The organism is Zhongshania aquimaris (assembly GCF_019312595.1).
Taxonomy (GTDB): Bacteria; Pseudomonadota; Gammaproteobacteria; order Pseudomonadales; family Spongiibacteraceae; genus Spongiibacter; species Spongiibacter aquimaris.
The window spans coordinates 1-56,656 of record NZ_JAHWDQ010000009.1 but is presented as its reverse complement, the minus strand read 5'-3'; the positions used below and the strand labels follow the sequence as shown (position 1 = coordinate 56,656).

At 49.9% G+C, this 56,656-nt stretch carries 65 protein-coding genes, 5 tRNA genes and 1 rRNA gene (1 of these 71 cut by a window edge); 8 read left to right on the top strand and 63 right to left on the bottom strand.

Going from position 1 to position 56,656, the window contains the following annotated elements; translation table 11 throughout:
* On the bottom strand, window positions 1-306 hold the beginning of the coding sequence (locus KXJ70_RS19090; protein WP_219045134.1) for a mitochondrial fission ELM1 family protein. 627 nt of this gene lie to the left of the window's left edge; 306 of the gene's 933 nt are visible here — the first part of the coding sequence; its start codon is at window positions 304-306; its stop codon lies beyond the left edge, outside the window.
* Window positions 303-1,202 (bottom strand): LpxL/LpxP family Kdo(2)-lipid IV(A) lauroyl/palmitoleoyl acyltransferase, encoded by a 900-nt coding sequence (gene lpxL / locus KXJ70_RS19085; protein WP_219045133.1) that lies wholly within the window; start codon window positions 1,200-1,202, stop codon window positions 303-305. Before lpxL ends, KXJ70_RS19090 begins: the two co-directional genes overlap by 4 nt.
* Before the next feature lie 173 nt (window positions 1,203-1,375).
* Here lpxL and KXJ70_RS19080 point away from each other — a divergent pair, with 173 nt between their 5' ends.
* Both KXJ70_RS19080 and rpsT read left to right on the top strand, forming a co-directional pair.
* Window positions 1,376-1,750 carry a diacylglycerol kinase gene (locus KXJ70_RS19080; RefSeq protein WP_439655084.1) on the top strand — a complete coding sequence of 125 codons (375 nt, stop codon included), beginning with the start codon at window positions 1,376-1,378 and terminating at the stop codon, window positions 1,748-1,750.
* A gap of 105 nt (window positions 1,751-1,855) precedes the next feature.
* Complete coding sequence (rpsT, locus tag KXJ70_RS19075) at window positions 1,856-2,128, top strand: 30S ribosomal protein S20 (protein WP_219045132.1); 273 nt, start codon at window positions 1,856-1,858, stop codon at window positions 2,126-2,128.
* Window positions 2,129-2,205: 77 nt separating this feature from the next.
* Here the strand turns inward: rpsT and proB are convergent, their stop codons facing one another.
* The 4 genes from proB to rplU form a co-directional block, all read right to left on the bottom strand.
* A complete protein-coding gene (proB, locus tag KXJ70_RS19070) occupies window positions 2,206-3,336 on the bottom strand; it encodes a glutamate 5-kinase (RefSeq protein ID WP_219045131.1) in 1,131 nt (376 codons plus the stop codon).
* Window positions 3,337-3,348: 12 nt separating this feature from the next.
* Entirely contained in the window at window positions 3,349-4,554 is a 1,206-nt protein-coding gene (gene cgtA, locus KXJ70_RS19065) for an Obg family GTPase CgtA (RefSeq protein WP_219045130.1), read from the bottom strand.
* A 97-nt stretch (window positions 4,555-4,651) separates the two neighbouring features.
* Window positions 4,652-4,909, bottom strand: a complete 258-nt coding sequence (gene rpmA / locus KXJ70_RS19060; RefSeq protein ID WP_103684220.1) for a 50S ribosomal protein L27 — start codon at window positions 4,907-4,909, stop codon at window positions 4,652-4,654.
* Between the two features lie 17 nt (window positions 4,910-4,926).
* A complete protein-coding gene (gene rplU, locus KXJ70_RS19055; RefSeq protein WP_123183200.1) occupies window positions 4,927-5,238 on the bottom strand; it encodes a 50S ribosomal protein L21 in 312 nt (103 codons plus the stop codon).
* A gap of 265 nt (window positions 5,239-5,503) precedes the next feature.
* Between rplU and KXJ70_RS19050 the strand changes: the two genes are divergently transcribed.
* A complete protein-coding gene (locus KXJ70_RS19050; RefSeq protein ID WP_219045129.1) occupies window positions 5,504-6,463 on the top strand; it encodes a polyprenyl synthetase family protein in 960 nt (319 codons plus the stop codon).
* 104 nt (window positions 6,464-6,567) lie between these two features.
* On the top strand, window positions 6,568-8,217 hold the full coding sequence (pgi, locus tag KXJ70_RS19045; protein ID WP_219045128.1) for a glucose-6-phosphate isomerase: 1,650 nt from the start codon (window positions 6,568-6,570) through the stop codon (window positions 8,215-8,217).
* Between the two features lie 60 nt (window positions 8,218-8,277).
* On the opposite strand, the gene KXJ70_RS19040 is transcribed toward pgi, so the two are convergent.
* Together KXJ70_RS19040 and galU are read right to left on the bottom strand one after the other, a co-directional pair.
* Window positions 8,278-9,627 (bottom strand): phosphohexomutase domain-containing protein, encoded by a 1,350-nt coding sequence (locus tag KXJ70_RS19040; protein WP_219045127.1) that lies wholly within the window; start codon window positions 9,625-9,627, stop codon window positions 8,278-8,280.
* Window positions 9,624-10,460, bottom strand: coding sequence for a UTP--glucose-1-phosphate uridylyltransferase GalU (gene galU, locus KXJ70_RS19035; RefSeq protein WP_219045126.1), 837 nt, complete (start codon window positions 10,458-10,460; stop codon window positions 9,624-9,626). The genes KXJ70_RS19040 and galU overlap by 4 nt, the downstream gene beginning before the upstream one ends.
* A 229-nt stretch (window positions 10,461-10,689) precedes the next feature.
* Between galU and fabA the strand changes: the two genes are divergently transcribed.
* Both fabA and fabB read left to right on the top strand, forming a co-directional pair.
* A complete protein-coding gene (gene fabA / locus KXJ70_RS19030) occupies window positions 10,690-11,214 on the top strand; it encodes a bifunctional 3-hydroxydecanoyl-ACP dehydratase/trans-2-decenoyl-ACP isomerase (RefSeq protein ID WP_219045125.1) in 525 nt (174 codons plus the stop codon).
* A 56-nt stretch (window positions 11,215-11,270) separates the two neighbouring features.
* On the top strand, window positions 11,271-12,494 hold the full coding sequence (fabB, locus tag KXJ70_RS19025; RefSeq protein WP_219045124.1) for a beta-ketoacyl-ACP synthase I: 1,224 nt from the start codon (window positions 11,271-11,273) through the stop codon (window positions 12,492-12,494).
* Window positions 12,495-12,545: 51 nt separating this feature from the next.
* Here the strand turns inward: fabB and KXJ70_RS19020 are convergent, their stop codons facing one another.
* From KXJ70_RS19020 to KXJ70_RS19000, 5 genes are all read right to left on the bottom strand, one after another.
* Window positions 12,546-13,745: a molybdopterin molybdotransferase MoeA gene (locus KXJ70_RS19020; RefSeq protein WP_219045123.1), complete on the bottom strand. Its 1,200-nt coding sequence runs from the start codon at window positions 13,743-13,745 to the stop codon at window positions 12,546-12,548.
* A gap of 2 nt (window positions 13,746-13,747) precedes the next feature.
* Complete coding sequence (gene moaB / locus KXJ70_RS19015; RefSeq protein WP_219045122.1) at window positions 13,748-14,275, bottom strand: molybdenum cofactor biosynthesis protein B; 528 nt, start codon at window positions 14,273-14,275, stop codon at window positions 13,748-13,750.
* A complete protein-coding gene (locus KXJ70_RS19010) occupies window positions 14,272-15,129 on the bottom strand; it encodes a sugar nucleotide-binding protein (RefSeq protein ID WP_219045121.1) in 858 nt (285 codons plus the stop codon). Before KXJ70_RS19010 ends, moaB begins: the two co-directional genes overlap by 4 nt.
* Window positions 15,130-15,337: 208 nt before the next feature.
* The gene (gene ssb / locus KXJ70_RS19005; RefSeq protein WP_219045120.1) at window positions 15,338-15,844 is read right to left on the bottom strand and encodes a single-stranded DNA-binding protein; all 507 of its coding nucleotides are present in this window, start codon (window positions 15,842-15,844) and stop codon (window positions 15,338-15,340) included.
* Window positions 15,845-15,918: 74 nt separating this feature from the next.
* Complete coding sequence (locus KXJ70_RS19000) at window positions 15,919-17,286, bottom strand: MFS transporter (protein WP_255558586.1); 1,368 nt, start codon at window positions 17,284-17,286, stop codon at window positions 15,919-15,921.
* Between the two features lie 147 nt (window positions 17,287-17,433).
* On the opposite strand from KXJ70_RS19000, the gene uvrA reads away from it, so the two are divergent.
* A complete protein-coding gene (uvrA, locus tag KXJ70_RS18995) occupies window positions 17,434-20,292 on the top strand; it encodes an excinuclease ABC subunit UvrA (RefSeq protein ID WP_219045119.1) in 2,859 nt (952 codons plus the stop codon).
* A gap of 77 nt (window positions 20,293-20,369) precedes the next feature.
* Here uvrA and rplQ read toward each other — a convergent pair whose 3' ends face one another.
* The 49 genes from rplQ to birA form a co-directional block, all read right to left on the bottom strand.
* Complete coding sequence (gene rplQ, locus KXJ70_RS18990; protein WP_219045118.1) at window positions 20,370-20,753, bottom strand: 50S ribosomal protein L17; 384 nt, start codon at window positions 20,751-20,753, stop codon at window positions 20,370-20,372.
* Between the two features lie 61 nt (window positions 20,754-20,814).
* On the bottom strand, window positions 20,815-21,816 hold the full coding sequence (locus tag KXJ70_RS18985; RefSeq protein ID WP_219045117.1) for a DNA-directed RNA polymerase subunit alpha: 1,002 nt from the start codon (window positions 21,814-21,816) through the stop codon (window positions 20,815-20,817).
* A gap of 33 nt (window positions 21,817-21,849) precedes the next feature.
* Complete coding sequence (rpsD, locus tag KXJ70_RS18980; RefSeq protein ID WP_219045116.1) at window positions 21,850-22,470, bottom strand: 30S ribosomal protein S4; 621 nt, start codon at window positions 22,468-22,470, stop codon at window positions 21,850-21,852.
* A 23-nt stretch (window positions 22,471-22,493) separates the two neighbouring features.
* Window positions 22,494-22,886, bottom strand: coding sequence for a 30S ribosomal protein S11 (gene rpsK, locus KXJ70_RS18975; RefSeq protein WP_159270108.1), 393 nt, complete (start codon window positions 22,884-22,886; stop codon window positions 22,494-22,496).
* Window positions 22,887-22,957: 71 nt separating this feature from the next.
* A complete protein-coding gene (rpsM, locus tag KXJ70_RS18970) occupies window positions 22,958-23,314 on the bottom strand; it encodes a 30S ribosomal protein S13 (RefSeq protein ID WP_219045115.1) in 357 nt (118 codons plus the stop codon).
* A 128-nt stretch (window positions 23,315-23,442) separates the two neighbouring features.
* A complete protein-coding gene (rpmJ, locus tag KXJ70_RS18965) occupies window positions 23,443-23,559 on the bottom strand; it encodes a 50S ribosomal protein L36 (RefSeq protein WP_219045114.1) in 117 nt (38 codons plus the stop codon).
* A 36-nt stretch (window positions 23,560-23,595) separates the two neighbouring features.
* Window positions 23,596-24,924, bottom strand: a complete 1,329-nt coding sequence (secY, locus tag KXJ70_RS18960) for a preprotein translocase subunit SecY (protein ID WP_219045113.1) — start codon at window positions 24,922-24,924, stop codon at window positions 23,596-23,598.
* Window positions 24,925-24,934: 10 nt separating this feature from the next.
* The gene (rplO, locus tag KXJ70_RS18955) at window positions 24,935-25,369 is read right to left on the bottom strand and encodes a 50S ribosomal protein L15 (RefSeq protein WP_219045141.1); all 435 of its coding nucleotides are present in this window, start codon (window positions 25,367-25,369) and stop codon (window positions 24,935-24,937) included.
* 12 nt (window positions 25,370-25,381) lie between these two features.
* Window positions 25,382-25,558: a 50S ribosomal protein L30 gene (rpmD, locus tag KXJ70_RS18950; protein ID WP_103684240.1), complete on the bottom strand. Its 177-nt coding sequence runs from the start codon at window positions 25,556-25,558 to the stop codon at window positions 25,382-25,384.
* A gap of 19 nt (window positions 25,559-25,577) precedes the next feature.
* Window positions 25,578-26,090, bottom strand: coding sequence for a 30S ribosomal protein S5 (gene rpsE, locus KXJ70_RS18945; protein ID WP_103684241.1), 513 nt, complete (start codon window positions 26,088-26,090; stop codon window positions 25,578-25,580).
* 11 nt (window positions 26,091-26,101) lie between these two features.
* Window positions 26,102-26,452, bottom strand: a complete 351-nt coding sequence (gene rplR, locus KXJ70_RS18940) for a 50S ribosomal protein L18 (RefSeq protein ID WP_103684242.1) — start codon at window positions 26,450-26,452, stop codon at window positions 26,102-26,104.
* Window positions 26,453-26,462: 10 nt separating this feature from the next.
* Complete coding sequence (rplF, locus tag KXJ70_RS18935) at window positions 26,463-26,996, bottom strand: 50S ribosomal protein L6 (protein ID WP_219045112.1); 534 nt, start codon at window positions 26,994-26,996, stop codon at window positions 26,463-26,465.
* A gap of 25 nt (window positions 26,997-27,021) precedes the next feature.
* A complete protein-coding gene (gene rpsH / locus KXJ70_RS18930) occupies window positions 27,022-27,417 on the bottom strand; it encodes a 30S ribosomal protein S8 (RefSeq protein ID WP_219045111.1) in 396 nt (131 codons plus the stop codon).
* 54 nt (window positions 27,418-27,471) lie between these two features.
* A complete protein-coding gene (gene rpsN, locus KXJ70_RS18925; protein ID WP_219045110.1) occupies window positions 27,472-27,777 on the bottom strand; it encodes a 30S ribosomal protein S14 in 306 nt (101 codons plus the stop codon).
* Between the two features lie 12 nt (window positions 27,778-27,789).
* On the bottom strand, window positions 27,790-28,329 hold the full coding sequence (rplE, locus tag KXJ70_RS18920; RefSeq protein ID WP_219045109.1) for a 50S ribosomal protein L5: 540 nt from the start codon (window positions 28,327-28,329) through the stop codon (window positions 27,790-27,792).
* 13 nt (window positions 28,330-28,342) lie between these two features.
* A complete protein-coding gene (rplX, locus tag KXJ70_RS18915) occupies window positions 28,343-28,660 on the bottom strand; it encodes a 50S ribosomal protein L24 (protein ID WP_103684247.1) in 318 nt (105 codons plus the stop codon).
* Between the two features lie 35 nt (window positions 28,661-28,695).
* Entirely contained in the window at window positions 28,696-29,064 is a 369-nt protein-coding gene (rplN, locus tag KXJ70_RS18910) for a 50S ribosomal protein L14 (protein WP_103684248.1), read from the bottom strand.
* A 59-nt stretch (window positions 29,065-29,123) separates the two neighbouring features.
* Entirely contained in the window at window positions 29,124-29,390 is a 267-nt protein-coding gene (rpsQ, locus tag KXJ70_RS18905) for a 30S ribosomal protein S17 (protein WP_103684249.1), read from the bottom strand.
* 1 nt (window position 29,391) lies between these two features.
* Entirely contained in the window at window positions 29,392-29,583 is a 192-nt protein-coding gene (gene rpmC, locus KXJ70_RS18900; RefSeq protein ID WP_219045108.1) for a 50S ribosomal protein L29, read from the bottom strand.
* Complete coding sequence (gene rplP, locus KXJ70_RS18895; RefSeq protein WP_219045107.1) at window positions 29,583-29,996, bottom strand: 50S ribosomal protein L16; 414 nt, start codon at window positions 29,994-29,996, stop codon at window positions 29,583-29,585. Before rplP ends, rpmC begins: the two co-directional genes overlap by 1 nt.
* A gap of 11 nt (window positions 29,997-30,007) precedes the next feature.
* Entirely contained in the window at window positions 30,008-30,682 is a 675-nt protein-coding gene (rpsC, locus tag KXJ70_RS18890) for a 30S ribosomal protein S3 (RefSeq protein WP_103684252.1), read from the bottom strand.
* Window positions 30,683-30,696: 14 nt separating this feature from the next.
* A complete protein-coding gene (gene rplV / locus KXJ70_RS18885; protein ID WP_103684253.1) occupies window positions 30,697-31,035 on the bottom strand; it encodes a 50S ribosomal protein L22 in 339 nt (112 codons plus the stop codon).
* A gap of 25 nt (window positions 31,036-31,060) precedes the next feature.
* Window positions 31,061-31,336 carry a 30S ribosomal protein S19 gene (rpsS, locus tag KXJ70_RS18880; protein WP_219045106.1) on the bottom strand — a complete coding sequence of 92 codons (276 nt, stop codon included), beginning with the start codon at window positions 31,334-31,336 and terminating at the stop codon, window positions 31,061-31,063.
* A 38-nt stretch (window positions 31,337-31,374) separates the two neighbouring features.
* Entirely contained in the window at window positions 31,375-32,199 is an 825-nt protein-coding gene (gene rplB, locus KXJ70_RS18875; protein WP_219045105.1) for a 50S ribosomal protein L2, read from the bottom strand.
* A 17-nt stretch (window positions 32,200-32,216) separates the two neighbouring features.
* Window positions 32,217-32,513, bottom strand: a complete 297-nt coding sequence (rplW, locus tag KXJ70_RS18870) for a 50S ribosomal protein L23 (RefSeq protein WP_219045104.1) — start codon at window positions 32,511-32,513, stop codon at window positions 32,217-32,219.
* A complete protein-coding gene (gene rplD / locus KXJ70_RS18865; protein ID WP_103684257.1) occupies window positions 32,510-33,130 on the bottom strand; it encodes a 50S ribosomal protein L4 in 621 nt (206 codons plus the stop codon). The genes rplW and rplD overlap by 4 nt, the downstream gene beginning before the upstream one ends.
* Window positions 33,131-33,141: 11 nt before the next feature.
* The gene (gene rplC / locus KXJ70_RS18860; RefSeq protein ID WP_219045103.1) at window positions 33,142-33,786 is read right to left on the bottom strand and encodes a 50S ribosomal protein L3; all 645 of its coding nucleotides are present in this window, start codon (window positions 33,784-33,786) and stop codon (window positions 33,142-33,144) included.
* 120 nt (window positions 33,787-33,906) lie between these two features.
* Entirely contained in the window at window positions 33,907-34,218 is a 312-nt protein-coding gene (gene rpsJ / locus KXJ70_RS18855; protein ID WP_103684259.1) for a 30S ribosomal protein S10, read from the bottom strand.
* Between the two features lie 237 nt (window positions 34,219-34,455).
* Window positions 34,456-35,679: an elongation factor Tu gene (gene tuf / locus KXJ70_RS18850; RefSeq protein WP_219045093.1), complete on the bottom strand. Its 1,224-nt coding sequence runs from the start codon at window positions 35,677-35,679 to the stop codon at window positions 34,456-34,458.
* Between the two features lie 31 nt (window positions 35,680-35,710).
* Window positions 35,711-37,819, bottom strand: coding sequence for an elongation factor G (gene fusA / locus KXJ70_RS18845; RefSeq protein ID WP_219045102.1), 2,109 nt, complete (start codon window positions 37,817-37,819; stop codon window positions 35,711-35,713).
* A 32-nt stretch (window positions 37,820-37,851) separates the two neighbouring features.
* The gene (rpsG, locus tag KXJ70_RS18840) at window positions 37,852-38,322 is read right to left on the bottom strand and encodes a 30S ribosomal protein S7 (protein WP_123183187.1); all 471 of its coding nucleotides are present in this window, start codon (window positions 38,320-38,322) and stop codon (window positions 37,852-37,854) included.
* Between the two features lie 110 nt (window positions 38,323-38,432).
* Entirely contained in the window at window positions 38,433-38,807 is a 375-nt protein-coding gene (rpsL, locus tag KXJ70_RS18835; RefSeq protein WP_008248376.1) for a 30S ribosomal protein S12, read from the bottom strand.
* Window positions 38,808-38,942: 135 nt separating this feature from the next.
* A complete protein-coding gene (gene rpoC, locus KXJ70_RS18830) occupies window positions 38,943-43,154 on the bottom strand; it encodes a DNA-directed RNA polymerase subunit beta' (protein ID WP_219045101.1) in 4,212 nt (1,403 codons plus the stop codon).
* 74 nt (window positions 43,155-43,228) lie between these two features.
* On the bottom strand, window positions 43,229-47,305 hold the full coding sequence (rpoB, locus tag KXJ70_RS18825; protein ID WP_219045100.1) for a DNA-directed RNA polymerase subunit beta: 4,077 nt from the start codon (window positions 47,303-47,305) through the stop codon (window positions 43,229-43,231).
* Window positions 47,306-47,493: 188 nt separating this feature from the next.
* The gene (gene rplL / locus KXJ70_RS18820; protein ID WP_219045099.1) at window positions 47,494-47,871 is read right to left on the bottom strand and encodes a 50S ribosomal protein L7/L12; all 378 of its coding nucleotides are present in this window, start codon (window positions 47,869-47,871) and stop codon (window positions 47,494-47,496) included.
* Between the two features lie 44 nt (window positions 47,872-47,915).
* Entirely contained in the window at window positions 47,916-48,443 is a 528-nt protein-coding gene (gene rplJ, locus KXJ70_RS18815) for a 50S ribosomal protein L10 (RefSeq protein WP_219045098.1), read from the bottom strand.
* Window positions 48,444-48,726: 283 nt separating this feature from the next.
* Window positions 48,727-49,425: a 50S ribosomal protein L1 gene (gene rplA / locus KXJ70_RS18810; protein WP_219045097.1), complete on the bottom strand. Its 699-nt coding sequence runs from the start codon at window positions 49,423-49,425 to the stop codon at window positions 48,727-48,729.
* Window positions 49,425-49,856 carry a 50S ribosomal protein L11 gene (gene rplK, locus KXJ70_RS18805; protein WP_219045096.1) on the bottom strand — a complete coding sequence of 144 codons (432 nt, stop codon included), beginning with the start codon at window positions 49,854-49,856 and terminating at the stop codon, window positions 49,425-49,427. Before rplK ends, rplA begins: the two co-directional genes overlap by 1 nt.
* Window positions 49,857-50,028: 172 nt before the next feature.
* On the bottom strand, window positions 50,029-50,559 hold the full coding sequence (nusG, locus tag KXJ70_RS18800; protein WP_219045095.1) for a transcription termination/antitermination protein NusG: 531 nt from the start codon (window positions 50,557-50,559) through the stop codon (window positions 50,029-50,031).
* A gap of 9 nt (window positions 50,560-50,568) precedes the next feature.
* Window positions 50,569-50,934 (bottom strand): preprotein translocase subunit SecE, encoded by a 366-nt coding sequence (gene secE, locus KXJ70_RS18795; protein ID WP_219045094.1) that lies wholly within the window; start codon window positions 50,932-50,934, stop codon window positions 50,569-50,571.
* A gap of 71 nt (window positions 50,935-51,005) precedes the next feature.
* Window positions 51,006-51,081 (bottom strand) — tRNA-Trp (locus tag KXJ70_RS18790).
* A 44-nt stretch (window positions 51,082-51,125) separates the two neighbouring features.
* Complete coding sequence (gene tuf, locus KXJ70_RS18785; protein ID WP_219045093.1) at window positions 51,126-52,349, bottom strand: elongation factor Tu; 1,224 nt, start codon at window positions 52,347-52,349, stop codon at window positions 51,126-51,128.
* A gap of 103 nt (window positions 52,350-52,452) precedes the next feature.
* Window positions 52,453-52,528, bottom strand: a tRNA-Thr gene (locus tag KXJ70_RS18780).
* 32 nt (window positions 52,529-52,560) lie between these two features.
* Window positions 52,561-52,634, bottom strand: a tRNA-Gly gene (locus KXJ70_RS18775).
* Window positions 52,635-52,670: 36 nt separating this feature from the next.
* Window positions 52,671-52,754 (bottom strand) — tRNA-Tyr (locus KXJ70_RS18770).
* Window positions 52,755-52,846: 92 nt separating this feature from the next.
* Window positions 52,847-52,922: transfer RNA gene (locus KXJ70_RS18765), tRNA-Thr, on the bottom strand.
* 36 nt (window positions 52,923-52,958) lie between these two features.
* Window positions 52,959-53,642 (bottom strand): SPOR domain-containing protein, encoded by a 684-nt coding sequence (locus KXJ70_RS18760; protein ID WP_219045092.1) that lies wholly within the window; start codon window positions 53,640-53,642, stop codon window positions 52,959-52,961.
* A gap of 9 nt (window positions 53,643-53,651) precedes the next feature.
* On the bottom strand, window positions 53,652-54,392 hold the full coding sequence (locus KXJ70_RS18755) for a type III pantothenate kinase (protein ID WP_219045091.1): 741 nt from the start codon (window positions 54,390-54,392) through the stop codon (window positions 53,652-53,654).
* 1 nt (window position 54,393) lies between these two features.
* Window positions 54,394-55,353 carry a bifunctional biotin--[acetyl-CoA-carboxylase] ligase/biotin operon repressor BirA gene (birA, locus tag KXJ70_RS18750; RefSeq protein WP_369409817.1) on the bottom strand — a complete coding sequence of 320 codons (960 nt, stop codon included), beginning with the start codon at window positions 55,351-55,353 and terminating at the stop codon, window positions 54,394-54,396.
* A 215-nt stretch (window positions 55,354-55,568) separates the two neighbouring features.
* On the opposite strand from birA, the gene KXJ70_RS18745 reads away from it, so the two are divergent.
* Window positions 55,569-55,901, top strand: coding sequence for a hypothetical protein (locus KXJ70_RS18745; protein ID WP_219045090.1), 333 nt, complete (start codon window positions 55,569-55,571; stop codon window positions 55,899-55,901).
* A gap of 634 nt (window positions 55,902-56,535) precedes the next feature.
* Here the strand turns inward: KXJ70_RS18745 and rrf are convergent.
* A 5S ribosomal RNA gene (gene rrf, locus KXJ70_RS18740) occupies window positions 56,536-56,651 on the bottom strand.
* Between the last annotated feature and the right edge of the window lie 5 nt (window positions 56,652-56,656).

Genomic DNA, 56,656 nt, shown 5'->3' with positions numbered 1-56,656 from the left:
ATCAAACAAACCTAGGGGCAGCGAGGGGCGCATCAATAGAAATGCCTTAGCGCCCAAAACCCACTTACACCACAACATCGGGATATGGGTTTTACTGCCGGCGGCAAGCACCCAATCCGGTTTGATTTCCGCATCAAACTGAGCCAACAGGCCCTTGCGCCAGACAAAGCGAAAGGACTTCGATGTCAAATCAAACCAATGCACCTCAAGTTCGGCTTTTTCTTGCACCCGCGCAAGCAAGCCGCGCAATTGGTTGAGATGCCCCAGCCGACCATCGGTTATAAGCCATATGCGACGAACGCTCATTCGTAAAATCCAGCCTCGCCCACTGGTCGGGTTTTGAAACGACGATGCACCCACATGTATTGCTCAGGCACCATGCGAATATGTTCTTCAAGCATTGCATTAATTGCCCGCGCATCTGCTGCCGGATCGCCACTGGGAAAATTTTCCATAGGAATCATTTCAACGCGATAACGACGCCCACTATCAAGCCGCTGCTGCTTAGCGTAAACCACCCTCGCCCGCCCGCCTTTAGCCAAGGTGCTGGTACCAATGGTGGTGGCCGTAGGAATACCAAAAAACGGCACAAATTCGGCGGATTTACGGCCGTAATCCTGATCGGGCAAATAATATAGTCGCCGCCCCTCGCGCAGTCGCTTGAGCGCGCGCTTTATATCGCGCCGGTGAATAGGTTCACCATAGCGACCGCGGGATCGGCTCAAAATATATTCAAACACTGGGTTCTTGTGCTTGCGGTAAAACGAATCCGATGGATACTGTCTACCAACTAAGGTGCCGCAAACATCCAAGGTGGTGAAATGGGTAGCAATGATAATAATCCCGCTTCCACCTTCTGGCACTTCGAGATGTTCTTTACCAAGCAACTCAAACTCAACGCCAAGTTTTTCTGTCGGAATAAACCACACCCGCAGTGTCTCCATTAGCCCCACACCCTGATTGCGCATGGTCTTTTTGACTAATAAGCGGTATTCCGCCTCGCTCAACTCAGGAAAGCAAAGCTGCAAATTTACTTCACAAATATGACGACGTCTTTTCGCAAAATAATAGAATACATTGCCAATTCCCGCGCCTAACGCATAGCTAAGGCGCCGCGGTAAGTGGGCAAGCAGCCACAGCATGGCGATACCAAGCCAAACCGGCCAGTGTCGTGGATAAAGCAACTGTCTCTCAATTGTCATCTGATTGCATTACACTATTGCTACATTTCAATGCGGTTCCCGCGCTTAATATTACACGGCGCAAAGTGCCGCATTGTACACTGTTTGCCAACGGCAGTTAGCCGAGTATTCTCCCACCGACCAGAAGAATAGCCCTGATCATTCGCAGCCAACGCGGAGACTTACAAACCATTATGATGAATAAACCAGGCCGCACCGGCCCCGCCCGTATTTTGGACGCATCGAAATATTCACTCAAGGGCTTGCGAGCAGCCTGGCGCCACGAAGAAGCCTTTCGACAGGAAAGCACGCTCGCGCTCATCATGCTGCCTGCCGCGCTGTGGCTAGGCACTAACGCCAGCCAGCGCTCGATTTTAATTGCCACCGTGGTAATTGTCGTTATCGTTGAGCTTATCAACTCCGCGATTGAAGCGGTGGTCGACCGCATTGGTACCGATCACCATCCCCTGTCAGGCCAAGCAAAGGACATTGGCTCCGCTGCCGTCATGCTGAGCCTGTTACTTTGCATAAGCTGCTGGGGAATGATCGCCGCCGAGCGGTTTTTATAAACAAATAATTAGCCACATAGCAGTAGCAGGGCTTGACAATGGCTCGCCAAACGCGAATAATTCCCGGCCTAAATTTTCAGCACTAGGTTTCAAGGAGTTATAAGGGTGGCGAATTCTCCACAAGCTAAAAAACGCGCACGCCAGGCGGAAAAAAGTCGTACGCATAACGCCAGCCTGCGCTCAATGGTACGTACATACCTGAAGAAAGTACTGGCTGCTATCGCTTCTGGCGACCAAGAAGCGGCAAAGACTGCGTACGTATCTGCAGTTTCCGTTATCGACCGCATGGCCGATAAAGGCATTCTTCACAAAAACAAAGCAGCTCGTCACAAGAGCCGCTTGAACAGCAAAATTAAAGCAATGGGCGCTGCTGCGTAATTAACTGCTTTTGTTTTGCCAATAAAAAACCCGCCTTGAGCGGGTTTTTTATTGCATGTTATTTACACATTGACCAATCAGCCACTCACCACCAGATTATCGCGGTGAATCAACTCGGGCTCGCCAACAAAGCCGAGCAACTCAACAATCTTGCCACTCGACTTACCAGCTAAGCGTCGCGCATCATCAGCACAGTAGTTTACCAATCCGCGCGCCACCTCATTCCCCTGACCATCAACACACTTAACAAGGTCGCCACGAGAAAATTGCCCAGTAACCGCCACTACCCCCACGGGTAATAAGCTGCGCCCCTGCTGGCGCAATACGCGTACAGCACCATCATCAATCTGCACCGAACCCCGTAACTGCAACTGCCCCGCCAGCCATTTTTTACGCGCGGTAATCGGTGGCTCTTTTGATAACAATAATGTACCTAAGTCTTCCGCCTCAAAAATACGATCCAACACCCGATCTTCGCGACCGCCCACGATAACGGTATTCGCCCCAGAACGGGATGCCAAACGTGCCGCGCGCAGCTTGGTTAGCATTCCACCACGGCCCAGCATACCAGCTGCACCACCCACCATTACATCTAGCGAGCGATCTTCTACTGAAGCCTCAGAGATTAACTTCGCATTCGGATTTGAGCGGGGATCCTCCTCGAACAAGCCGCGCTGATCCGTCAATATAACCAAGGTATCGGCGTCAATTAAATTCGCAACGAGTGCAGCCAGGGTATCGTTGTCACCAAAGCGAATCTCGTCGGTGACAACCGTATCGTTTTCATTAACAACCGGCACGACACCTAAATCCAGCAAGGTGAGCAAGGTACTGCGCGCATTCAAATAACGATCACGCGCGGAAATATCATCATGTCCCAGCAAGATTTGTGCAGTTTGCAAACCGTGAGTACGAAATCGCGTTTCGTAGGCGTGCACCAAACCCATCTGCCCAACAGCCGCCGCAGCCTGCAATTTATGCAAATTATCGGGGCGCTCACGCCAACCCAAACGCGTCATACCCTCGGCAACAGCACCCGACGAAACCAAAACCACTTCACGACCCGACGCCCTGAGCGCCGCCAACTGCGAAACCCAAGCGTCGAGGCCTTCGGCATAAAGACCGCGACCATCATTGGTAAGCAGTGCCGAGCCAATTTTGACCACCACACGCTTACACGTTTTTAGCGCCCGCCTATTCTCAGACAAGATCACAGCACCTCAAGGACGATAGATAACTTCAACATCGTGATCATCATCTTCATCGTCGTCATCATAGTCTTCGTCATCACCAGCGGCACGGCGCTCTGAGCGACGTTGATCCGCCAGCGCCTGAATACGCTCGCGCGCCTCAGCCTGCATGGCATCCTGTATATCTCGCTCACGCTCGGCAGCCTCAGTGTCGGTAGCCAGCAATTCAGCCTGCTCTTCGACAAACTGCAATACATCCTGACACAGCGCCTTAGTATTCTCGCCCGTCAAGGCTGACACGCGATAAACCGGCCCAGTCCAACCCAGCGCATCAACCACTTCTTGGCAGCGCGCATCGCGCTCATCATCCGGCAGCATATCGAGCTTATTCAATACCAACCAGCGCTCGCGCCCGGCCAGGGTCGGACTAAAGCGCGACAACTCCTTAGAGATAATCGCAACCGACTCCTGCGGCGTAACACCATCATAGGGCGCCATATCCACCAAGTGCAAAAGCAAACGAGTGCGGGTTAAGTGCTTAAGAAACCTAATGCCAAGCCCAGCGCCATCTGACGCCCCTTCAACCAAGCCCGGAATATCGGCCAAAACAAAACTGCGATGCTGCTGCACCCGCACCACGCCCAAATTGGGCACCAAGGTCGTAAACGGATAGTCCGCCACCTTGGGCTTGGCCGCCGACACGGCGCGAATAAAGGTGGATTTGCCCGCGTTTGGCATACCCAGCAGGCCAACATCAGCCAAAACTTTAAGCTCTAAACGCAGGTTTCGGATTTCACCATCACTGCCGCGGGTAAACTGCCTCGGCGACCGGTTAGTACTCGACTTAAACCGCGTATTACCCAAGCCGTGAAAACCACCCTGAACAACCTTCAAAAGATCGCCAGCCGCCACTAAGTCGCCGAGCACCTCTTGGGTGTCCTCATCGACAACAGTAGTACCCACCGGCACATTCAAAATTAAATCTTCTGCACTTTTACCGCGACAATTAGCGCCGCGACCCGGCTCTCCAACCCTGGCGTTGTATGCTTTAACAAAACGAAAATCAACCAAGGTGTTCATTGACGCCTCAGCGCGCAAAATGACGCTGCCACCATCGCCACCATCACCGCCATCTGGACCACCCCAGGGGATAAATTTCTCGCGACGAAAGCTCATGCAGCCATTGCCACCTCGCCCCGCCTCAACCCTGATTACCGCCTCATCAACAAACTTCATGACTATGCCAACCTACAAAAGGAATATGCTTAAAACCTATCTACAGAAACAAAAAAGCCCCGTCAACAGACGAGGCTTTAAACGTCACGAAGAGGGCTTAGGCCGCAACAATACTAATATACTTGCGACTCTTTGGACCTTTAACTTCAAACTTCACCACGCCGTCTGCCTTTGCAAACAAAGTGTGGTCGGTGCCGCAACCTACGTTTTCACCAGCGTGAAAGCGAGTGCCGCGCTGACGAACAATAATGCTGCCCGCGCTAACAGTTTGACCACCAAAACGTTTTACACCTAGACGCTTACTCTGCGAGTCGCGTCCGTTACGAGTACTACCACCAGCTTTCTTGTGAGCCATGAGTCTCTCCTAATTCCTTAAGCACTGATACCAGTGATTTTCACTTCGGTGAACCACTGACGGTGACCAGCTTGTTTCATGCTGTGCTTCCGACGGCGAAACTTAACAATTTTCACCTTGGCGTGACGACCTTGCGAAATAACTTCCGCAGTCACTTTGCCACCTTCAACGTAAGGTGCGCCAATCTTCAATTCTTCACCGGCCTTAACCATCAACACTTTGTCGAAGGTTACGCTTTCGCCAGTGGCAACTTCAATTTTTTCTAGCTTGAGGGTCTCACCCTCAATCACACGGTGTTGCTTACCACCACTTTCAATAACTGCGTACATGGGCATAATCTCCAAGAGCCTGCTTGCAATAATTTGTTTCGGCCGAGCGCTTTACACTAAGTGCATCACGCCGGGACAAGTCCAGGCACCGTCACCACCACTTAACCATTAAGGGGCCGCACGGTTTTGCTTTCAGGGGCGCGAATTGTACGCAGTATCGCAAAAATAAACAACACCCCTAAAACCCTTTAATGTAGAAACCTTGACAGCTCGCAGCTGCGCTCATACGATGCCAACCGACTCCGCCAGACGTATCGTCGTAACCATGCAACAGATCCGCCAGATCGTTGACAGCGAATTTGCCGCGGTCAACGAATTTATCATCGAACAACTGCACTCCAACGTGCCCCTCGTAGAAAACATCGGCCACTATATCGTCGATGCGGGAGGAAAGCGGCTGCGCCCCTTGCTCACCCTGCTCTGCGCTGGCGCCATTGGCAATATTGAACAGCGACACATACATTTAGCGGCGGTCATTGAGTTTATTCACACCGCCACCCTTCTGCACGATGACGTTGTCGACATCTCTGCCCTGCGTCGCGGACGACCCACCGCCAATGCCAACTGGGGCAACGCCCCCAGCGTCCTGGTCGGTGACTTTCTGTACTCACGTGCTTTTCAGATTCTGGTTGAGATCGGCAACCTACCGCTGATGGGCTTGCTTTCCGGCACAACTAACACCGTCGCCGAGGGCGAAGTCTTACAGCTTAGTCGCGCAGGCAATGCAGACACCAGCGAAGCAACCTACTTTGAGGTTATTCGCTGCAAAACCGCCGTGCTATTTGGGGCTGCCTGCGGTGGCGCTGCAATCATCAGCCAAACAGACCAGCATCAAAGCGCACTTTATGATTACGGCTTAAATCTCGGCATCGCCTTCCAGCTCATCGACGACATTCTCGACTATGAAGGCGACCCGGAAGAAACTGGCAAAAATATCGGCGACGACCTCGCCGAGGGCAAACCCACCCTGCCGCTAATTTATGTGTTGCAACATGGCAACGAACAGCAGCAAGCGCTGGTTCACAATGCCATTAGCAATAAGACTGCGGAACAACTCGACGAGATCGTCGAAGCCGTCACCTCCTGTGGCGCACTTGCTTACTGCCGGGCGGCTGCAGAACGCTATACCGAAGCCGCATTAGCAGCACTAGCGCCGATTAACGACTCACCCTATCGCCGCGCGCTGGAAAAACTCACCACTATCGCCCTTTCAAGACGCAGCTAAAAGCCTCAACGGATTACAATTCATGCCCGAAGCCGCTACAATTCAAGGGCTTTGCCGGTATGGAGAGGCCGGCCCCACTAAACGGATATTTAAAAGGAAATGCTGTGAGCACCACGCCACAACACGGAGCCAGATCGCGCTACGACGCCGAGATCAGATCAACCCTACAAAACATTGCTCAAAACAGCATCACAACCTCGTTAAGTCAACGCTTCAATGAAGATGCCGACCGCGCAGCGCGTTATAGTGCCGACGTTGGGCCCTTATTTGTTGATTACTCAAAGCAACATATCGACAAAGACATCCTTGCCGCGCTCTGCACCTTGGCGCGGGACACCAGTGTACCAGAGCAATTCGCCGCCCTAAGAGCCGGAGCCCATCTCAACAACACCGAGGATCGGGCAACAAACTACCCCAGCTTGCGCCGCTGGGCGGTCGACGGCAAAAGCAGCGACCACGCTACTGATGCAATGTATAGCAGCATGGCGAAACTCGTCGCCGCCGTGCACAGCGGCGAACTAACTGGCACCACCGGCAAGGCATTCACCGACGTGGTCAATATCGGCATCGGCGGCTCTGACTTCGGGCCCCGATTAATATGCGACGCCCTTGCAAATCAAGGCGACGGTATTCTCAAGGCCCATTTTGCCGCCAATATAGACCCGAGCGTCATCACCGAAATTTTAGCAACAGTACCCGCGGAAACCACCCTGTTTATTGTGGCATCCAAATCCTTTGGCACCCAAGAAACACGCAGCAACGCCAATGCCGCCCGCGCCTGGTTATCCTCCACACTGAATTGCAAAAATGTCGACCAGCACTTTGTCGCCGTAACCTCAAAACCTAGCGCCGCCAAAAACTTCGGTATCAAAGAAGAGCTGATACTTTGCACCCCGGAATGGGTAGGCGGCCGCTTCTCCCTTTGGTCAAGCTTCGGCTTAGCAGTGGCACTGTGCTTCGGCATGGATAATTTCCGCACCATGTTGCAAGGCGGCCATGCAATAGACCTTCACGTTGAACACACGCCACTAGAAGATAACGTTCCTGTTATTCTCGGCCTCCTGGATGTTTGGTATCGCAACGCATGGGGCATCAGCTCACAAGCCGTATTACCCTATGAGCACCATCTAAAATTATTGCCAATTTATCTCCAGCAATTATTTATGGAAAGTGCAGGCAAATCAGTAAGTCGAGATGGTGAGGTACTTAAGTACGGCACAGGCGGTGTCATTTGGGGAACCGAGGGTACCAATGGTCAGCACTCGTTTCACCAGCTGCTGCACCAGGGTAGCGACACCATTCCCTGCGACTTTATTGCCAGCCTTCGCACTTACAACCCTGTTGGCGAACAGCATCAAAATCTTATTGCCAACTGTTTCAGTCAAAGCCTAGTTCTGATGAAAGGCCAGAGCGCGACGGAAATTCAACAAACCCTAATTGACGAAGGAATGCCATCTGACGAAGCAGGACAATTAGCACAGCACAAGGCCATGTTAGGCAATCGCCCAAGCACCACCATATTAATGCGACAGCTGGACGCGCGCGCGCTGGGCGCCTTAATTGCGCTATATGAGTACCGTTTGTTCACCGCCAGCTTTGTTTGGGGCATTAACCCCTTTGATCAGTGGGGAGTGGAACTCGGCAAGCAAATAAGCCAGACCCTAATGGGTGCACTGTCAGGGGACGACGTCAGCTCCTTGGATAGCTCAACCACACAACTAATAGCGCGATATCAAGAAGCGCAAAAAACATAAAAATACAGATATAAAAAAAGCGCCATTAGGCGCTTTTTTTATATCTATAGAATACCCGTATTACAACATAGCTAACAGCTCAACAGTCTTAGCCTCCATCAACGCAAAATCACCATCACTTTCCACATTCAAACGCACAACAGGCTCAGTGTTAGACATCCGAACATTAAAGCGCCAGCCCTCAAAACTCATACTCAAGCCGTCAGTGAAATCCACCGCCGCCGCACTGGGTTTATATTTCTCTTCGATCAGTGCAATAACCGCTTTTGCATCCTCAACTTCGCGATTGATTTCACCACTGCAGGGGAATAGCGCAACGCGCTCCTCAACCAGCGAAGACAAGCTCGCCGACTTCACCGACATCAATTGAGTCACCAGCAACCACGGAATCATTCCGCTGTCGCAATAAGCAAAATCACGGAAATAATGATGCGCACTCATCTCGCCACCGTAGACGGCATTCTCAATGCGCATACGCTCTTTGATAAAAGCGTGACCCGTTTTACACTGCACCGCTTTGCCGCCTGCCTCTTCGACAATGGCGATGGTATTCCAGGTTAAACGCGGATCATGAACAATATTCGCACCCGGATTTTTCAGCAAAAACGCTTCAGCCAACAAGCCAACAACGTAATAGCCTTCTATAAAGTCACCGGTCTCGTCAAAGAAGAAACAGCGATCAAAATCGCCATCCCACGCAACGCCTAAATCAGCGCCATGCGCTTTAATCGCATCAATACTTGGCTGGCGATTTTCCACCAATAGCGGGTTTGGCACACCATTCGGGAAGTTGCCATCAGCCTCGTGATGCACACGAATAAATTCGAAGGGCAGATGCTTTTCCAATAAATCCACAACACGTCCAGCACCACCATTACCTGCGTTCACTACAACTTTTAAAGGCTTTAAGGAAGCGACATCCACATAGCCAAGCAAATGCTCGACATAAGCTGCTGACGTATCTAAAGGCTGTAATGTACCGCGTTTTTCTGGGGTAGCGAATTCATTTTTCTCAGCGAGCTTTTTAATATCAAACAGGCCGGTGTCGCCGCTGATTGGCTTAGACTCTTCACGCACAAACTTCATGCCGTTGTAGTCTTTAGGGTTATGGCTAGCGGTAACCGCAATACCGCCATCCATACCGGCATGCGCCGTCGCAAAATAAATTTCTTCGGTGCCACATAAACCGATGTCATAGACATCGACACCAGCATCCAGCAAACCATTTGTCAGCGCTGCCTTAATTGCCTCGCTGCTAAGACGAATATCATGCCCCACCACGACCTTCTTTGGCTGGATAACTTCAGCAAAAGCGCGGCCTATGCGATAGGCGATATCTTCATTTAACTGATCAGGAATACGACCGCGGACGTCATACGCTTTAAAACACGTTATTTCGCTACTACTCACGCGGAACCCTCGGCATAAATATTTTCATAAACATAGTTAGTTGCCTCGATGAAACCAGGCACGCTGCCGCAGTCGAAACGCTTGCCGCGGAATTTATATGCCAAGACACAACCGTTTTGCGCCTGCGTCATCAACGCATCCGTCAACTGCACTTCACCATTTTTACCCGGCGGAGTATTGCGCAAAATATCGAAAATATCAGGTGTAAGGATATAACGGCCAATGACCGCCATATTGGTTGGGGCGTCCTCTGGCTTAGGCTTTTCAACCATTGTGCTGACACGATACAAACCGTCGCCCATTTCTTCGCCAGCGATAACACCGTATTTCTCAATGTCTTCCATCGGTACTTCTTGAATAGCAACGATGCTGCAGCGAAATTGGTTGTAGAGCTTTACCATCTGCGCCATGACGCCTTCGTCGTCATGATTAAGACATAAGTCATCAGACAAGATTACACCAAAAGCTTCGTCACCGATCAGGCACTCACCCGTCAAAATCGCGTGCCCCAAGCCCTTCATCTGACGCTGACGCGTCATCATAAACGTGCCTTTTTCAAGCACATTGCGAATGCAATCCAGGTAACGCTCTTTACTGGTACCTGCGATCTGATTTTCTAGCTCATAGCTAATATCGAAGTGGTCTGCAATGGCGCGCTTGCCGCGACCAGTAACCAAGGCAATTTCTTTCAGGCCCGCCTCAATGGCCTCTTCAACGCCATATTGCACCAAAGGCTTATTCACTATGGGCAACATTTCTTTAGGCATCGATTTGGTAGCAGGCAGAAAGCGCGTACCATAACCTGCAACGGGGAACAGACATTTTCTAATCATAATATTTCCTTTAACACCTTCCGGACATTGGGCCGGCTCCTTTTAACTGCATGTAAACTGGCCGCTATTTTCCATGTAGCGCCTTTACTTAGCAAGAACCGCTCTTTTACTGACTAATCATGACAGGGGTATGACAGCAATGTTCGCGCCAATGTTGACATTTTTATGTGCCATCGAAATCCTTCGTGCTAAGATGGCCGCAACATTTTCAAGCTGATAATTTTGCCTCATGTCTTTAATTCATCAAAATAGCTTTACCAAACAAGAACTCATCGACTGCGGGAACGGCACGCTTTTTGGCCCCGGCAACCCAAAGCTCCCCGTCAACAATATGTTGATGGTGGATCGTATCACAAACATTAGTACCGAGGGCGGCACCTACGGCAAGGGTGTGCTGGTCGCCGAGCTAGATATAAATCCGGATTTATGGTTTTTCGACTGTCACTTTGTCGGCGACCCTGTTATGCCTGGCTGCCTTGGACTTGACGCCATGTGGCAGCTGGTTGGCTTCTACTTAGGCTGGCGTGGCAATAGTGGTAAAGGCCGCGCACTAGGTGCTGGTGAAGTTAAATTCACCGGACAAATTCTGCCGGACGCCAAGCTGGTCACCTACACCCTTAACTACAAACGCTTGATCGAGCGAAAACTGGTCCTCGGCATTGCCGATGGCGAAGTTGCTGTTGACGGTAAAGTGATATACACCGCAAAAGACCTGCGCGTCGGCTTGTTTAAAGACGACGCAAGCTTCGAGTAGTATTCATAAACTTTTAATTTAACAAATTCATCACACGATATAAGACGAGGTATTCGATGAAACGTGTTGTCGTCACTGGCATGGGGATTGTTTCGAGCATCGGTAACAATCTAGCCGAAGTATTGAGCTCACTACAGGAAGGCAAGTCAGGTATTGCGTTCAACGAAACCTATAAAGAAATGGGCTTTCGCAGCCACGTTTCTGGCTCCATCAAAAATCTGGATCTGAAATCTCTTATCGACCGCAAGCAATTCCGGTTTATGGGTGATGCTGCGGCCTATGCCTACCTTTCAATGCAGGAAGCCATCGCCGATTCAGGCCTGGAAGAGCACGACGTCAGCAATGTTCGCACCGGCATTATCGCTGGCTCCGGCGGCGCCTCATCAGAGAATTTGATTGACTCTGCCGACACGCTGCGCGAGCGCGGCGTAAAGCGCATTGGGCCCTATCGTGTCACGCAAACCATGGGCAGCACCGTGTCGGCCTGCCTAGCAACACCATTCAAAATTAAAGGTGTGAACTACTCAATTTCATCCGCCTGCGCCACCAGTGCACACTGCATTGGCAACGCGATGGAGCTTATTCAGCTAGGCAAGCAAGACATCATATTTGCTGGCGGTGGCGAAGAAGAACATTGGTCACTGAGCTGCCTGTTCGACGCGATGGGCGCATTGTCCACTAAGTACAACGACACCCCCGAAAGCGCTTCACGCCCCTATGATGCAAACCGCGACGGCTTTGTTATTGCGGGTGGCGCAGGCATGGTCGTACTTGAAGAGCTCGAGCACGCCAAAGCACGCGGTGCGAAAATTTACGGAGAGCTAGTTGGTTATGGCGCAACGTCTGACGGCTATGACATGGTCGCACCGAGCGGCGAAGGCGCAGCGCGCTGTATGCACCAAGCGTTAATGACAGTAGATAGTGACGTTGACTATATCAACTCGCACGGCACTTCAACGCCTGCCGGAGACATGCAGGAACTAAAAGCGGTAAAACAAGCTTATGAAGGCAAAAAGATTCCTGCGATTGGTTCAACCAAGTCGCTGGCAGGTCATTCCCTAGGCGCAACCGGCGTTCAGGAAGCGATCTTCTCATTACTTATGATGAAACATAACTTTATTGCCGCGTCTGCCAACATCGAAACCCTGGACGACGAAGCGGCAGGCGTACCGATCGTGCTGAAAAAGCAAGAAAACGTGACGCTAAATACCGTTATGTCCAATAGCTTTGGCTTTGGCGGCACAAACGCCAGCTTAGTGTTTAAGCGCTATACTGCTTAACATTATGAAGGCCTGCGGTGAAACCATTTCACTGCAGGCCCACTAATACAGCTACGTTAAATCCCGCAGAAAAATCACCTCGACGCGATCACCTCGCTGCAAGGTACAACCAATCGGAATCACCGCTAAAGCATTGCACCATGACACTGACGTTAACGCGCCGGAACTCTGCTGCGGATGAATATCGACCTGAAGACCATTATCACCGGGTGTCACTCTAGCGCGAAGATACTCTTGACGGCTGCCCGCCTTAGGCCAGTCAAAATTGGCCTGCGCAGGCCATTGCGGCGCAGTAGCCTCGGTCAAACCCTGCATCGCCAATAAATACGGCCTGACTAGCAGGCAAAATGTCACAAAGCTAGAGACGGGATTTCCAGGCAGGCCAAAAAATGGCACATTCGCCAAGCGGCCATATGCCAGCGGTTTACCGGGTTTTATTGCCAGTTTCCAAAGCTGCAGCGAGCCCAACGCTTCAACCTGTGCCTTGACATGATCCTCTTCGCCTACGGACACACCGCCGCTACTTATCACCACGTCTGCACTATCGCGGGCCTTAATCAACGCGGCCCTAGTAGTAGTGGGATCGTCAGCAACAATACCCAGATCCACAAGCTCACAACCTAAAGCGCGAATCATTGCCGCCAGCATCGGTCGATTAGAGTTATAGATTTGCCCTGGCGCTAGTGACTCACCCGGTTCACACAATTCGTCACCGGTGGACATTAACGCGACTCGGATCGTCGAGCTAACCCGGAGCTGAGACACACCCAGTGAAGCCAGCAAACCTAAGTCCGCGGGCTGAAGTCGATGGCCAGCTTTTAACAACAACTGCCCTGAGGTAATGTCTTGTCCACAGGGGCGAATATGCTGACCTTTGCTAGCCGCGGCACTCACTGTTACAAAGCCATCAACTTGCTCGCAGTCCTCCTGCGCAATCACGGTATCGGCGCCAGCCGGAATAAACGCACCAGTAAAAATTCTCGCCGCAGTACCCAGCTTTAATGGTTCACCAATCGCCCCAGCAGGGATTCGCTGACTTAGCGGTAATGGCTCGCCTAGAATCAGATCGACATGGCGCAGCGCATAGCCATCCATGGCACTATTATCAGCTGGCGGAACATTGCTTTCTGCATACACATCGTCTGCTAACACTGCGCCCAAGCATTGGGCCAAAACCCGATCCTCAGAGCACCATTTCTGTGCATCCGCCAAAAGATGGTGCAAAGTGTCGTCGACCGAGCGCAACCCCACAATCAAGCCCCTGAATCGCGACGAGTTTTTATCACCCCAACAAAGTTGCAGGGACGGTGCCGGCTATCAAGCTGCTCATTAATAAGGCCTTGCCAGGCGGTCTTACACGCACCGGTAGATCCGGGAACACAAAAAATGACCGTGTTATTCGCCAAACCTGCCAACGCCCGCGACTGAATAGTAGAAGAGCCGATCTCTTGTAAAGACAGCGCGCGGAAAACTTCACCAAAACCGTCAATTTGCTTATCGAATAAAACCGATACCGCCTCAGGGGTAGAGTCCCGGCCAGAAAAACCAGTGCCGCCAGTTACCAATACCGCCTGTATATCAGAGCGGTATATCCAATCTGACATCACCGCGCGAATTTGATAAATATCGTCTTTGACTATTTGCTTAGCGGCCAGCTCATGACCTGCCGCTGTCAGAGCGTCAACTAAAAATCGGCCGGACGTGTCGCTATCTTCATTACGCGTGTCAGATACGGTAAGAACAGCCACCGCCAGTGCTACAAAACCGTTGTCACTACTCATTTGGTGACCTCCTCACAAATTGCTCTCACCATCCGGGGAAGATAAGCCCGCCACGGCAATTGCTTAATGCCAAAGTCCTGCAAAATTTGATCGCAAGACAATACCGGTGCATCAGGCTGCCAGGTGATACCCTCATCGTCTGCGGCAATATCGGCGACCGGCGCGACAAACTGAGAAGCAAATGCACAGACCACTTCGGCAAACTCATAAGCGCTAGCTGAACCGCTGCTATTGTAATGATAGACACCACGACATGAGGCGCCACAACTTAATTGGTCGACAATGCCAGATACTACTCGCGCCAGATCTGATACCGGGGTCGGGCAGCTCGTCACAGAATCATTCAAGGTCAAAACGCTACCGCCACGCATCGTGACCAAACAATCGCCCAGAAAATTACCTTCTTGCGCCGCAATTAATGGCCCGGTCCTTAAAACCAAGCCTTGCCCTGCGACGTCGGCAACTAAACTCTCATACTCAGCTAACTGTCTCCCCACAACACTGCCCGCATTTTTCTGATCGCTCTCGACGTATTCATGTTTCCGCTCAGAAAAGCCATCAAAAACTCTGCCATCACTGAGAAACACGTAGGGAACATCCATTGCCAGACAGGATTGAAGTACTTTTCTGCGCGCATCTAGCAAGCGAGCATGATCTGCTTCGGCCACACCATCGCTAAGCTGAAAAGACACCAGCGCATCGCTATCAATGACTATTGAATTTCGCAGCAACGCGGTATCAAATGCCTGCAAGTCGTCGACTGAAACCTGCGCGAAGGGGCGCCCCCGCGAACCTAGCTGGCTGCAAATCGCGTCACTCAAGGCGCTAGGGCTGGAAATTAAAACTACATTCACAGAAACATTCACATGTTGTTAGAGGGACGGTAGCGAGAGTGACACGCATACCTTAAACATTTAATTGCAAACAACATTACTCAAAGCCCCAGCGGTCTGCAAGGTATTAGCGGCCTACCGAGCATTAAGTCCCAACAAAAACGCCCTATCTTTAATAGGGCGTTTCGCTGCGTGATTATCGCAATGGCATCGAAAAAATAAGCGCTGTCTAGAACGGGATATCATCATCAAAATCATCAAAGCCACCTGCTGGCGGAGCGCTTTGCGCTGGCGCCTGACTCTGCGGCGGAGGCGCGCGACGCGGTGCAGGTGATGCCTGTGCCGGCGCTTGTGACGAATAACCACCATCGCTGTAGTTGTTGTCACCACCGGCACCGCCGCGACTATCGAGCATTTGCATTTCTGCCGCCACAATTTCAGTGGTGTATTGGTCAACACCCTCTTTGTTCTGCCACTTACGAGTACGCAAAGAGCCCTCAAGATAAATCTTAGAGCCTTTCTTTAAATACTCACCGGCAATCTCTGCGAGGCGGTTAAAAAACACGACCCGGTGCCACTCTGTGCGCTCTTGTGGCTGACCGCTTTGCTTGTCTTTCCATGTCTCGCTCGTTGCCACTGTCACATTAGTAACCGCGCCGCCAGATGGCATATAACGGGTTTCAGGATCCTGGCCCAGATTCCCCACCAGAATTACTTTATTCACTCCACGCGCCATGCGCCACCTCCTATTATTTCTATCACCGCGACTACTGCCGTCGCAAAAATTAACTATACCGGATTCTAGCGCTATTAGCTGCTGAGGCGTATTCCCTCAGGCAAAGAAGCCGGGTCGAACTCCAAGCCAACCCGTAAATAGGCTAGCTGCTCACTTTCAAGTATGGTGATATCAACCGCACCCGGCAAAAGAAGAAGCTCTTGACGTAGCGTGGCGGAATCCCATGCGCCGAACTGCCAATATAAAACCACATTCTCAGATTTAGCCGGAACCGTCATACCCCAAGCGACAAACAACCAAACCCCAGCGAGTATTGCCGCGCCAACAAATAATGCCGTCACGCCCCAGCGCCCAAACAGTCCGCCACCGAGGGCGCCACCGCAAAAAGCGCCAAAAAACTGGAATGTCGAGTAGACTCCCATTGCCGTACCCTTTCCACCTGGATAAACCGTTTTACTAACTAAGGAAGGTAATGAGGCTTCAAGCAAATTAAATGCGACAAAGAAGATGGTAATCATCAATACCAAATACCAATAATCTTTGGCTAGCCATGTCGCTGCAAACAACACGAGCATGATTGCAGAAATCGCAGACAAAAATATCTGCTTCATGCGACCATATTTTTCAGCGCAAATAATCAACGGCACCATGCCGATAAATGCTAACACCATCACCGGCAAATACATTTTCCAATGATCGCTGCGCGCCAAGCCCTTATCTTCAAGCAAGCTCGGCACCGCCACAAATATAGCCATCAGCACCGCGTGCAATGTGAAAATTCCGAGGTTTAAGCGCATCAAATTACTGTCGCGCAAACAGCGCCCAAGCAAGCCACTTAGCGATTGGCTATCTGCATCTAAGCCACTACTAATATTTGGTGTCGGCACCAGCCACAAGGTTATAACGACACCAATCACCGCCAGCAATGAAGTGAGCAAAAATAGCCCAGACACGCCGAATGATGCGGCTACAAGAGGCCCCAGCACCATCGCCACAGCAAAAGAAACACCAATACTGCCACCAATCGCCGCCATCGCTTTGGTGCGATGTTGTTCGCGAGTAAGGTCGGCAAGCAATGCGGTCAGCGTGCTCGCAATTGCCCCAGTACCCTGCAGCAAGCGCCCAAAGATTACGGTGACAATATTATCGGCACTTGCAGCGACGATTCCACCCGCAGCAAACAGAAGCAGCCCAGCAATAATAACCGGTTTGCGCCCGATTCGATCCGACAGCATGCCGAGCGGCACTTGCAGCGCCGCCTGCCCCAAGCCGTAAATTCCTAAGGCCAACCCTACGAGTACCGGCGTGCTGTGATTGTACTCGCTCGCGTACAAACTTAAGACCGGTAAAAGCATGAACAAGCCGAGCATTCGAAACGCATACAATGTCGCCAGTGAAGCGACTGAACGACGCTCGGCTGCGCTCATCGTGTGATGACTCAAAGGAGGGATCCTAAATACGAGAATAAATAAACGCCGATTCTAACAGCTAAACCCCATATGAAAAACCGCTATCAAAAAAGCGTAGCTTATTTTGCGCCCGACTCCACCGTCACCGTATAATGTCGAGTTTACCGGCTGGGAATTACTATGGATCGGATTATCGTTCGCGGTGCCCGCACCCACAATTTAAAAAACATAGACCTCGACATTCCCCGCGACAAACTAGTGGTGATTACAGGCTTATCTGGCTCAGGTAAATCGTCACTCGCCTTTGACACGCTGTACGCCGAGGGCCAACGCCGCTACGTGGAGTCACTTTCAACCTACGCGCGACAATTTTTGTCGATGATGGAAAAACCTGACGTCGACCACATTGAAGGTTTATCGCCAGCAATATCGATAGAGCAAAAATCTACCTCCCACAACCCGCGCTCAACAGTCGGCACCATCACTGAAATTTACGACTATCTGCGCCTGCTATTTGCACGCGCGGGCGAACCACGCTGCCCAGATCACAACACCGCGCTGTCCGCACAAACCGTGAGTCAAATGGTTGATACCGTGCTGGCCTTGCCAGAGGGCAGCAAGATGATGCTGCTCGCACCCGTTATTCAAAATCGCAAAGGTGAACATTTACATACCTTTGAAAAATTGCGCAGCCAAGGTTTTGTCCGCGCACGCGTGAACGGCATCGTCACTGATTTAGATGATCTGCCCAGCCTAGATAAAAACAAAAAGCATTCTATTGAAGTTGTAGTCGACCGATTTAAAGTTCGCGATGACATCGGCCAGCGCCTAGCTGAATCGTTTGAAACCGCCCTAGAGTTAACCGACGGCGTTGCACGCGTTGCCGACATGGACAACGACAGCGTAGCGGAGTTAGTGTTTTCCTCTAAATTCGCCTGCCCACATTGTGGCTATAGCCTAGCTGAGCTAGAGCCTAGACTATTTTCTTTCAACAGTCCGCTCGGCGCTTGCAGCAGCTGCGACGGACTTGGCGTTAAGCAATTTTTTGACGCAAGCCGGATTATTCAACACCCCGAGGCGAGCTTATCGACTGGGGCAATTCGCGGCTGGGATCGCCGCAGTGTTTACTACTTTCATATGCTAACGTCACTTGCTGAGCACTATGGCTTCGATGTCGATGCGCCCTTCGAATCTCTCAGTGACGAACACCGCAAGAAAATACTCTTCGGCAGCGATGCCGAGGAAATCAGCTTCACTTATATCAATGAGCGCGGCGACAACTTCCAGCGCAAACACCCCTTCGAGGGCGTGATTCCAAATATGGACCGGCGCTATAAAGACACCGAGTCCCAAACTGTTCGCGAAGAGCTCAGTAAATTCCTGAATACTCAGCCGTGCCCTGACTGCTCTGGCACGCGTCTAAGAAAGGAAGCCCGCAACGTTTTCATTTTAGACAATACCCTTCCAGAAATTGCAGCAATGCCGGTTGGCGCCGCGCGCGAATATTTTACATCCCTGACGCTGCAGGGGCGGCGCGCCCAAATTGCAGAAAAAATATTAAAAGAAATAAATGATCGCCTGCGCTTTTTAGTCGACGTTGGACTGAATTACTTAACACTTGACCGCAGTGCTGACACATTGTCTGGCGGCGAAGCACAGCGAATTCGCCTTGCCAGTCAAATTGGTGCAGGCCTTGTCGGCGTCATGTATATTCTTGATGAGCCATCTATTGGCCTCCATCAACGCGACAACGAACGCTTGCTGAAAACCCTCAGACATCTTCGCGATATCGGCAATACGGTCATCGTGGTTGAACATGATGAAGACGCAATTCGAACTGCAGACCACATCATCGATATTGGTCCCGGCGCCGGCGTTCATGGTGGCCGAGTTATCGCTCAAGGCAAAATCGAAGATATCTTAAACAATTCGGAATCACTCACCGGGCAGTATCTGTCGGGTAAAAAGGCCATCGCCATACCCGAAAAACGACATCCATTTAATCCGAAAAAGATACTTCAAATTAAAGCCGCGAACGGCAACAACTTACAGAATGTTGACCTGACGCTGCCACTGGGATTAATGACGTGCATTACTGGTGTTTCCGGTTCGGGAAAATCCACACTGATCAACCACACACTATACCCAGTAGCAGCAACAGAGCTAAATGGCGCTACGACACTAACACCTGCTGCACACGAATCGATAACCGGCTTAAACCAAGTCGACAAATGTATCGACATCGACCAGAGTCCAATTGGTCGGACCCCGCGCTCCAATCCAGCGACCTACACCGGCATTTTCACTCCCATTAGGGAGCTTTTCGCAGGTACCCAAGAAGCCCGCTCACGCGGCTACAAAGTCGGCCGCTTTAGTTTCAATGTCAAAGGCGGGCGCTGTGAAGCCTGCCAAGGTGATGGTGTTACTAAGGTAGAGATGCATTTCCTACCCGACATCTACGTAGCCTGCGAAGTGTGCCGAAGTCAGCGCTATAATCGCGAAACTCTTGAAATTACCTATAAAAACAAAAACATCCATGAAGTCTTGGAAATGACGGTAGAAGATGCCAATGACTTTTTTGAAAATGTCCCGAGCATCAGCAAGAAATTACAAACTTTAATGGATGTTGGTCTTAGTTATATTCGTTTAGGACAAGCTGCAACTACCTTGTCAGGTGGCGAGGCACAGCGCGTAAAACTAGCCCGAGAACTATCCAAACGAGACACAGGTAAGACGCTCTATATACTCGATGAGCCAACTACGGGTTTACACTTTGAAGACATACAGTTATTGCTAACCGTATTGCACCGTTTACGTGATCACGGCAATACCGTTGTCGTCATAGAACATAATCTAGATGTCATAAAAACGGCAGATTGGATTGTAGATCTCGGCCCAGAAGGCGGTAGTGGTGGCGGTCAGATCATCGCTGAGGGAACACCTGAGGATGTCGCTGCAATGCCGCAATCATACACCGGCCACTTCTTAGCTGAGGTACTGAAACTGACAGCGCAAAGAAAAGGCGCCGCCGGGAATTAATTCCCAGCGTTAATTTTACGCAAAAAATGAAGCCAAAAAAAAGCCGGCTAATTAGCCGGCTTTTTAAACACTTTTACTTACTCGTCATCAGCTTCTTCAATCACCGGACGATCAACCAACTCTACATAAGCCATTGGTGCTTTATCGCCAGAGCGCAGGCCGCATTTCATAATACGGATATAGCCACCTGGACGACCCTCATAGCGAGGCCCCAGATCGGTGAAGAGTTTACCAACTGCTGAATCGCTGCGCAGACGCGCAAACGCAAGACGGCGATTGGCAACGCTATCTACCTTAGAAAGCGTAATCAAAGGCTCTGCGTAGCCACGCAGTTCTTTGGCTTTAGGTAGGGTTGTTTTAATCAGTTCGTGCTCAACCAAAGACGCCGTCATGTTGCGGAACATCGCTTTACGATGAGAGCTATTACGGTTTAATTGACGGCCACTATGACGATGACGCATGGCTTTTTCCTTTAATAAACGTTGCTATCTCAGCAAAAAATATTCGAAAGCTCTCGTATGCTTACGCGAGAACTCGGTCGTCGTTTCTAAGACTTGCTGGCGGCCAGTTGTCTAGGCGCAAACCTAAAGACAAACCACGTGACGCCAATACGTCTTTAATTTCTGTCAGCGACTTTTTACCAAGGTTTGGCGTCTTAAGAAGCTCAACTTCTGTCCGTTGCACCAAGTCACCGATGTAGTAGATATTCTCTGCTTTTAAGCAGTTAGCTGAGCGTACAGTCAATTCAAGATCATCAACCGGGCGCAGCAGAATTGGATCCACTTCGTTTTCTTCACGTGAAGGCTCGTTCTCGCCTTCGCTTTCCAGATCAACAAACACCGCCAGCTGCTGCTGTAGAATGGTTGCTGCGCGACGAATCGCTTCTTCAGGATCGATAGTACCGTTGGTTTCTAAGTCCAAAACCAACTTATCGAGGTCGGTACGCTGCTCAACACGCGCGCTTTCTACCACATAACTTACGCGGCTAATCGGGCTGTAACTTGCATCCAACTGCAGACGGCCAATTGAGCGCGTCTCTTCGTCGGCGTTATCGCGTGAATCAGCAGGTACATACCCGCGACCCCGAGCGATGGTAAGGCGCATGTTAATTTCGCCGTCATCGTTCAAGTTAGCAATAACGTGGTCGGTGTTGACGATTTCAATTTCATGATCTGTTTGAATATCGCCAGCAGTAACTACACCTGGACCCTTTTTATTAAGAACCAAGGTGGCTTGATCTTTACCGTGCATAATGACAGCAACTTCTTTCAGGTTAAGCAGGATCTCAATGACATCCTCCTGCACACCTTCCATTGCACTGTACTCATGCAGAACACCGTCAATCTCAACTTCAGTTACCGCACAACCCGGCATCGAAGAAAGTAAAATACGGCGCAAAGCATTACCCAAGGTGTGACCAAATCCACGCTCTAGTGGCTCAAGGGTCACCTTCGCACGCGTCTGGCCAAGCTCTTCAACCTGGATAACACGTGGAGTTAGAAATTCATTGACAGCACTTTGCATAGGTCACCTGTAGTGATTTGTCCGGAGTTTAACTTACTTCGAGTAAAGCTCAACGATAAGCTGTTCGTTGATTTCTGAAGACAAGTCGCTACGATCTGGAACGCTTTTGAAAACGCCTTCCATCTTGGTCGCATTTACGTCAATCCATGCACAGTCGCCGCGCTGAGCAGCTAAAGTGATTGCAGACTGAATACGCAGTTGCGCTTTCGCTTTCTCACGAACACTAACAACATCACCAGCTTGTACTTGGTAAGACGGTACGTTTACAGTCTTGCCATTTACCAATACTGATTTATGTGACACCAACTGGCGCGCTTCAGCACGAGTAGAGCCAAAACCAATACGGTAAACTACGTTATCTAACCGGCTTTCTAAAAGCTGAAGCAGGTTCTCACCTGTCGCGCCCTTACGGCGAGCAGCTTTTGTATAGTAAGCGCGGAATTGCTTTTCTAGTACGCCGTACATGCGACGAACTTTTTGCTTTTCACGTAACTGAACACCGTAGTCAGAAAGACGACCACGACGCGCACCGTGCATACCGGGTGCGGTTTCTGCTTTACACTTAGAATCCAGCGGACGAACACCACTTTTCAGGAACAGGTCGGTACCTTCCCGTCTGGATAATTTACAGCTTGGGCCTAAATATCTAGCCATTTTCTGTATTCCTCAACTGTTAATTAAACGCGACGTTTCTTGGGAGGACGGCAACCATTGTGCGGTATCGGCGTCACGTCAGTGATGTTTGTAATCTTGTAGCCACAGTTATTCAAGGCGCGCACTGCAGACTCGCGTCCTGGTCCTGGGCCCTTAACTTCAACATCTAGATTTTTCAAACCGTAATCTTTCGCAGCATTACCAGCACGCTCTGCAGCAACCTGTGCAGCGAAAGGGGTACTTTTACGTGAGCCACGGAAACCGCTTCCGCCTGCTGTTGCCCAGCTCAGCGCGTTACCTTGACGATCAGTAATAGTGATAATGGTGTTATTAAATGACGCATGTATATGCGCAACACCGTCCACGACGGTCTTTTTGACCTTCTTACGTGGAGCTTGTTTGCCTGGTTTGGCCATGTTCTATATCCATCTCTAATATCAACACTACACAAGTGGTGTAGCTACACTAAAGGATTACTGCCTTTAAATTACTTACGAATCGGCTTACGTGGACCTTTGCGCGTACGCGCGTTGGTCTTAGTACGCTGACCGCGAAGCGGCAGACCTTTACGATGACGTAGACCGCGGTAGCAGCCCAAATCCAGTAAACGCTTAATGTTCATAGAAACAACACGACGTAAGTCGCCTTCTACAGACATTTTCGCGATTTCGCCACGAAGCGCATCGAGCTGCTCTTCAGACAAAGAACTGATTTTCGCGTCTTCAGCAATAGTTGTTTTAGCGCACAGTGCTTTAGCACTTGTACGGCCAATGCCATATATATAGGTCAACGAAATAACAGCATGCTTGTTATCTGGTATGTTGACACCTGCAATACGAGCCATTCAGGTTACTCCAATTAAGCCCAATTCTTTTAACGCCTAGCAATGACCGGAAAGCGGACAACCGCTGCACGAAAGGCGCAGTAGTCTACCCGCACCGAGGAAGCAAAGCAACCCCGATACCGAATTGCTTAGCCCTGCCGCTGCTTGTGACGTGGTTCAACGCTACAAATAACCCGAACCACACCCTTACGACGAACAATTTTACAGTTGCGGCAAATTGCCTTTACCGATGCACGTACTTTCATTGTGATACTCCAAACAAGCCATCAGGTTAGTGAGCGTTAGCGCGCACCACCGCCGTAATTTTTCAAATTTGCCTTTTTCAAGACCGAGTCGTACTGCTGGGACATCAGGTGCGATTGTACCTGTGCCATAAAATCCATCACCACCACCACTACGATCAACAATGAGGTACCACCGAGATAAAACGGTACATTCCACATCACGACCAAAAACTGCGGTAACAAACACACGCCGGCAATATACAAGGAGCCAAACATGGTTAAACGGGTTAACACGCCGTCTATATAATTCGCAGTTTGCTTACCGGGACGAATCCCAGGTAAAAACGCGCCTGAACGCTTCAGGTTATCTGCCACTTCATCCGGGTTAAACATCAACGCCGTGTAGAAGAAACAGAAGAAAACAATTAATGCTGTGAACAACAAAATGTTTAATGGCTGTCCTGGCCCAATTGCCAGCGCAACATCCTGCAACCACTCCATGCCCTCTCCACTCTGCCCTACCCACTGCGCAATAGACGCGGGGAATAACAAAATAGAACTCGCAAAGATTGCCGGTATAACACCTGCCATATTCACTTTCATTGGCAAGTGGCTAGACTGCGCTTGGTACATCTTATTGCCGCGCTGCTGTTTAGCGTAATTTACTGTAATACGCCGTTGACCACGCTCAATAAAGACCACCAAGTACACAACGGCTATCGCCAAAACCAACACAGCAAGTAGAACTAATATATTCAGCTCGCCTTGACGTGCCTGCTCTAAAGACTGCCCGACCGCCGATGGCAAACCTGCAACAATACCCGCGAATATCAGCATCGATATGCCGTTACCCACACCTCGTTCAGTTAGTTGCTCACCAAGCCACATCATAAAGATAGCCCCAGTAACCAATGACACAACCGAAACGAAGTAAAAAGTAAAATCTGCGCTGTAAGCTAGACCCTGATTGGCCAAACCTACAGTCATTCCCGTTCCCTGCAAGAGTGCAAGCACTACCGTTAAGTAACGTGTGTACTGGCTAATCTGACGACGCCCAGCCTCACCCTCTTTCTTTAAGGCTTCTAACTGAGGACTCACCGCCGACATTAACTGCATAATGATCGATGCAGAAATGTACGGCATAATGCCCAGAGCCAATATACTCATGCGCTCCAAGGCACCGCCCGAGAACATATTAAACAAACCAAGGACGGTACCCTGATTTTGATTGAACAACGCGGCGAGCTGATCCGGATTAATACCTGGCACCGGTATGTGAGTACCGATACGATAAACAATTATCGCTAGTAGTAAAAAACGGAGGCGAGCCATAAGCTCGCCCATTCCGGATTTATTACCAGCTGACAGTGGATTGGGCTTCGCCATTGAGTTCGCCTTATTCCTCGACTTTGCCGCCCGCTTTTTCGATTGCTTCGCGAGCGCCTTTAGTTACCGCCAAACCTTTAACAGTAACAGCTTTATTCAGATCACCAGACAAAAAGATCTTTGCACGCTCGATGTTGCTGTTAATTAAATCAGCACGCTTTAACGCATCCAGATCAATCACGTCATCGGCAACTGACATCAATTCCGACGTACGGATTTGGGCAGTAACGCGAGACAAACGCGAAGTGAAACCGTATTTTGGCAAACGTTTCTGCAACGGCATCTGACCGCCTTCGAAACCTGGACGCACGCTGCCACCTGAACGGGACTTCAGACCTTTGTGACCACGACCTGCGGTTTTACCCAAGCCACTACCGATACCACGACCTACCCGTTTGCCTTCTTTAACTCGACCGGGTGCCGGGCTCAGCGTATTTAAACGCATATCGCTCATCACTTATCCCTCAACACGTACTAAATAGTTGACCTTATTGATCATACCGCGCACTGATGGAGTATCTTCTACTTCCACAGTGTGGCGAATACGACGCAAGCCAAGACCGGCAACACAGGCCTTGTGCGACTTCAGTCGTCCCGCAACAGAACGAACTAATGTGACTTTAATCTTGTTCATAGCAAATCCTGCCTTTGTCTTAGCCCAAGATCTCTTCTACAGTTTTGCCGCGCTTTGTTGCGACTTCTTCTGGAGAAGAAACACTTTCCAGTGCCTTAATAGTTGCACGAACCACGTTTACCGGGTTTGTAGAACCGTAGCACTTAGCTAATACGTTATGAATACCAGCAATTTCTAGCACCGAGCGCATCGCACCACCGGCAATAACACCAGTACCTTCAGATGCCGGCTGCATGTAGACCTTAGATGCACCATGACGACCTTTTACGGCGTACTGAATGGTGTCACCTTTAATATCTACTTGAACCATATTGCGGCGAGCTGCTTCCATTGCCTTCTGGATAGCGACAGGCACTTCACGTGCTTTACCGCGACCGAAGCCAACTTTACCGCTACCATCACCCACTACTGTAAGAGCAGTGAAGCTGAAAATGCGGCCACCTTTGACCACTTTGGCAACACGGTTTACCTGAACAAGCTTCTCTTGCAGGCCTTCAGTGTTTGCTTTGTCTTTCTGATCGTTATACGCCATCGCCTAAAACCTTAGAATTCCAAACCACCTTCACGGGCAGCATCTGCCAGCGCTTTGACACGGCCGTGGAATTTAAATCCACTGCGGTCAAAAGCGACCTTTGTCACGCCTGCGGCTTTCGCACGGTCAGCGATCAACTTGCCCACACTAGCGGCTGCAGCGACATTACCGGTCGCACCAGCGCGCAAATCTTTATCTAGTGTAGATGCACTCGCCAACACGACGTCACCTGATGCTGCGATAAGCTGTGCATACATGTGGCGTGGTGTGCGGTGAATGCTTAAACGTACGGCGCGTAGCTCACGCATTTTAAAGCGAGCACGGCGGGCACGACGTAATCTTGAAACTTTCTTATCGCTCATAACCTTGCCTTTACTTTTTCTTCGCTTCTTTACGACGGACGTTTTCTTCCGCGTAACGAACACCCTTACCTTTATACGGCTCTGGTGGACGGAACGCGCGGATTTCGGCCGCTACCTTACCTAAAACCTGCTTGTCGGTGCCACTCAACACAATTTCGGTCTGTGTTGGTGTATCGACAGTAACGCCTTCTGGTAATGCGTAGTCAATTGGGTGCGAAAAACCCAGCACCAAATTCACAGAATTACCATTTGCTTTGGCACGGTAACCGACACCTTGAAGGATTAGCTTACGCTGGAAACCTTCACTAACACCGACAACCATATTGTTAGTCAGTGAACGAGTAGTACCCGCCATTGCCCAACCATCTTTCGCGCCTTCACGCGCTGAAAATACTAAAGACCCGTCTTCCTGCTTTATCTCTACAGACTTGTGCAAAGGCATAACTAACGTGCCTTTCTTTCCTTTTATTGAGATATTGCTGGCGTCGAGTTTGACTTCAACCCCTGAAGGGATAGTCACTGGACTTTTCGCTACTCTTGACATGTTAAGAACTCTTTAAACTGTCGGGTTAGAAAACAGTGCAAAGCACTTCGCCGCCAACACCGGCAGCTCGTGCTGCACGATCAGTCATTACACCATGACTGGTTGACACAATAGCGATACCCAGCCCTGCACGTACTGATGGCAATTCATCTTTACCTGCGTAAGCGCGGAGACCAGGGCGACTAACGCGACTGATCTCTGCGATAACTGGCTTGCCCTGATGGTATTTTAATTCTACCGTCAGTTCCGCCTTGCCACCCTGTTCTTCAACCCGTGAACTGGCGACATAACCTTCATCTTCAAGCACCTTAGCTACAGATACTTTCAATTTAGATGACGGCATGGTGACAGCAGTTTTACCTGCCATCTGAGCGTTGCGGATGCGTGTTAGCATATCCGCTAAAGGGTCTTGCATGCTCATGTTTTGCTCCCGTTAAACGCCGCGGCAAATGCCAGCGACAGCAAAATTCTCAGATTACCAGCTAGCCTTAACTAAGCCGGGGACATCACCGCGCATTGCGGCTTGACGGAGCTGGTTACGGCAAAGACCAAACTTGCGGTAAACACCGTGTGGACGACCAGTAATCTGGCAGCGACGACGTTGACGAGATGGACTCGCGTCACGTGGCAACTTTTGCAGCTTAACTTGTGCATCCCACTTTTCTTCGTCGCTAGCGGTTACGCTGACAATAATTGCCTTCAGCTCAGCGCGCTTTGCAGCGAATTTTTCAACAGTTAGAGTGCGTTTTAATTCACGCGCTTTCATTGACTGCTTTGCCATATCCCCTACCCCTTAACCTTTGAACGGAAAGTTAAACGCTTTTAACAGCGCGCGACCTTCATCGTCGTTACGAGCGGTTGTGGTTATGGTGATATCCAGACCGCGCAGTGTATCAACTTTATCGTAATCAATTTCTGGAAATATGATCTGCTCAGTCACACCCATTGCAAAGTTACCACGGCCGTCAAATGATTTCGGGCTTATGCCGCGGAAATCGCGAACACGTGGAATCGCAATGCTAACTAAACGATCCAAAAATTCGTACATATGGGCGCCACGCAGGGTCACCTTGCAACCGATCGGCCAACCGTCACGAATCTTAAAGCCCGCGATTGATTTGCGCGCCTTCGTAACTACTGGCTTTTGACCTGCGATTTTCTGCAAATCAGACAGCGCTGCTTCAAGAACTTTTTTATCACCAGCCGCTTCACCCACACCCATGTTCAAGGTGATTTTAGTGATGCGCGGAACTTCCATAGGGTTAGCTAAAGACAGCTCTTCTATCAGCTTAGCCCGTAACTCGTTTTGGTATAGTTCACCTAATCGTGCCATTTTCCACTAACCCCTACGCGTCAACCGCTTCGCCGCTGGATTTAAAGATACGGGTCTTACTGCCATCTTCGGCCACTTTAAAGCCCACGCGATCCGCTTTTTTAGAAGTCGGATTATAAATCGCTACATTAGAAACCTGGATCGGCGCTTCTTTCTCGACGATACCGCCAGCCACACCCAACTGCGGGTTTGGACGCTGGTGTTTCTTAATCATATTAATGCCAGACACTAGCAGCTTATTGTTGTCCATCACCTTCTGAACAACGCCGCGCTTGCCTTTGTCTTTACCGGTTAAGACGATAATTTCGTCTTCACGCTTAATCTTACGCATAACCTGACCTCAGCCTTCTCTCTACACCTGGTAACTTAAAGTACTTCCGGTGCCAAAGAGATAATCTTCATGAACTTCTCGCCACGCAATTCACGCGTTACTGGCCCAAAAATACGAGTGCCAATAGGAGCGTGGTTATTGTTTAGCAACACTGCAGCGTTATCGTCAAACTTGATCAGCGAACCGTCACCGCGACGAACGCCTTTCTTAGTACGAACTACAACAGCTGTCATTACCTGACCTTTTTTCACTTTGCCGCGAGGTATAGCCTCTTTGACTGTGACTTTGATCAGATCACCGACTCGTGCATAGCGACGATGTGAGCCGCCAAGCACTTTGATGCACATAACGCGACGTGCGCCACTGTTATCTGCAACTTCCAAATAGCTTTCTGTTTGAATCATTTCTTACTCCAAACCAGTCAACTGTGCATCAAGCGATTGCACAATGGCCGCCGGTGAAATTAAACCTGGGTAGCCGTTACATCTACACTAACCAATGCCCAAGTCTTCAACTTAGATACTGGACGTGTTTCGCAAACTGTCACTACATCACCAATTTTGCACTCATTTTTTTCATCATGAGCGTGAACTTTCGATGAGCGCGTAATGTACTTACCGTAAATCGGGTGCTTAACCCGACGCTCGATCAGAACAGTGATGGTCTTATCCATCTTGTCGCTGACCACTTTTCCGGTCGCTGTACGAGCACTTTTAGCTACTTCTGACATCTTAGTTACCTGCCTTTTCCTGGAGCACAGTTTTAACGCGTGCAATTTCCTGACGGGTTTGCTTTAGCAAATGCGTCTGCGCTAACTGGCCGGTACTCTTTTGCATACGCAACTTGAATTGTGATTCAAGCAACTGCAACAGTTGGGCATTCAGATCTTCAACTGACTTTTCGCGTAGTTCTAAAGCATTCATCACATCACCACCCGTTTAACAAACGCAGTCGGCACAGGAATCTTTGCCGCCGCTAAGGCGAATGCTTCACGCGCCAGTTCTTCAGTAACGCCCTCTACTTCGTACAAGACCTTACCAGGCTGAATCTGAGCAACCCAGTACTCAACATTACCCTTACCTTTACCCTGACGAACTTCTAGGGGTTTTTCAGTAATTGGTTTGTCTGGGAAGACACGAATCCAAATTTTTCCGCCCCGCTTGATGTGACGCGTCATTGCACGACGTGCCGCTTCAATCTGACGAGCTGTAATACGTCCGCGACCAACTGCCTTCAGGCCGAAATCACCAAAGCTGACCCGGCTACCGCGCTCTGCCAGACCACGGTTGCGACCTTTGTGTTGCTTGCGAAACTTTGTGCGCTTCGGCTGTAACATTTGCGTAACCCTTACTCTGAACCTTTCTTAGCCTTAGCTTCGACCGCTTCTTTTCTGGTTCCCAAGATTTCACCCTTGAAGATCCAGACCTTGACACCAATGATGCCGTAAGTCGTAGCTGCTTCGTGCGTCGCATAATCGATATCGGCGCGCAGTGTGTGCAACGGCACACGCCCTTCGCGATACCACTCGGTACGAGCTATTTCAGCTCCGCCGACACGACCACTTACCTGTACCTTTATTCCTTCCGCGCCCTGACGAATTGCGTTTTGAACAACACGCTTCATCGCACGACGGAACATAACGCGGCGCTCTAACTGCTGAGCGACGTTCATGGCTACCAACTTCGCTTCAAGATCCGGCTTGCGGATTTCTTCGATGTTGATATGAACCGGCACACCCATTTTGACAGACAGCTCTTTTCGCAGCTTGTCGACATCCTCGCCCTTCTTACCGATAACGATACCAGGACGGGCGGTGTGAATCGTGATGCGTGCGGTTTGCGCCGGACGCTCAATAACAATTCGGCTAACCGATGCACTCGCGAGCTTCTTCTCGAGCAGCTCGCGAACCTCTAGGTCCGTTACCAAGTTCGCCGCGTAGTTCTTACCGCTAGCGTACCAAACGGAATTGTGTTCTTTAACGATTCCCAGCCGGATGCCGGTCGGGTGTACTTTCTGACCCATGTGGTCTCTCCTACCTAGCCTTCGCTGTCAGCTACTTTAATCGTGATATGACAAGATCTCTTCAGAATACGATCCGCGCGACCCTTTGCCCGTGGACGAAGACGCTTCATAGTAGAGCCCTCATCTACGAAGATCGTAGAAACCTTTAACTCATCAACATCAGCGCCTTCGTTGTGCTCAGCGTTGGCGATTGCGGAGTTAAGCACTTTCTTAATAATGCTCGCCGCTTTCTTAGAGCTGAACGTCAACAGATCCAGCGATTCCTCTACGCCCTTACCGCGAATTTGGTCAGCAACCAAACGAGCCTTCTGGGCAGAAATTCTTGCGCCTTTTAAACGTGCCGCTACTTCCATCTTAAAAGCCTCTCCCGGCCCAAGCTTAACGCTTGGCCTTTTTATCGGCCACGTGACCCTTGTAGGTCCTAGTCGCGGCAAATTCACCCAATTTGTGCCCTACCATATCCTCAGTAACCAGTACCGGAACATGTTGACGCCCGTTATGCACAGCGATTGTCAGAGCTACCATTTCAGGCAGAATCATGGAGCGACGCGACCACGTTTTAATGGGGCGACGATCGTTTTTTTCTACCGCTACTTCAACCTTCTTCAACAAATGAAGATCGACAAACGGACCTTTCTTTAATGAACGTGGCACAAGCTTATCCTCTTTACGCTAATTGTCGTTTAAACGGCTTACTTGCCGCGACGACGAACAATTAGTTTGTCTGTACGCTTATTTTTACGGGTCTTATACCCTTTAGTCGGAACACCCCAAGGAGATACAGGATGACGACCACCAGAAGTACGACCTTCACCACCACCATGTGGGTGATCTACCGGGTTCATCGCCACACCGCGAACGGTAGGACGAACACCGCGCCAGCGCGATGCACCCGCTTTACCCAACTTACGCAAGCTGTGCTCACTGTTGGACACTTCACCCAATGTTGCTCTGCACTCGGACAATACTTTACGCGTTTCACCGCTACGCAAACGAATGGTTGCGTACTGGCCTTCACGCGCAACTAGCTGAGCAGAAGTACCGGCACTACGCGCCAACTGCGCGCCCTTACCAGGCTTCATTTCAACACAGTGAATAGTGCTACCCACTGGAATATTGCGAATAGGCAGTGTATTGCCCGGCTTAATAGGTGATGACTCACCGGAAACAATTTCGTCACCTGCAGATACGCCCTTAGGCGCAATTACATAGCGACGCTCACCGTCCGCATACATCACCAAAGCGATAAACGCGGTGCGGTTTGGATCGTATTCCAAACGCTCAACACGCGCAGGAATACCATCTTTATTACGTTTAAAATCGATTAAACGATAATGTTGCTTATGACCACCACCAACGTGACGGGTAGTGATACGGCCGTTGTTATTACGACCACCATTGCGCGACTGACTCTCAAGCAGAGGCTTGTGCGGTGCACCTTTGTGTAAATCAGGATTTACAACCCTGACGACAAAGCGACGGCCGGGAGAAGTCGGTTTACTTTTAACAATTGCCATTTGACTAAACTCCAGACTTATTCAGCGACCGCAAAGTCGATATCTTGACCCTGCGCAAGGCTAACATACGCCTTTTTCCAGTTTGATTTTTTGCTCAAACCAAAACGGTTGCGCTTTACTTTGCCTTTAACGTTTACGGTGCGAACTGCCAACACATCAACTTTAAAAAGCTTTTCAACCGCCTTTTTGATTTCAAGCTTGCTGGCACTAGGCAGTACTTTAAATACCGCTTGGTTACTCAGCTCAGCACTGGCTGCACTTTTTTCAGAAACGTGCGGGCCGAGCAGTACCTTATAGATGCGCTCTGTATTCATCCCAACAGCTCCTCAAACTTTTTCAATGCAGCCACAGTGACAACCACTTTCTCGTAGCCAATTAGGCTAACGGGGTCTACGCCGCTTACATCGCGAACGTCGACATCGTGCAGATTGCGTGCCGCTAAATACAAATTACCATTTACTTCTTCGGTCACTACCAGAGCGCCCTTAAGTCCGTACTCACCTAGCGACTTAACCAGCAGCTTGGTTTTAGGCTCATTCAAAGTAAATTCCTCAACCACAACCAAGCGCTCTTGACGAGCTAGCTCAGACAGGATCGTGCAGATAGCGGCACGATACATTTTGCGGTTAACTTTTTGACTGTGATCCTGTGGTCTCGCCGCGAACGTAACACCGCCCCCACGCCAGATTGGCGAACGGATAGTACCAGCACGAGCACGACCAGTGCCCTTTTGACGCCAAGGCTTCTTACCGCCACCGCTAACGTCAGAGCGTGTTTTTTGAGCACGAGTACCTTGGCGCGCACCAGCCATATAGGCCACAACTACTTGGTGCACTAGATCTTCGTTAAACTCACGAGCAAAGGTCACGTCAGATACCTGAACAGTTCCCGCTGCAGCCCCGTTACCGGGTTTCGCAATACTTAATTCCACTGCATCGCCCCCTAGGATTTTTTAGCTTTCACGGCAGGACGTACAAACACGTCACCACCTGGAGCACCTGGAATAGCGCCCTTGATTAAAATCAGGTTACGCTCAGCGTCCACTCGAACAACTTCAAGAGTCTGAACTGTCACTTGCGCAGCACCCATGTGACCAGCCATCTTTTTGCCCTTCCAAACGCGACCTGGCGTTTGACACTGACCGATAGAACCAAGCACACGGTGAGACAATGAGTTACCGTGAGTGGCGTCTTGCATATGGAAGTTCCAACGCTTGATACCGCCCTGGAAACCCTTACCTTTAGACTGCCCAGTCACGTCAACTTTTTGACCAGCTTCGAAAGCAGCAACAGTTAGCTCAGCACCGATTTCGGGGCTCTCTTCACCTTGCTCCAGACGAAATTCCCACAGACCACGACCAGCCTCAACACCTGCTTTGGCAAAGTGACCCGCTTCTGCTTTAGATATACGTGATGCCTTGCGAGCGCCAGTAGTAACCTGGACTGCACGATAGCCATCGACATCATCTGCCTTGACACGAGTAACGCGATTAGGATTAACCTCAATCACCGTTACTGGAATAGATATGCCGTCTTCTGTAAAAACGCGCGTCATGCCGCTTTTACGACCGACCAAACCAATAGTCATTGCTCCAACCTCTCAGTGTACGGGGCTAACACCCTCTATGGCCGCGCGATTAAGCGCGTTACACAACCCAGGGCCAGCCCCCGAGCGGGTCTGAAAAAATTCAGTATTTACATGTTTTAATTAGCCGAGACTAATTTGAACTTCTACACCAGCCGCCAAATCTAACTTCATCAATGCATCTACAGTTTTTTCTGTAGGCTCTACGATGTCCAGCATGCGCTTATGGGTGCGGATCTCATATTGATCACGCGCATCCTTGTTTACATGCGGAGAGACAAGTACTGTGAAACGCTCTTTGCGAGTAGGAAGAGGTATTGGACCTCTAACCTGCGCGCCGGTACGCTTTGCAGTGTCTACTATCTCTTGCGTAGACGCATCGATGAGACGGTGATCAAAAGCCTTTAAACGAATTCGAATCCGTTGATTTTGCACCTGACCAAACTCCCATCCCAAATTTATTCGAGCTCAGCGCGACGAATCCGCGTGAAGTAACCCGAAAAAAGGAAGCGGAATGTTAATGATATCCCAAGACGTTGTCAACCAAATATCTAGAATATTTCACTACGCAAACCGCAACTACTACCAAATGCCAAAAAGGCATTTTCTAACTAAGAAAGGGAGGCCAAAGCCTCCCCCTCACAAACCTAATTACGCTTAAAGCGTAAAGGCTTATTCTACGATTTTAGCAACAACGCCGGCGCCAACAGTACGGCCACCTTCACGAATTGCAAAACGCAGACCTTCTTCCATCGCGATTGGCGCAATCAACGTTACGTCCATTTTCACGTTGTCGCCAGGCATAACCATTTCAGTACCTTCAGGTAGCTCACAAGCACCTGTTACGTCTGTGGTACGGAAGTAGAACTGTGGACGGTAGCCTTTAAAGAATGGCGTGTGACGACCACCTTCTTCTTTTGACAGCACGTACACTTCTGCTTCAAAGCGAGTATGTGGAGTAATTGAACCAGGCTTAGCCAATACTTGACCACGCTCTACGTCATCACGCTTAGTACCGCGCAACAACACACCTACGTTCTCACCAGCGCGACCTTCGTCAAGCAGCTTGCGGAACATCTCGACACCAGTACAGGTGGTTTTGGTTGTGTCGTGAATACCAACGATAGAGATTTCGTCGCCAGTACGCAGAATGCCACGCTCGATACGACCAGTTACCACAGTACCGCGACCAGAGATCGAGAACACGTCTTCGATTGGCATCAGGAACGGCAGATCAACCGCACGCTCAGGCTGTGGAATGTAGGTATCCAACGCTTCGATCAATTTTGCAACAGCGGTCGTTCCCAACTCGTTGTCATCTTGACCGTTCAATGCCATCAAAGCAGAACCGGCAATGATTGGGGTGTCGTCGCCTGGGAATTCGTACATATCGAGCAGCTCGCGCAGCTCCATTTCTACCAATTCAAGCATTTCATTGTATTCTTCGCTGCCCACACCGCCGCAATCTTCAGCCAGCAAGTCTGCCTTGTTCAGGAACACAACGATGTAAGGTACACCAACCTGACGTGACAGCAGGATGTGCTCACGAGTTTGTGGCATTGGGCCATCAGTCGCGCCACATACCAAAATAGCGCCGTCCATCTGAGCAGCACCAGTAATCATGTTCTTAACGTAGTCAGCGTGACCTGGGCAGTCGACGTGAGCATAGTGGCGAGTTGATGAATCATACTCAACGTGCGAGGTCGCAATAGTAATACCGCGCTCACGCTCTTCCGGTGCGTTATCGATACCATCAAACGCGACCGCTTTACCGCCGTACACTTCCGCACATACGCGCGTCAGTGCTGCTGTCAGCGTTGTTTTACCATGGTCAACGTGACCAATGGTGCCCACGTTTAAATGGGGCTTATTACGTTCGAACTTTTCCTTAGCCACGGTTTATTCCTCGCATAAAGGTTGTTTAAATTTAAGCTCTATTCTTAGCCATGATTTCTTCGGCAACATTACGTGGCGCTTCGAAATATTTTTCAAATTCCATCGTAAAAGTCGCACGACCTTGGGTTGCACTGCGCAGATCGGTTGCATAACCGAACATCTCTGCCAGCGGTACTTCTGCATCAATTACCTTGCCCGACACACTCTCATCCATACCAAGAATTATGCCGCGACGACGGTTCAAATCGCCGACCACATCACCCATATTTTCTTCAGGCGTGACAATCTCGACTTTCATAATTGGCTCAAGCAACACAGCACCGCCGAGTTGCGCGAGCTTTTTAGTTGCCATAGACGCGGCTATTTTAAACGCCATCTCGTTCGAGTCGACGTCATGGTAAGAACCATCGTAAGCCGTCGCCTTTAAGCCAAGCAAAGGGTAGCCGGCTAGGACACCATTTTGCATTTGCTCGGCGATACCTTTTTCGATCGCCGGAATATATTCTTTGGGGACAACACCACCCACGATCTCACTGACAAACTCGAGACCTTCGGCGTTCGCGTCTTCGCCCGGCTCAAACCGAATCCAAACGTGACCAAACTGGCCGCGACCACCGGACTGGCGAACAAACTTACCTTCTATTTCGCAGGTATTGCGAATCGCCTCGCGGTAAGCAACCTGCGGCTTACCAATATTGGCCTCAACATTAAATTCCCGACGCATTCTATCGACGAGGATATCGAGATGAAGTTCACCCATCCCAGAGATAATGCACTGACCGGTTTCTTCATCGGTCTTCACGCGGAAAGACGGGTCCTCTTGAGCCAACTTACCAAGAGCGATACCCATCTTTTCCTGATCCGCCTTGGTTCTGGGCTCAACCGCTACAGAGATAACGGGCTCAGGGAATTCCATGCGCTCTAAAATAATAATGTTGTTCGGGTCGCACAAGGTGTCGCCCGTCGTAACATCCTTCAATCCAATTGCCGCAGCAATATCGCCAGCGAGCACTTCTTTGATCTCTTGACGATCGTTGGCATGCATTTGCACCATACGACCAACACGCTCTTTCTTACCCTTAACAGAGTTAACTACCGCAGTACCACTTTCCAACTTTCCGGAATAAACACGGAAGAAGGTCAAGGTCCCAACAAAAGGGTCGGTGGCAATTTTAAAAGCCAATGCCGCAAACGGCGCATCATCATTCGCTTCACGGGTAGCAACCGTTGCATCTTTATCGTCGAGAGTGCCTTCAATCGCCTTAACTTCAGTAGGCGAGGGCATATACTCGATTACAGCATCAAGCACCGCTTGAACGCCTTTATTCTTAAAAGCTGACCCACCGAACACAGGAATGATTTCATTCGCCAGTGTACGCTTACGGATTCCCGCCTTAATTTCTTCCTCGCTTAGCGCTTCGCCTTCGAGGTATTTCTCCATCAGCTCATCACTTGATTCAGCCGCAGCCTCAATCATGAACTCGCGCATTTTCTCGCAAGCTTCGAGCATGTCAGCTGGAATCTCTTCGTATTCGAAGGTCATTCCCTGATCTTCTTCATTCCAGATAATGGCTTTCATTTTAAGAAGGTCGACGACGCCGCGAAATTCTTCCTCGCTACCAATCGTCATCTGCATTGGCACTGCATTCGCACCCAAACGCGTGCGCAGCTGCGCAATTACACGCTCAAAATTTGCCCCAGCGCGATCCATCTTATTGACGAATACCATGCGTGGAACTTCATACTTATTTGCCTGACGCCAAACGGTTTCGGTCTGCGGCTGCACACCCGAAGAACCGCATAGCACAACAACCGCACCATCAAGCACCCGCAGAGAACGCTCAACTTCGATAGTGAAGTCAACGTGCCCCGGGGTGTCGATGATATTAATACGGTGCTGTTCAAACTGCTGCTGCATACCAGCCCAGAAACAGGTAGTGGCCGCAGAAGTGATAGTAATACCACGCTCCTGCTCCTGCGCCATCCAATCCATTGTCGCCGCACCGTCATGCACTTCGCCTATCTTGTGAGACAGACCAGTGTAAAACAGCACGCGCTCGGTAGTTGTTGTTTTACCCGCGTCTACGTGGGCACAAATACCGATATTGCGATATCTGGAAATTGGTGTTTTACGCGCCACAATACTCCCCTGGACCTAGTAAATAGCGCCGCTTAGAAGCGGTAATGAGAGAACGCTTTGTTCGCTTCAGCCATACGATGCACGTCTTCACGCTTTTTAACCGCAGAGCCTTTGCCCTGTGATGCATCGATGATTTCACCAGCCAGACGCTGACGCATAGACTTCTCACCACGGCCACGCGAATAGTCAACCAACCAACGCATTGCTAGCGCAGTACGGCGACTCGGGCGAACTTCAACTGGAACTTGGTAAGTTGCACCACCAACTCGGCGAGATTTAACCTCAACCATTGGTGCGATATTTTCCAGAGCGGTATCGAAGGCTTCTAGTGGATCAGTATTCAAGCGTTCTTTAACCAGGTCCAAAGCGCCATATACGATGGTCTCTGCGACTGATTTTTTACCACTTACCATAACGTGGTTCATGAACTTAGCGAGGGTCAGATTACCGAATTTTGGATCCGGCAGTATTTCCCGCTTGGCGGCGACGCGTCTTCTTGGCATAACTCTATTCCTATGTCTTCAGGTAAATCCAAACACCGGGCCGCCTTTCAGCGAATAGACGATGGTTTGGCCTTACTTAAGGTCTATTAATTTAAAACGTTAAAGTCGAATTACGACTTAGGACGCTTGGTACCGTATTTAGAACGGGCTTGCTTACGATTGTTCACACCTGATGTATCGAGGCTACCGCGAACAGTGTGGTAGCGCACACCCGGTAAATCCTTAACACGACCGCCGCGAATAAGCACAACACTGTGCTCTTGCAGGTTGTGGCCTTCACCACCGATGTAAGATGAAACTTCAAAGCCGTTAGTCAGACGTACACGACACACTTTACGCAATGCCGAGTTCGGCTTCTTAGGTGTAGTGGTGTAAACACGAGTACATACGCCGCGACGCTGTGGACATGCCTGCAATGCAGGAACATCACTTTTAGCCGCTTTACGCTTTCTCGGCTGACGAACCAACTGGTTGATCGTTGCCATTAATTAACTCCAGATACTAAAGCCAGCACACCAATGTGCTAACCAACTGACTACCGATACCGCCGATAGCTTATAAAAAAAGTGGAGCGCGAATTCTAAAGATGCGCTCCACTCCCGTCAAGTAGTCAAATTTGCTCAGCTGTTATCGCTAAGTGCCTCTGACAGTGCCGCTTCAACGTCCTGCGCCGATACGGTTTTCATTGCTTCGTCTTTCTTAATCTTGCGATCGCGGTGGTAAGCCAGACCAGTACCCGCAGGAATAAGACGCCCTACAACCACGTTTTCCTTCAAGCCGCGCAAATGATCGCGCTTGCCGGTAACTGCCGCTTCGGTAAGAACGCGGGTGGTTTCCTGGAAAGATGCCGCTGAAATAAACGACTCCGTTGCCAGAGAGGCCTTCGTAATACCCAATAATTCACGCTCGTAGCTGGCAGAAATCTTGTCAGTGCCGTGAAGAACTTCATTCTCTTCAACAACGCGAACGTATTCAGCCTGCTCACCTTTAATGAACGACGAATCACCAGAGGTCAAAATATTGACCTTGCGGAGCATTTGACGAACGATAACTTCGATGTGCTTATCGTTGATTTTTACGCCCTGCAGACGATAAACGTCCTGAATTTCATTGACGATATACTTCGCCAATTCTTCCACACCTTTCAGGCGCAAAATGTCGTGCGGGCTGAGCGGGCCTTCAGAAACAATTTCACCCTTCTCAACTTGCTCACCTTCAAACACGGTCAGCAGACGCCATTTCGGAATCAGCACTTCGTAGTAATCAGAACCATCTGCCAATGGCTTGCCATCTGCAGGTGTAATGATCAAACGACGCTTGCCCTTGGTTTCTTTGCCAAAGCTTACCGTACCAGAGATCTCAGCTAGGATAGCCGGCTCTTTCGGCTTACGCGCTTCGAACAAGTCAGCTACACGCGGCAGACCACCGGTGATGTCACGTGTTTTCGAACTCTCTTGCGGAATACGCGCAATAACGTCACCGACCTTCACTTGCGCACCGTTCTCGAGGGAAACAATCGCGTTTTCAGTCAAGAAGTAGTGAGCAGGAACGTTAGTACCCGCCAAACACAGTTCGTCGCCTTTGGCGTCAACCAGAGTTACCGCTGGGCGCATATCTTTACCGGCAGCTGGACGCTCGCCTTGGTCCATAACAGAAATGCTGCTAAGGCCAGTCAGTTCGTCAGTTTGACGCTTGACGGTAATCCCCTCTTCCATTCCCGACATCTTAACGATACCAGCAACTTCAGTAATAATGGGGTGAGTGTGCGGATCCCATGTTGCTACGACATCGCCTGCTGATACTTCAGCACGGTCAGCAACCTTAATTAACGCACCGTATGGCAGCTTGTAGCGCTCGCGCTCACGGCCGCTGCGATCTGTAATCGCCAACTCACCGGAGCGGCTTACCGCTACCAATTGACCATCCTCACGCTCAACCCATTTCAGATTGTGCAGGCGCGCCTTACCATCTTGTTTAACTTGAATATTGTCGACCGCAGTTGCCCGCGAAGCCGCACCACCGATGTGGAAGGTACGCATCGTAAGCTGCGTACCCGGCTCACCGATGGACTGCGCAGCGATAACACCAACTGCCTCACCACGGTTTACCAAGTGACCACGTGCTAAGTCACGACCATAACAAGCCGAACACACGCCATGGCGAGTCTCACAGGTGATTGGTGAGCGAACTTCAATCTCATCAATACCCATCTCTTCTAATTCAACAACGCGCTTCTCGTCGAGCATAACGCCCGCTTCAACAGCGATATCGTCTGTGCCCGGACGGAATACGTCACGCACTACGATACGACCCAATACGCGGTCACCCAATGTCTCGATGATGTCACCACCTTCGATAACCGGTGTCATGGTCAGCCCTTGGTCTGCACCACAATCATCTTCGGTGATAACCAAATCCTGGGCGACGTCAACCAAACGACGGGTCAAGTAACCCGAGTTTGCTGTCTTCAATGCGGTATCGGCCAAACCTTTACGAGCACCGTGAGTCGAGATGAAGTACTGAAGTACGCTCAGACCTTCACGGAAGTTTGCCGTGATTGGGGTTTCGATGATCGAGCCATCTGGCTTGGCCATCAAACCACGCATACCAGCAAGCTGACGAATCTGCGCTGGCGAGCCCCGCGCGCCGGAGTCTGCATAGATATAAACCGAGTTGAAAGAGTCTTGCATCTCTTCCTCACCCTTGCGGTTTATAACAGGCTCTTTCGACAGACCTTCCATCATCGCCTTGGAAACCATGTCGTTTGCACGGGACCAAATATCGATAACTTTGTTGTATTTCTCACCCTGGGTTACCAGACCGGAAGCGTACTGCTTTTCGATCTCAACTACTTCAGCGTCAGCCGCAGAAACAATACGCGCCTTGGCAGCAGGAATTTCAAAATCGTTAACGCCGATAGACGAACCGGAGCGAGTAGAATACTCAAAACCGGTGTACATTAACTGGTCACCCAGAATTACGGTCGCCTTCAAACCAACCTGACGGTAGCACTCGTTCAATAAACGAGAGATCGCCTTTTTAGTCATGTTTTGGTTGACCATTTCGAAGGGTAGCCCCTCGGGAACGATCCGCCACAACAAAACGCGACCAACGGTGGTGTCGATCAGGGTACGTGTTTCAGTACGCTCACCATTCTCGCCAAGACTAACTTCAACCAAGCGGCACTTTATACGCGCTTGCAAATGGGCACGACCGCCTACATAGGCGCGATGTACTTCTTCAGGGTTGGCAAAGGCGGTGCCTTCGCCGGCACCGTTAACGCGCTCACGCGTCATCCAGTACAAACCCAGTACAACGTCCTGCGAGGGAACAATGATCGGCTCGCCGTTTGCTGGCGACAGAATATTATTCGTCGACATCATCAGCGCGCGCGCTTCTAACTGCGCTTCGATTGTTAGCGGTACGTGTACCGCCATTTGGTCACCGTCAAAGTCAGCGTTGTAGGCCGCACATACCAGAGGGTGAAGCTGAATTGCCTTACCTTCGATAAGTACTGGCTCAAAAGCCTGAATACCTAAACGGTGAAGAGTCGGTGCACGGTTAAGCATAACGGGATGCTCGCGAATAACTTCAGCGAGGATATCCCATACTTCTGGCGGCTCACGCTCTACCATTTTCTTAGCGGCTTTAATCGTTGTTGCCAGGCCACGCGCTTCTAGCTTGCCGAAAATAAACGGCTTGAACAATTCAAGCGCCATTTTCTTAGGCAGACCGCACTGGTGCAGACGCAGAGTAGGACCAACCACGATAACCGAACGACCGGAATAGTCGACGCGCTTACCTAGCAAGTTCTGACGGAAACGACCTTGCTTACCCTTTATCATATCGGCAAGAGATTTCAGCGGACGCTTATTAGAACCGGTGATGGCACGACCGCGACGGCCGTTATCCAGCAATGCATCAACTGACTCTTGCAGCATACGCTTTTCATTGCGGACAATGATGTCAGGTGCGTTTAGATCCAACAGACGCTTCAAACGGTTGTTGCGGTTGATAACGCGACGGTACAAATCATTCAGATCTGAGGTTGCAAAGCGACCGCCATCCAGCGGAACCAATGGACGCAGATCTGGCGGCAATACTGGCAACACCTTCATGACCATCCACTCTGGCTTGTTACCAGAGTCAGCCAAGGCTTCAATCAGCTTCAAACGCTTAGAAAGCTTTTTGATTTTCGTTTCTGAGTTGGTCGCCGGAATCTCTTCACGAAGGCGGTCAATCTCAGCAGGCAAATCTAACTCGATCAGCAAATGCATGATCGCTTCAGCGCCCATTTTTGCAACGAAGTCGTCGCCAAATTCTTCCATCGATTCAAAGAACTGCTCGTCGCTTAGCAACTGGCCTTTCTCTAGCGTGGTCATACCCGGATCGGTAACCACATAAGATTCAAAGTAGAGAATCCGCTCGATGTCACGCAGAGTCATGTCTAGCAACAAACCGATACGGCTTGGTAGTGACTTCAGAAACCAAATATGCGCAACCGGGCTAGCCAATTCAATGTGACCCATGCGCTCACGACGCACTTTTGCCAGCGCGACTTCAACACCGCACTTCTCACAGATAACACCGCGGTGCTTAAGGCGCTTGTACTTACCGCACAAGCATTCGTAGTCTTTTACTGGACCGAAAATTTTGGCACAGAACAAACCGTCACGCTCAGGCTTGAACGTACGGTAGTTTATGGTTTCCGGCTTTTTCACTTCGCCGAAAGACCACGAGCGAATTAGCTCCGGTGACGCCAAACCGATACGAATAGAGTCAAACTCGTCGTTCGGTTGTCCCTGTTTCAATAGATTCAATAAATCTTTCAAGGCCGTTCCTCCGCAAGGGTATTCTTCAGGCGCCCACTAAACCGGGCGCCCCTTGCCATAGTCGTTGTCGATGTTTATTCCGTATCCAGCTCGATATTAATACCGAGTGAGCGGATCTCTTTGACCAGTACATTGAAAGACTCGGGCATGCCCGGCTCCATACGCTGATCGCCATCAACAATGTTTTTATACATTTTGGTACGACCATTCACGTCATCCGACTTCACAGTCAGCATTTCTTGCAAGGTGTAAGCGGCGCCGTATGCTTCTAGCGCCCACACTTCCATCTCACCGAAACGCTGGCCACCGAATTGCGCTTTACCACCAAGTGGCTGCTGGGTAACCAAACTGTATGAACCGGTTGAACGCGCGTGCATCTTGTCGTCGACCAAATGGTTCAGCTTCAGCATGTACATATAGCCAACGGTGACTGGACGATCAAATTCCAGACCGGTACGACCATCGCAAAGTTTTAACTGTCCACTTTCTGGAAGACCAGCAAGCTTCAGCAAACTTTTGATCTCGCCTTCATCAGCGCCATCAAATACTTGCGTTGCCATGGGCACACCGCCACGCAAGTTTTTAGCCAGATCCATAATCGCCTCATCGCTGAAGCTATCTAGATCTTCGTGGCGACCTGCACCGTCGTTGTAAATCTTACCCAAGAAAGCACGCACTTCTGCAATTTTACGCTGCTCGCGAATCATGTCGTCGATCTTGTTACCCAAACCTTTGGCCGCCAAGCCCAAGTGAGTTTCAAGAACCTGACCAACGTTCATCCGCGACGGAACACCTAGCGGGTTCAACACGATATCAACAGGCTCGCCATTTTCATCAAACGGCATATCTTCAACCGGCATGATGACGGAGATAACCCCTTTGTTACCGTGACGTCCTGCCATTTTATCGCCAGGCTGGATACGACGCTTAATTGCCAAATACACTTTAACGATTTTCAAGACACCCGGTGCCAAATCATCGCCAGTAGTCAGCTTGCGTTTTTTATCTTCAAAACGCTCTTCCAGCGTTTTGCGGTGTTCGCCCAACTGCTTATCTGCATCTTCCAATGCAGCATTCAGAGGCTCATCAGCCATACGCAATTTAAACCAGTCATCCTTTTTCAGCTCTTGCAGACCAGCCGCAGATAGCTCATGGCCCTTTTTCATGCCTGGACCGCTAAGGATCTTTTGACCGTCCAGTGCATTAGACAAACGAACAAACGTCGCCTCTTCTACTATGCGGTACTCTTCGTTCAAATCCTTACGGAATTGATCGAGCTGCATTTTTTCGATTTCTAAAGCGCGCTTATCTTTTTCTAAGCCATCACGAGTGAAGACCTGGACATCGATAACGGTGCCCTTGGTGCTAGATGGAACGCGCAGTGACGTATCTTTTACATCAGAGGCTTTCTCACCAAATATGGCACGCAGCAGCTTTTCTTCTGGCGTTAATTGGGTTTCGCCTTTTGGCGTGACCTTGCCGACCAGAATGTCGCCGGGGCCAACTTCGGCACCAATGTATACGATGCCCGACTCATCCAAATTAGCTAAAGCGCCTTCGCCAACATTGGGTATATCAGAAGAAATTTCCTCTGGCCCAAGCTTGGTGTCACGAGCAATACAAGTAAGCTCTTGAATATGGATGGTGGTAAAACGATCTTCTTTTACAACACGCTCAGACACCAAAATAGAGTCTTCGAAGTTGTAACCGTTCCACGGCATAAACGCGATGCGCATGTTCTGACCAAGTGCCAACTCACCCAAATCAACCGACGGACCGTCAGCTAGGATGTCTCCGCGAACTACATCGTGACCTTCGCTAACAATTGGGCGCTGGTTAATACAGGTGTTCTGGTTAGAACGGGTGTATTTAGTCAGGTTGTAAATATCAACAGGTGGCTGGCCAGGCTGAACTTCGTCGTTGTTTACACGAACAACAATACGTGACGAGTCCACACTATCGATCACACCACCGCGACGCGCGACAACACACACACCTGAGTCAGACGCCACATAGCGCTCAAACCCAGTACCAACCAAAGGCTTGTCAGCCTTGAGTGTAGGTACTGCTTGACGCTGCATGTTCGAACCCATCAATGCACGGTTCGCGTCATCGTGCTCAAGGAAGGGAATCAAAGACGCTGCCACCGAAACAACCTGCTTGGGCGATACGTCCATGTAGGTTACTTTTTCTGGCGGCATTACGGTGAATTCGTTCATGTGACGAACAGCAACCATCTCGTCAGTTAACTCACCCTTGTCATTCATCGCAGCAGAAGCCTGAGCGATAACTTCCTCAGCTTCATTGATGGCTGACAAGTATTCAATGTCATCACTGACCTTGCCGTCCTTAACCTTGCGGTAAGGGCTTTCAAGGAAACCGTACTCATTGGTACGCGCATATGTAGCCAAAGAGTTAATCAAACCGATGTTCGGACCTTCAGGAGTCTCGATTGGACATACACGACCATAATGGGTCGGATGTACGTCACGGACCTCAAAGCCGGCACGCTCACGCGTCAAACCACCAGGCCCAAGCGCAGAAACACGACGCTTATGCGTGATCTCTGACAGCGGGTTGTTTTGGTCCATAAACTGAGACAGCTGTGACGAACCGAAAAACTCTTTCACTGCCGCAGCCACAGGCTTAGCATTAATCAAGTCTTGCGGCATCAAACCTTCGCTTTCAGCCATCGATAGACGCTCTTTAACAGCGCGCTCTACACGTACCAAACCAACACGGAATTGGTTCTCTGCCATTTCGCCAACAGAGCGAATACGGCGGTTACCGAGGTGATCGATATCATCGACAATGCCCTTACCGTTACGAATGCCAACCAGCATTTTCATAACTGCAACGATGTCGCTTTGATCCAGTGTACCGGCGCCTAAAATTTCTTCACGACCGATACGGCGGTTAAACTTCATCCGGCCAACGGTCGACAGATCATAGCGCTCTGCAGAGAAGAACAGATTCTGGAACAGGTTTTCCGCTGACTCTTTGGTCGGTGGCTCACCTGGACGCATCATGCGGTAAATTTCTACCAAGGCTTCAAGCTGACTATTGGTAGGGTCAGAACGCAGAGTGTCGCTAACGTATGGACCGCAATCAAGCTCATTGGTGTACAGGGTGTCGATTTCGCTAACACCAGACTCTTCCAACTTCGTCAGTATTTCCGCTGTAATTTCAGTGTTACAAGGGAACAACACTTCGCCAGTGGCTTTGTCGATAATATCTTTCGCTAAGGCACGACCAATCAAGTACTCAACCGGCACTTCTAGCTGCGTCAAATTAGCTTTTTCAATTTGGCGAATATGACGTGCGGTAATACGACGACCGGTTTCAACGATAACTTCGCCGTTCTTAGCGCAGATATCAAAGGTCGCGACTTCACCACGCAAACGTTCAGCGATTAGCTCAATGGTAAAGCCGCCTTTTTTGGCAACCTTAAACGTGTTGACGTCGTAGAACAGATCAAGAATCTCTTCTGCCGCCATACCCAAGGCGCGCAACAAAATCGTTGCTGGCAATTTACGGCGACGGTCGATACGAACAAATACTTGGTCTTTCGGATCGAATTCAAAATCAAGCCATGATCCACGGTAAGGAATAATACGCGCGGAATACAGAAGCTTGCCAGACGAGTGAGTCTTACCACGGTCGTGATCAAAGAACACACCAGGTGAACGGTGCAACTGAGACACGATAACCCGCTCAGTACCGTTAATTACAAAGGTACCGTTTTCGGTCATGAGCGGAATTTCGCCCATGTAGACTTCTTGCTCTTTTATATCTTTGATGCTTTTGTTGGCAGATTCGCGATCATAAATTATCAAGCGAACTTTCACCCGCAGCGGCACAGAGTAAGTCACGCCACGCAGCTGACATTCATTAACGTCAAATGCAGGAATGCCTAGCACATAATCAACGTACTCAAGGGCAGCATTTCCGGAATAGCTAACTATCGGGAATATTGATTTAAAAGCAGCGTGCAAGCCATGCTCACCGCGCTCAGCAGCGGAAACACCTTGCTGCGTAAACTTCTTGTAGGAATCCAGCTGAATCGCAAGGAGATAGGGCACGTCCATGACGTGCGGCATCTTGCCAAAATCCTTGCGGATACGTTTTTTCTCAGTGTACGAGTAAGCCATCAGTACTCCCCAGCATCATCTCTTGACTCCGTCGCGACCGGCGGCGGTGTCGTTAGTGCAACAGTTTATCTGTCGCTGGTCAGCCCCCTCACAGGCGCTGACTGTAATTTCTCAAACAACAAAAGGCCGGCGGGATTTAACCCACCAGCCTCGCTTGAGATTGACCCGCAAGCAGGCCAACAAGCAACTTACTTAAGCTCGACGCTAGCGCCTGCTTCTTCAAGTGCTGCTTTAGCTGCGTCTGCATCAGCCTTAGAAGCGCCTTCTTTAACAGTAGATGGTGCGCCGTCTACCATTTCTTTCGCTTCTTTCAAGCCTAAGCCTGTGATCGTACGTACTGCCTTGATCACGTTAACTTTCTTGTCGCCAGCAGCAGTCAGAACAACGTCAAACTCAGTTTGTTCTTCAGCAGCAGCGCCAGCATCAGCAGCGGCAGCAGGAGCTGCAGCAACTGCAGCAGCTGCAGTAACGCCAAACTTCTCTTCCATCGCTTCGATTAGACCAACTACGTCCATTACGCTCATTTCAGCGATTGCATTCAAAATATCGTCTTGTGACAGAGCCATGTGAAACTCCCTACTGTGTCAATTACTAAAAAATTAAACGCCGCTTACGCAGCTTCTTTCTGCTCGCGAACGGCAGCTAATGTACGAACCAATTTTCCTGGGACTTCGTTCATTGTACGTACCAGTTTGGTTGCCGGTGCTAACATCACGCTCATCAACATAGACAGCGCTTGGTCGCGGGTCGGCAGTTTAGCCAGTACATCCAACTGATCTGCACCCATCAATTGGCCACTAACCGCAAGTGCTTTCACTTCAAAGTTTTTGTGATCTTTCGCAAAATCTTTGAAGATACGAGCCGCCGCACCAGGATCTTCCATCGAAAATGCCAGCAGAGATGGACCTTTAAAGGCCTGCTCTGCGCACTCGAATTCCGTTCCCTTCAACGCTAGTTTCGCCAAGGTGTTACGCACTACTCGTACGTTCACTTGGGATTCACGCGCCAATTTGCGAAGCTCTGTCATTTGGCCTACCGTACACCCGCGGGCGTCAGCAATAACCAATGACAATGCACTAGCGGCAGTCTCGTTAACGTCAGCTACAATCGCTTTTTTGTCGTCGAGTCTTAATGCCACTTGGATAACTCCTGGATTTGTCAGTTAATTACCGTAGACCAAAAACACAAGGTTCAAGGTCGTTTGCTGGTGAACAAATCCAATCCACCATCTGCGTAGGCCGGTGCCGGTAACGTTGACAAGTCAACACACCTATTAAGGGTTTAGATCTAAAAAATCTAATCCCACCTACGGTCTTTGATGGTCTCTGTCTTTTGACACAGTAGGTCAGCTGTCAAAGACCACAAAGCCAGAAAACGCCCTCCGAAAAGAGCGTCTTATTCTGGACGCAAGCGCCCAAAAATTATTTTAACGCCAGGCTAGCCTGATCAATAACGATACCAGGGCCCATCGTTGAAGAAAGGGTAATTTTCTTCATGTAAACGCCTTTTGCTGAAGATGGCTTTGCTTTACGCAAATCACCTAGCAGGGCTTCTAGATTTTCTTTTAACACGCCGGCCTCGAAAGAGATTGTGCCAATCGCGCCGTGAATGATGCCGTTCTTATCTGTACGGTAGCGAACCTGACCCGCTTTAGCATTTTTAACCGCTGTTTCAACATCAGCAGTTACAGTGCCGGTTTTTGGGTTTGGCATAAGGCCGCGTGGACCAAGCACCTGACCCAACTGACCAACAACGCGCATCGCATCCGGAGATGCAACAACAACGTCAAAATCCATCATGCCGCCTTTAACTTGCTCGGCAAGATCATCCATACCAACAAAATCTGCACCAGCTGCTTTTGCTTTTTCAGCATTTTCGCCCTGAGTGAACACTGCAACGCGCACAGTTTTTCCTGTACCGTTTGGCAGAGTCGTTGCGCCACGAACCGCTTGATCCGATTTACGCGCATCAACACCAAGGTTAATTGCTACATCAATAGCTTCTGGAAACTTAACAACAGAAACATCTTTTAGTAACGCAACTGCTTCTTCAAAACTGTACTGTTTGCCAGCAACTACTTTTTCACGAATTGCCTTTTGGCGCTTTGTTAGCTTAGCCATTACACACCCTCCACTTCGATACCGGCGGCACGAGCACTGCCCGCGATTGTACGCACAGCCGCTTCCATGTCAGAAGCAGTTAGATCGGCCATCTTGATAGTCGCGATCTCCTCCAGTTGCGCGCGGGTTACCTTGCCAACTTTTTTGGTATTAGGCGTACCTGAACCGCTTTTCACACCGGCGGCCTTTTTCAGCAAAAACGATGCTGGTGGCGTCTTAGTAGTGAAAGTGAAGCTACGATCTGAGTAGACTGTGATAACAACAGGAATTGGCATACCACTCTCAAGACTCTGGGTCTGAGCGTTGAATGCCTTACAGAATTCCATGATATTCACACCGTGTTGACCCAAAGCAGGACCAACTGGTGGACTTGGGTTTGCTGCACCAGCAGCAACTTGCAGCTTGATATAAGCCTGTACTTTCTTAGCCATATTACCTCTCCAATTGGGTAGTAACACCTCAAAGCCTCACGGCTCGTCAACGGCTCCCCGGTTTAAAAGAGTCTGACGTCGGAAGTCTGACGTCGGACGATCGGGGCTAGGCCCCAAAAGTTTTTAGCGTCAAGCGCCTGACTCCAGACGCTCGACAGACTAGCGCACAGCGCTAGGTCTTCTCTACTTGGCCGAAATCTAATTCGACCGGTGTAGAACGCCCAAAAATTAATACCGCAACATGCAAACGGTTCTTTTCGTAATTTACTTCTTCGACCACGCCGTTAAAGTCATTAAACGGCCCATCGATAACGCGAACCATTTCGCCTGGTTCAAACAGTGTTTTGGGCTTAGGCTTGTCGCCGCTTTCAACCCGCTGCAATATCGCCTGCGCTTCTTTCTCTGTGATTGGCGCAGGCTTATCTGCCTTACCACCAATAAAGCCCATGACTCTTGGCGTCTCTTTAACTAAATGCCAAGTGTCATCGCCGAGTTCCATTTGGATTAACACGTAACCGGGGAAAAACTTGCGCTCACTTTTGCGCTTTTGCCCGCCACGCATCTCAACCACTTCTTCTGTCGGAACCAAGACTTCACCAAATCGATCAGCAAAGCCCGAAAGTTCGATGCGCTCTTTTAATGCCAGAGCCACTTTCTTTTCGTACCCAGAATAGGCGTGTACAACATACCAACGCTTTGTCATGCCCTACCTCTAGCCGATAACCATGGATGCCAGCCAACCCAGCAGAGTGTCTAAGCCCCACAGAATCAATGCCGCCACAACTACAAACGCCACTACAATCAGTGTGGTCTGTGTGCTCTCCTGACGCGTCGGCCAGACTACTTTTCTGATTTCCGTACGCGCACCCTTCAACAGCTCAAAAAATGCCGCACCTTTTTCAGTACGATACGCAATTAAAGCTGCTACAGACGCTAATACCAACAAGGCAATAACGCGATAAAGCAAGGATTCGCCAGAAAAATACGTATTGCCGCCAACACCAACCGCGATCAGTACAGCAACAATGCTCCACTTTAAGCCGTCGAGGCGACTAGCGTCTTCCGCCTTAGCACTCATCGTTAAGTCATATCCTTTTTTGCTAAGCGCAAAACACCACTACGCATTACGCGAAGCGGTGTTAACGTAAATGGCAGGCCAGGAGGGACTCGAACCCCCAACAGCCGGTTTTGGAGACCGGTGCTCTACCAATTGAACTACTGGCCTACAAGTGCCGAGCTAAGCTCGGCCTTACACCCAATAAATAGGGCTTATTCTACGATTTTAGCAACAACGCCGGCGCCAACAGTACGGCCACCTTCACGAATTGCAAAACGCAGACCTTCTTCCATCGCGATTGGCGCAATCAACGTTACGTCCATTTTCACGTTGTCGCCAGGCATAACCATTTCAGTACCTTCAGGTAGCTCACAAGCACCTGTTACGTCTGTGGTACGGAAGTAGAACTGTGGACGGTAGCCTTTAAAGAATGGCGTGTGACGACCACCTTCTTCTTTTGACAGCACGTACACTTCTGCTTCAAAGCGAGTATGTGGAGTAATTGAACCAGGCTTAGCCAATACTTGACCACGCTCTACGTCATCACGCTTAGTACCGCGCAACAACACACCTACGTTCTCACCAGCGCGACCTTCGTCAAGCAGCTTGCGGAACATCTCGACACCAGTACAGGTGGTTTTGGTTGTGTCGTGAATACCAACGATAGAGATTTCGTCGCCAGTACGCAGAATGCCACGCTCGATACGACCAGTTACCACAGTACCGCGACCAGAGATCGAGAACACGTCTTCGATTGGCATCAGGAACGGCAGATCAACCGCACGCTCAGGCTGTGGAATGTAGGTATCCAACGCTTCGATCAATTTTGCAACAGCGGTCGTTCCCAACTCGTTGTCATCTTGACCGTTCAATGCCATCAAAGCAGAACCGGCAATGATTGGGGTGTCGTCGCCTGGGAATTCGTACATATCGAGCAGCTCGCGCAGCTCCATTTCTACCAATTCAAGCATTTCATTGTATTCTTCGCTGCCCACACCGCCGCAATCTTCAGCCAGCAAGTCTGCCTTGTTCAGGAACACAACGATGTAAGGTACACCAACCTGACGTGACAGCAGGATGTGCTCACGAGTTTGTGGCATTGGGCCATCAGTCGCGCCACATACCAAAATAGCGCCGTCCATCTGAGCAGCACCAGTAATCATGTTCTTAACGTAGTCAGCGTGACCTGGGCAGTCGACGTGAGCATAGTGGCGAGTTGATGAATCATACTCAACGTGCGAGGTCGCAATAGTAATACCGCGCTCACGCTCTTCCGGTGCGTTATCGATACCATCAAACGCGACCGCTTTACCGCCGTACACTTCCGCACATACGCGCGTCAGTGCTGCTGTCAGCGTTGTTTTACCATGGTCAACGTGACCAATGGTGCCCACGTTTAAATGGGGCTTATTACGTTCGAACTTCTCTTTAGCCATTGCGACAGTCTCCTAGCGGACTTTTTCGTCAAGTCACTATTTTCGTCAAGCCACTACAAAAAGACAAAAGCTGACCAAATCAGCTTTTGTCGCCAAATTTTAATGGAGCTCATGACCGGATTTGAACCGGTGACCTCTTCCTTACCAAGGAAGTGCTCTACCGACTGAGCTACATGAGCGCCGAAAATCTCTCTTTTAAACCTGCCCAAACTGGAGCGGGTAGCGGGAATCGAACCCGCACCATCAGCTTGGAAGGCTGAGGTTCTACCATTGAACCATACCCGCTGAAACTAGTTATCCGCTGGCAAGTCTTGCAATTAATGGTGGTGGGGGGTGGATTCGAACCACCGAAGCTCGCGCGTCAGATTTACAGTCTGATCCCTTTAGCCACTCGGGAACCCCACCCCAAGAGAACGGAAAATTTTCTTTCGAGCCATATACTTAACAACCAAACTTCGGCTGATGAACAACAAAATATAGCTCGCTAGAAAAATATGTGGAGCTGGCGAGAGGAGTCGAACCCCCGACCGGCTGATTACAAGTCAGCTGCTCTACCAACTGAGCTACGCCAGCTTAGCTACCACGTCGCTTCCAAACGAGGCCGGCATTCTAGTCTAACTCTTTGTAAGACGCAATCAGATTGCAGCTTTTTTTCTCCAAGCTTTTGTTATTATCCACATTTTCCTGCATTAGCTTCGCTGCGGTGACATAGCCGTCCTCGCCCTCTCGACCACGGAAACTTAACCAATATCGCTCACCCTCCTTCACCACGCGTTTAACTGCCGCACTATAGCCTTTCTTTAGCAAACCCTTGGAATGGACGTTCGCACGCTCATCCGTCGTGAAGACACCAAGGGAAATCGCGTTCTGCAATTCCCCACTGCGGATGATGAAATTATCAATTCGCCTATCACGTAATTCTGAACTTACCTTTGCCGCACCAGAAAAAGATGAATAAGGCCCCAGATACACCCAATAATCCGCACTGCGCTCGTAGGTCTCGATTAACAATTCAGAACCACTGATCTCATCAATGACACCGCCAAGCTCTTCTTTGGCCTTATAAGGACCTAAAAGCAAACACACTTCCTCGACACTTGGTTCAGTAATAGCAATATTTAGGGCGCCATTTGCAGACAAGGAACCCTCTCTGTCAAGCTCCGACAGTAGAGAAATATTATTTTTCTCAGCACTTACTAATGGCAAATCAAAACCGCCGGAGGACGAGCTAGTCCAGTGACTCGCAAAAAACACCGCGTTAATAGCAAGCAATAAAAGAAAGAACCAACGCACGCGAACCCCCTACGCCTTCGTCAGCACTGGAGCCAACCCATCCAGAACCAGACTTTCGCTGAAGTGCCATGACTCAGCGGCCGCCCCCCCCAACTCTTTTAAAGCCAAACCATCACCACCTGTGATAAAGACATCGTAACGACCACCAATAATCAAATCGGCCTCTTTTAATGCAAGCCAAACTGCACCAAGCAAACTCAACCACTTGCCATTATGCACACATGTATCCGTGTTTATACCAGGCGCAATGGTCCTTGCTCTCTCTTGACCAAAGCGCACTTTACCGGTCCCGTCATTAAGCACCTTTAGCAGGAGCTCAATTCCTGGCAGTATGTATCCTCCCTGATGCTGACCATGCGCATCAACCACATCTATCGTCAACGCAGTACCAGCATCAATAACCACACATGCGCCGCGGCACTCTTTAAATGCGGCGACCATTGCCAGCCAACGATCAACACCAAGCTTTGAAGCATCTTCATAAGCGCTTCTAAGGCCTGCGCATTCCACTTGCGACGTCGCTACTAGGTATTTAACTCCTGACGATACCAGTAAACTCTTCAATTGCTCCTCTCGATCACTATGTGCAACCGATGCTATGCGAACTAAATTAATATCCGGCAACAGCAGCTCATCAACACCTTGAACGTCGCCTACTAAACGACCCGAGCCGAGGACAGCACCATCCGTCGCAAGGCACCGCCATTTAATTGCAGTATTACCAACATCCAACTCTAAGACTTGACCCAATTTAAGCGCCCCGCAAACTCACTTCGCCACCACTAAAGACCCGATCGCCTTCTGCAGTACTTAAGATCAAGCCACCACTGCGGTCCAAACCAGCAACCACACCTTCCACATAAGCCTCACCAAGTTGAACTTTGACCGAACGGCCAGCAAAGGCATCGTGGCGACTCCACTCGTCTTTATGCGCGGCGAAACCACCCGCAGAAAACTCGTCAAAAACTACGCTCAGAGCCGAGATTAATTCCGCAGCCAGCTTATTTCGATCTACAGCACCAACAATCTGAGCCAAATCAGTCCAAGGCTGAGTGATGCCATCAGTATCGGAACCGCTCATGTTCACATTTAAACCAACACCAACGATAACTTGGCAAACACCTGCGGGATCTCCCTGCATCTCCAGCAATATACCAGCTAACTTCTTATTCTCGTGCAATACGTCATTGGGCCACTTTAAGCCAAGACCAGCCACACCAAACCCGTCTAAAGCGCGCAACACCGCCAAGCCCACAGACAAACTCAAACCCTCCAGCGCCGAGGCACCAGACTGAAATTCCCAAACCTGCGACATATAGATATTTCGACCAAAAGGGCTCTGCCACTGTCGGCCACGCCGCCCCCTACCCGCACTCTGCTGCTCAGCAAAACAACAGTAACCCGCACCACGCCCCTCTTTAATAGCGATTGCTGCTGCGCTATTTGTAGAATCAATTAAAGGAAAAATATCAAGCTGACCGAGAGCAACAGTCGCCTCAGGCGACAAGGCGTGTTTTATTTTCACACCATCAAGTAAATCTATGCCGCCAAGCAAACGATATCCGCGCCCCTTTACTGACTCTATCTTTAAATCTAAGACTTCGAGCTTCTGCAATTGCTTCCAAACAGCAGCCCGACTCACCCCTAGATGAGCACCTATCTCCTCGCCAGAATGGTATTCACCGTCAGCCAATATATTTAGTATTTCCACACCATTAACACCCGAGCACCACTTATTAGCACCGGATAATATCAGAATATTTACAGCACTGATGCCATACCGAAAATTGACAACACGGAATGGTCAGCTACGTTTATAAAATAGAGTTATAAACCAATTAAAATCCACTCAAGCCATTCACACATAGAAATTTGACCGCATGCTAATCACTGCGGACCGCCCCTCGGATATGAGGAGTCACTATCATGAATTTAAGACAAATTACGACGGCTGCCGCAATATCCTTACTTTCTAGCAGCTTAGCATTTGCCACTCCAGCGCAAGATGACAGCATTCACGTCCGCGCTAGCTTTTACTCAAGCACATACTCAGATATGCACCAGAAGCTTATCAGTGAAGTAATCAACACCCTAATAACAGATAAAAAACTAGCCGGCCAGCTAGAGATCGACGGTCGAAATGGGAGCATCTATATTTCAGGGCGAGTAAAAGAAGTCTCAATGATTTATCGAGTTGTGGAAATCATAAAGCGCAACACAGATGTTAGACACGTAGATGTTCGCCAGCTTGATACATAATACTTAAGAAATACCATCGCAGTATGCAAACCAAAGCCCCGACTAAGAAATCTGGCGGGGCTTTTATGTATGTTTATTAGCATAAACACGACCGTCCATTTTACGCCGCCCATCGTGAGATGCTTGAGGGGAGAAGTTGGATGCTAAGCTTAAGGCCCACCGTCACACAATACCTACCGTGATGATTTTACTGTATCGCGTGCGCACCTGCTTTTGCGCTTACCGTCCAGCGTGCTGCCGTCAGGACCGGTACGGGGTGTAAGAACACCTCTTGCGTCGAGCGCATTACTGAGTCTGCTCGTTACCGAAGGGCGTGCTTTGGCCATATCAATGCCAGCGTGATGACCTACATTGTGTTGCGAGCAGTGCCCGCAGGAAATGCTCTGGGTACGCATGAGACCGATGCTTAGTGAGAGAAGATAATCACCATCCTAAATAAAACACAACCCCAGTAGGTCTTCCTGCTGGGGTTGTGTTTTATTTAGGAGCCTGACGAGGGCAGGCCCCGTGAACGAAGTGAACGCTTTGGGTGAGTCGGCCCCGCGAAGCGCTTTGGGTCTCGCCTAGCGGAATCCACTTCCAGCAACCCATAAAAAAACCCGAGACTCTAATGAATCTCGGGTTTTAAATTAAAGCCTGGCGATGACCTACTCTCGCATGGGGAAACCCCAAACTACCATCGGCGATGACACGTTTCACTTCTGAGTTCGGGATGGGATCAGGTGGTTCCATGTCTCTATGGTCGCCAGGCAAAC

What these genes read in the sequence shown, in the direction of transcription:
- rpsD (WP_219045116.1), bottom strand. Translation starts at nt 22,470, where the DNA reads ATGGCTAGATATTTAGGCCCAAGCTGTAAATTATCCAGACGGGAAGGT.
- rplV (WP_103684253.1), bottom strand. Translation starts at nt 31,035, where the DNA reads ATGGAAGTAGCGGCACGTTTAAAAGGCGCAAGAATTTCTGCCCAGAAG.
- rplE (WP_219045109.1), bottom strand. Translation starts at nt 28,329, where the DNA reads ATGGCACGATTAGGTGAACTATACCAAAACGAGTTACGGGCTAAGCTG.
- lpxL (WP_219045133.1), bottom strand. Translation starts at nt 1,202, where the DNA reads ATGACAATTGAGAGACAGTTGCTTTATCCACGACACTGGCCGGTTTGG.
- rplR (WP_103684242.1), bottom strand. Translation starts at nt 26,452, where the DNA reads ATGAGCGATAAGAAAGTTTCAAGATTACGTCGTGCCCGCCGTGCTCGC.
- rplB (WP_219045105.1), bottom strand. Translation starts at nt 32,199, where the DNA reads ATGGCAATTGTTAAAAGTAAACCGACTTCTCCCGGCCGTCGCTTTGTC.
- rpmD (WP_103684240.1), bottom strand. Translation starts at nt 25,558, where the DNA reads ATGAACAAGATTAAAGTCACATTAGTTCGTTCTGTTGCGGGACGACTG.
- rplU (WP_123183200.1), bottom strand. Translation starts at nt 5,238, where the DNA reads ATGTACGCAGTTATTGAAAGTGGTGGTAAGCAACACCGTGTGATTGAG.
- KXJ70_RS18745 (WP_219045090.1), top strand. Translation starts at nt 55,569, where the DNA reads ATGAATTTAAGACAAATTACGACGGCTGCCGCAATATCCTTACTTTCT.
- rpoB (WP_219045100.1), bottom strand. Translation starts at nt 47,305, where the DNA reads ATGGCTTACTCGTACACTGAGAAAAAACGTATCCGCAAGGATTTTGGC.
- rpmC (WP_219045108.1), bottom strand. Translation starts at nt 29,583, where the DNA reads ATGAATGCTTTAGAACTACGCGAAAAGTCAGTTGAAGATCTGAATGCC.
- secE (WP_219045094.1), bottom strand. Translation starts at nt 50,934, where the DNA reads ATGAGTGCTAAGGCGGAAGACGCTAGTCGCCTCGACGGCTTAAAGTGG.
- rpsG (WP_123183187.1), bottom strand. Translation starts at nt 38,322, where the DNA reads ATGCCAAGAAGACGCGTCGCCGCCAAGCGGGAAATACTGCCGGATCCA.
- rplX (WP_103684247.1), bottom strand. Translation starts at nt 28,660, where the DNA reads ATGCGTAAGATTAAGCGTGAAGACGAAATTATCGTCTTAACCGGTAAA.
- nusG (WP_219045095.1), bottom strand. Translation starts at nt 50,559, where the DNA reads ATGACAAAGCGTTGGTATGTTGTACACGCCTATTCTGGGTACGAAAAG.
- rpsH (WP_219045111.1), bottom strand. Translation starts at nt 27,417, where the DNA reads ATGAGCATGCAAGACCCTTTAGCGGATATGCTAACACGCATCCGCAAC.
- rpmA (WP_103684220.1), bottom strand. Translation starts at nt 4,909, where the DNA reads ATGGCTCACAAGAAAGCTGGTGGTAGTACTCGTAACGGACGCGACTCG.
- rplK (WP_219045096.1), bottom strand. Translation starts at nt 49,856, where the DNA reads ATGGCTAAGAAAGTACAGGCTTATATCAAGCTGCAAGTTGCTGCTGGT.
- rplF (WP_219045112.1), bottom strand. Translation starts at nt 26,996, where the DNA reads ATGTCAAGAGTAGCGAAAAGTCCAGTGACTATCCCTTCAGGGGTTGAA.
- fabA (WP_219045125.1), top strand. Translation starts at nt 10,690, where the DNA reads ATGTCTTTAATTCATCAAAATAGCTTTACCAAACAAGAACTCATCGAC.
- rpsC (WP_103684252.1), bottom strand. Translation starts at nt 30,682, where the DNA reads ATGGGTCAGAAAGTACACCCGACCGGCATCCGGCTGGGAATCGTTAAA.
- rpsQ (WP_103684249.1), bottom strand. Translation starts at nt 29,390, where the DNA reads ATGTCAGAAGTAGCTAAAAGTGCTCGTACAGCGACCGGAAAAGTGGTC.
- rpmJ (WP_219045114.1), bottom strand. Translation starts at nt 23,559, where the DNA reads ATGAAAGTACGTGCATCGGTAAAGGCAATTTGCCGCAACTGTAAAATT.
- galU (WP_219045126.1), bottom strand. Translation starts at nt 10,460, where the DNA reads ATGATTAGAAAATGTCTGTTCCCCGTTGCAGGTTATGGTACGCGCTTT.
- rplN (WP_103684248.1), bottom strand. Translation starts at nt 29,064, where the DNA reads ATGATTCAAACAGAAAGCTATTTGGAAGTTGCAGATAACAGTGGCGCA.
- ssb (WP_219045120.1), bottom strand. Translation starts at nt 15,844, where the DNA reads ATGGCGCGTGGAGTGAATAAAGTAATTCTGGTGGGGAATCTGGGCCAG.
- cgtA (WP_219045130.1), bottom strand. Translation starts at nt 4,554, where the DNA reads ATGAAGTTTGTTGATGAGGCGGTAATCAGGGTTGAGGCGGGGCGAGGT.
- rpsM (WP_219045115.1), bottom strand. Translation starts at nt 23,314, where the DNA reads ATGGCTCGTATTGCAGGTGTCAACATACCAGATAACAAGCATGCTGTT.
- rpsL (WP_008248376.1), bottom strand. Translation starts at nt 38,807, where the DNA reads ATGGCAACGATCAACCAGTTGGTTCGTCAGCCGAGAAAGCGTAAAGCG.
- moaB (WP_219045122.1), bottom strand. Translation starts at nt 14,275, where the DNA reads ATGAGTAGTGACAACGGTTTTGTAGCACTGGCGGTGGCTGTTCTTACC.
- rplA (WP_219045097.1), bottom strand. Translation starts at nt 49,425, where the DNA reads ATGGCTAAGCTAACAAAGCGCCAAAAGGCAATTCGTGAAAAAGTAGTT.
- rplL (WP_219045099.1), bottom strand. Translation starts at nt 47,871, where the DNA reads ATGGCTCTGTCACAAGACGATATTTTGAATGCAATCGCTGAAATGAGC.
- rplW (WP_219045104.1), bottom strand. Translation starts at nt 32,513, where the DNA reads ATGAATACAGAGCGCATCTATAAGGTACTGCTCGGCCCGCACGTTTCT.
- rplQ (WP_219045118.1), bottom strand. Translation starts at nt 20,753, where the DNA reads ATGCGTCATCGTCATAGTGGCCGTCAATTAAACCGTAATAGCTCTCAT.
- rpsE (WP_103684241.1), bottom strand. Translation starts at nt 26,090, where the DNA reads ATGGCGTATAACGATCAGAAAGACAAAGCAAACACTGAAGGCCTGCAA.
- rplP (WP_219045107.1), bottom strand. Translation starts at nt 29,996, where the DNA reads ATGTTACAGCCGAAGCGCACAAAGTTTCGCAAGCAACACAAAGGTCGC.
- rpsK (WP_159270108.1), bottom strand. Translation starts at nt 22,886, where the DNA reads ATGGCCAAACCAGGCAAACAAGCTCCACGTAAGAAGGTCAAAAAGACC.
- rplO (WP_219045141.1), bottom strand. Translation starts at nt 25,369, where the DNA reads ATGCGTTTAAATACGCTGAGCCCGGCACCCGGTCGAGTTAAAGAAGGC.
- KXJ70_RS19050 (WP_219045129.1), top strand. Translation starts at nt 5,504, where the DNA reads ATGCAACAGATCCGCCAGATCGTTGACAGCGAATTTGCCGCGGTCAAC.
- rpsN (WP_219045110.1), bottom strand. Translation starts at nt 27,777, where the DNA reads ATGGCAAAGCAGTCAATGAAAGCGCGTGAATTAAAACGCACTCTAACT.
- fabB (WP_219045124.1), top strand. Translation starts at nt 11,271, where the DNA reads ATGAAACGTGTTGTCGTCACTGGCATGGGGATTGTTTCGAGCATCGGT.
- secY (WP_219045113.1), bottom strand. Translation starts at nt 24,924, where the DNA reads ATGGCGAAGCCCAATCCACTGTCAGCTGGTAATAAATCCGGAATGGGC.
- KXJ70_RS18985 (WP_219045117.1), bottom strand. Translation starts at nt 21,816, where the DNA reads ATGCAAAGTGCTGTCAATGAATTTCTAACTCCACGTGTTATCCAGGTT.
- uvrA (WP_219045119.1), top strand. Translation starts at nt 17,434, where the DNA reads ATGGATCGGATTATCGTTCGCGGTGCCCGCACCCACAATTTAAAAAAC.
- KXJ70_RS19080 (WP_439655084.1), top strand. Translation starts at nt 1,376, where the DNA reads ATGATGAATAAACCAGGCCGCACCGGCCCCGCCCGTATTTTGGACGCA.
- tuf (WP_219045093.1), bottom strand. Translation starts at nt 52,349, where the DNA reads ATGGCTAAAGAGAAGTTCGAACGTAATAAGCCCCATTTAAACGTGGGC.
- rplC (WP_219045103.1), bottom strand. Translation starts at nt 33,786, where the DNA reads ATGACTATTGGTTTGGTCGGTCGTAAAAGCGGCATGACGCGCGTTTTT.